The organism is Nocardioides soli (assembly GCF_014191495.1).
GTDB classification, from domain to species: domain Bacteria; phylum Actinomycetota; class Actinomycetes; order Propionibacteriales; family Nocardioidaceae; genus Nocardioides; species Nocardioides soli.
In genome coordinates, this window is record NZ_JACHWR010000001.1 from 1,397,841 (window position 1) to 1,454,530 (window position 56,690).

Genomic DNA, 56,690 nt, shown 5'->3' on the forward strand with positions numbered 1-56,690 from the left:
TCGCTGTTCATGGGTGCGAAGATCACCCACCTCGGCGAGCTCCCGCAGGGCCAGCCCGAGCGCGACAGCCGCGTCGTCGGCATGGTCGCCCAGCACGACGCCGAGGGCTTCGGCGGCTGCACCAACATCGGCGAGTGCACCGCTGCCTGCCCCAAGGAGATCCCACTCGACGTGATCTCCCGCCTCAACTGGGACCTGCACGCCGCCCTCCGCCACGGCCACTAAGCCGAGTCGGCGCCAGATCTCACCCGAGTCGGCGCCAGATTTCAGTCCTGACTGGAATCTGGCGCCGACTCGGCGTTTCAGGGCTTGCGCAGGGTCCGGAGGCCGAGGACGGCGAAGACGACCCCCAGGCAGAGGTTGACGGCGATCAGCCCGCTGTGGGCGATCCAGTAGCCCTGCGGGCGGTCCTCACCGGAGGCGTGCGCGTCGTACAGGTTGCGCGCGAACATGATCCAGGTCAGGAAGTTCCACGCCGCCACGGCGACCAGGAACCACCCGGTCTTGCGTCCCACTGTCATTCGCTCCTTCTCGTCGATCTGGTCGTCAGCCTGCGGACCACCGCTACCAGGCCAAGCATGGTCGCCGCACCCGCGGCGTACGGCGCCGCCCAGGGGTGTTCGACGTCGTCGGTACGCCGCACCGGGGGCGACGGCGGCCCGGCCACCGGAGCCACCATGGGCACCGGTCGGGCGGCGCGCGCGGCGCGGGAGGTGTGTGCCCAGGCGGCGGAGTAGAGGACCACCTGGGAGAAGTAGCTGATCCAGACCAGCACGATCAGCGCGATGCCGAACGCCTGGAACGCCGGAGTGCCCTGGGTCGCCTTGATCAGCAGACCGGAGACCTGCTTGAGCACCTCGAACGCGATCGCACCGAGCACCGCCCCCGACCACAGCGACCGGCGCGGGGTGCGCGGCTCGGCGAGCAGCACGAACATCGCGAAGAACAGCAGCATGTTCGCGAGGAAGCCGAACGCAACGGTGAGCAGCCAGAGCAGCCGCCCGAACTCCATGTCGAGGTCCAGCCAGTCCAGCACCTCACGCGAGAAGCCGCCGACCAGACCGGCCACGACCACCGCCAGCAGCAGGATCCCGCCGATGACGGCCAGGGTGAGCAGGTCGCGGAGCTTGCCGAGCACGAAGTTGGGCTGCTCCTTCGCCGGCACCTCGAACACGATGACGAGCGCGGCGCGCATCGCGGCCAGCCAGCCGAGCCCGGAGTAGAGCAGGATCACCGCGCCGATGATCCCCACGGTGCTCGCGGCCCGCTCGATGTCGCTGATCTGCACCTGGTCGGGGCCGGTGCCGACCAGGCCGGGCATGACGGCGTCCAGGGCCTTGGTGAGGTTCTCCTCGGCGTTGGTCCAGATCTTCGCGAGCCAGCCGACGACGAAGAACGCGAGAGCCAGGATCGGGAAGAACGACAGGAACGCGAAGTAGGTGACCGCGCCGGCCTGCTGGCCGGCCTTCACCGTGCCGTAGTGCTCCTGCGTGCGGACGACGTGGTCGACGAGGGGCCGGCGCCGGCGGACGTCCGCGACGCGCTCCCGGAGCGAGGGCACGTCAGGTCCCCGACGCCGCCAGCGAGAACTGCCGCGTCGGCTGCCAGCCGATCTCCTCGTCGTGCACGTAGAGGTGGAACTCCCCCACCGTGAACTCGCACTCGAAGTCCGCCAGCTCCGCGAACGCCCGGTCCAGCAGGGCGTCCTCGATGTGGTGGGCGATCGTGACGTGCGGGTGGTAGGGGTGCGCGAGCTCGACGTCCAGCGGACCGCGGCGGACGGCGTCGGCGAGCCGCTCGCACTCGGAGATGCCCTGCACGAGGGTGACGAAGACGACCGGCGAGATCGGCCGGAAGGTGCCGGTCCCGCGCAGGTGCACCACGAAGCTGCCGATGCCGGTCGCGGCCTCGGCCAGGTGTCGCTCGATCTCCGGCAGGTCGGCCTCGTCGACGTCGGTCGGCGGCACCAGCGTGATGTGGGTCGGGATCATCGCCGCCGTGGTGTCTCCGACCGCGGTCCGGTAGTCCTGCAGCTCGGTCGCCCAGGGCTCGGGGATCGCGATCGCCACTCCGATGGTTGGCACGACCTCGACCCTACTGGCCGGCCGCCACGAAGCCGACCCGCTGGTAGACGTCGCGCAGCGTCGCCTCGGCCACCGCCCCCGCCTGCTCGGCGCCCCGGCGGAGCACGTCGGTGAGGTACGACTGGTCGTCGAGCAGCTCGAGCGTGCGGGTCCGGAACGGCGTCACGAAGTCGACCACGACCTCGGCGAGCTCCTTCTTCAGGTCGCCGTACCCGCGACCGGCGTACTCCGCCTCGAGGTCCGCGATCGGGCGCGCGGTGAGCGCCGAGTAGATCGTGAGCAGGTTGCTGACGCCGGGCTTGCCGTCGGGGTCGAACCGGATCTCGGACCCGGAGTCGGTGACCGCCGAGCGGATCTTCTTCGCCGAGGTCTTCGGGTCGTCGAGCATCTCGATGATGCCCGAGGGCGAGGAGGCCGACTTCGACATCTTCGAGGTCGGGTCCTGGAGGTCGGTGATCTTGGCGGTGGCCTTGAGGATGTAGGGCTCCGGCAGCCGGAACGTCTTCTTGTAGCGGCTGTTGAAGCGCTGCGCCAGGTCGCGCGTCAGCTCGAGGTGCTGACGCTGATCCTCGCCCACCGGCACGTAGTGGGGCCGGTAGAGGAGGATGTCGGCCGCCTGGAGGATCGGGTAGGTGAACAGGCCGACGCTGGCCGCGCCCTCACCGCCCTTCGCTGACTTGTCCTTGAACTGGGTCATCCGGCGCGCCTCGCCGAAGCCGGTCAGACACTGGAGCACCCAGCCGAGCTGGGCGTGCTCGGGCACCTGCGACTGCACGAAGATCGCCGAGCGGTCGGGGTCGATGCCCATCGCGATCAGCTGGGCGGCGGCCCGCAGGGTGCGCTCGCGGAGCACCTTCGGGTCCTGCTCGACCGTGATCGCGTGCAGGTCGGCGATGAAGAAGAACGGCTGGTACTCCTGCTGGAGGTCCACCCACTGCCGCAGCGCGCCCAGGTAGTTGCCGAAGTGGAACGAGTCGGCCGTCGGCTGGATGCCGGAGAGCACGCGGGGACGGGACGTGGCGGACCCCTGGGTGCTCGGAGCGACCTCGGGTGCGGTCGTGGTGGACATGGCGGTCATTCTTCCGGATGGGGATGGGACGGACGCGGCAGGGTCAGCCGGTCCGCCGGTGCAGCGCGGCCGACCAGAGCAGCACGGCGATGCCGGCGACCGACAGGGCGGCACCGACCAGCGCCGGCGCCCGGTAGCCGTAGCCGGCGGCGATCACGAGGCCGCCCAGCCAGGCGCCGAGCGCGTTGGCGATGTTGAGCGACGCGTGGTTCATCGCCGCGCCCAGCGTCTGGGCCTCGCCGGAGACCGACATCAGTCGCAGCTGCAGGTTCACCACGAGCACCGACCCGGTCGCCGTGACCAGGAAGATCGCGGGCATCAGCCACCAGCCGTACGGCGCGACCGCCCAGACGAGCAGCATCACCAGACCCGAGGCCGCCCCCGACCAGATCAGGGTGCGGAACACCGACCACTCGGCCAGCCGCCCGGCCAGCCAGGTGCCGGCGACCATGCCGACGCCGAACACCGCGGTGAACACCGGCACCGCGGACTCGGAGAGGCCGGCCACGTCGGTGACGGTCGGCGCGATGTAGGAGTAGACCGCGAACAGGCCGCCGAAGCCCACCGCGCCGGCGAGCAGCGTCAGCATGGCCTGGCCGTTGCGGAAGAACAGCATCTCGCGCCGCCCGGTGGCCTCCGGGTCGCCCGGGGTGCGCGGCACGAACACGAGGACCATCAGCACGGTGAGCAGCGCCAGGCCCGCGGTCGAGAGGTACGCCGCGCGCCACCCGACCTGCTGACCGAGCCAGGTGGCGGCGGGCACGCCGACGACGTTCGCGACCGACAGGCCGAGCATCACGCTGGCGACCGCCCGGCCCCGGCGGCCGGGGCTGGCCAGGCCCGCGGCGACCAGCGACGCCACACCGAAGTAGGCGCCGTGCGGCAGGCCGTCGAGGAACCGCGCGGCGAAGAGCACGCCGTAGCTGTCGGCGGCGGCGCTGAGCACGTTGAAGACGGCGTACGCCGCCATCAGGCCGACCAGCAGCGCGCGCCGCGGCAGCCGGGCACCGAAGATCGCGATCACCGGAGCGCCGACCACCACGCCGAGCGCGTAGGCGGAGATGACGTGGCCGGCCTGCGGGATCGAGACGCCGACACCGGCGGCGACCTGCGGGAGCAGGCCCATCGTCACGAACTCGGTGGTCCCGATCGCGAACCCGCCGAGCGCGAGGGCGAGGACCGCCAGCCGATAGTGGCGCGCGGTCGTGGCCTCACCCGTCGCGGCGGGGGTCGGCGCGGTCGTCGTCACGAGGCGGGGATCTTTCCGGTTGGCGGTCGAGTCACGGCTGACGGCGTACGCAGCACTCGACAGTCTGCAACCGCGCCCGGTGCGGCGCCTATTCCTGACCGACCCGGGCCGGGGCCCGGCTGGGCGTCAGCCCAGCCGGGACACCTCGGACTCCACCACCGCGACGTCGCCGTCGGGTGGCAGGCAGGTCTGCCCCGCGAACGCCGCCGCGGTCGCGTAGCTGCCGGACGCCTGCACGCTCTCGCCGTCGCGGGCGACCAGGCGGTCGCCGCCGTCGTACAGGCTCACCCGACCCGCATCGTCGATCCGGGCGTAGTACCCGGCCGGCCAGACCGGCCACAGCTCCGACCCGTCGTCGGCCCGCAGGTAGGTGCAGCGCCGCGAGTCGATCGCCAGCGCTCCGCGGATCGTCTCGGAGCCACCCGGCTGTCCGGGGATCCAGTCCGACGTCGGGACCTTGATCGCCGTCGCCTGGGTCTCCGTGCCTCGCGAGACCAGCGATACCACCCCGAACGCCACGGCGGCGATCACGACCACGACCCCGATCATCACGACCAGGCCGCGGCGCCCGAGCGCCGGCCGCTGGTCCCAGCGGTCGAAGCTCGAGTGGATCTCCTCCGGTGCTTCAGGCAAGGGACGCCAGCGCCTCGTTGAGCGTCGCCGACGGGCGCATCACGGCGTCCGCCTTGACGTCGTCGGGGCGGTAGTAGCCGCCGATGTCGGCCGGGCTGCCCTGCACCGCGATCAGCTCCTCGACGATCTGCTGCTCGTTCGCCGCGAGCGTGTCGGCCAGCGGCTTGAACGCGGCCGCGAGGTCGGCGTCGTCGGTCTGCCGGGCGAGCTCCTGGGCCCAGTAGAGCGCCAGGTAGAAGTGCGAGCCGCGGTTGTCGATGCCGCCCAGGCGCCGGGTCGGGGACTTGTCCTCGTTGAGGAAGGTCCCGGTCGCCCGGTCGAGGGTGTCGGCGAGCACCTTCGCGGCCGGCGTGCCGGCCTGCTCGGCGTACAGCTCCAGCGAGGGCACCAGCGCGAAGAACTCGCCGAGGCTGTCCCAGCGCAGGTAGTTCTCCTTGACCAACTGCTGCACGTGCTTGGGGGCCGAGCCGCCCGCGCCTGTCTCGAAGAGGCCGCCGCCGTTCATCAGCGGGACGACGGAGAGCATCTTCGCCGAGGTTCCGAGCTCGAGGATCGGGAACAGGTCGGTGTTGTAGTCGCGCAGCACATTGCCGGTGACCGAGATGGTGTCCTCGCCCTTGCGGATCCGCTCGAGGGAGTACGCCGTGGCCTCGGCCGGCGCCATGATCTCGATGGTGAGCCCGTCGGTGTCGTGCTCGGGCAGGTACTGCTTGACCTTGGCGATCAGGTTGGCGTCGTGGGCGCGGGCCTCGTCGAGCCAGAACACCGCCGGGGAGCCGGTGGCGCGGGCACGGGTGACGGCCAGCTTGACCCAGTCGCGGATCGGGGCGTCCTTGGTCTGGCAGGCGCGCCAGACGTCGCCCTGCTGGACGTCGTGCTCGATGAGCACGTCGCCGGCGGCGTTGACGACCTGCACCTTGCCCGCGGCGGGGACCTCGAAGGTCTTGTCGTGGGAGCCGTACTCCTCGGCCGCCTGCGCCATCAGGCCGACGTTGGGCACCGAGCCCATCGTGGCCGGGTCGAGCGCGCCGTGGGCGCGGCAGTCGTCGATGACCGCCTGGTAGACGCCGGCGTAGCTGGAGTCCGGGATCACCGCGAGGGTGTCGGCCTCCTCGCCGTCGGGGCCCCACATGTGGCCGCCGATGCGGATCATCGCCGGCATCGAGGCGTCGATGATGACGTCGGAGGGCACGTGCAGGTTGGTGATGCCGCGATCGGAGTCGACCATCGCCATCTTCGGTCCGTCGGCGAGACCGGCCTCGACGGCCGCCTTGATCGCGGCGCCCTCGGGGAGCTTCTCGGCGGCGGAGAGCAGCCCGCCGAGGCCGTCGTTCGGCGAGATGCCGGCGGCGGCGAGCTGCTCGCCGTACTGCTCGAACAGCGCGGGGAAGAACGCCTGGACCACATGGCCGAAGATGATCGGGTCGGAGACCTTCATCATCGTCGCCTTCAGGTGCACCGAGAACAGCACGTCGTCGGCCTTGGCCCGGGCGATCTGCTCGGCGAGGAAGCCGCGCAGCGCCGCGACGTTCATGAACGTGCCGTCGACGACCTCGCCGGCAAGCACCTTCAGGCCGTCCTTGAGGACGGTCTCGGTGCCGTCGGCGGCGACGTGCTTGATGGTGAGGGTGTCGTCGGCCGGGAGCACGACGGACCGCTCGTTGGAGAAGAAGTCGTCGTGACCCATGGTGGCCACGTTGGTCTTGGAGTCGGAGCTCCACGCGCCCATCCGGTGCGGGTGGGTCTTGGCGTAGTTCTTGACCGACAGCGGCGCGCGGCGGTCGGAGTTGCCCTCGCGCAGCACCGGGTTGACCGCGGAGCCCTTGACCTTGTCGTACTTCGCCCGGATCTCCTTCTCCTCCTCGGTCGAGGGGCTCTCCGGGTAGTCGGGGATCGCGAAGCCCTGCTCCTGCAGCTCCTTGACCGCGGCCTTGAGCTGCGGGACGGAGGCGGAGACGTTGGGCAGCTTGATGATGTTGGCCTCGGGCGTCTTGGCCAGGGCGCCGAGCTCGGCGAGCGCGTCGTCGACGATGCCGAACTGAGCGAGGATCCGGCCGGACAGCGAGATGTCGCGGGTCTCGATGGCGACGCCCGCCTTACCGGCGTACGCCTGCACGATCGGGAGGAAGGAGTACGTCGCCAGCAGGGGCGCCTCGTCCGTGTGCGTGTAGATGATCTTGGCCATGAGGGTTCTGCGTCTCCTGGGGCTGGACAAAGTTCCTTGACGTCAAGATACCTGACGGGGCCGACCAACCCACCTTTGCACCCGGTTCGGGTGAGGTCTAGCGGGGGGTGGCCATGGGTAAGGTGCTGTCGCCGCGCTCGCGAGGGGCGCCGCACGAGGGAGCTGATGACATGTCCGACGCCACCATCGAACCCACCATCGAGCCCAACGTCGCACCCACCCTCCAGCAGAAGCTCATCGCCGAGGTGATCGGGACGCTCGTCCTCGTGCTGTTCGGCTGCGGCTCCGTCGTCGTCTACGGCACCGCGCAGGCCGCCAACGACGGCCGGCTGCTGCCGTCGACCGTCACCACGGTCGGCCTCACCTTCGGTCTCGTCATCGTGGTGATGGTCTACGCGTTCGGCCGGGTCTCCGGCGGCCACTTCAACCCGGCCGTCTCCGTGGGCGCCGGCATCGGCGGCCGGATGGCCTGGCGCGAGGTCGGCCTCTACATCGTCGCCCAGCTGGTGGGCGCCGTGCTGGGCGCGCTGGCGCTCTTCGTGATGATGCAGGGCTTCGCGAACTTCGACGCCGAGGGCAACATGGGCCAGAACGCCTTCGGCGACGTCGGCAGCGGCTACGCCTGGTGGGCGGCCTTCCTGCTCGAGCTCGTGCTGACCGCGGTCTTCGTGCTCGTGATCCTGGCCGTGACCGACGAGCGCAACGAGCACCCCGCCCTCGCGCCGCTCGCGATCGGCCTCACGCTGGCGGCGATCCACTTCGTGGCGATCCCCGCGACCGGCACCTCGGTCAACCCCGCCCGCTCCATCGGCCCCGCGCTCTTCGCCGGGCCCGACGCGATCAAGCAGCTCTGGCTGTTCATCCTGGCCCCGCTGATCGGCGCGGCGATCGCGGGCATCGCCTACCCGCTGCTCTTCGGCCGGGTCGGCGACCTGGTCCCGGGCTCGGGCATCAGCTTCGTCCGGCCCCGCACCGCGGCGCAGACGCCCGGGTACGCCGCTCGCGACCAGTACCAGCAACAGTGGAACCCGGAGCCGGCCGCGGCCCAGCCGATCGTCCAGGACGGCTGGCAGTGGGACCCGGTCGGCCAGCAGTGGCACCCCGTCGGCTCCACCCCGGAGCAGTGGCGGGCCCAGCAGGCCGCCGAGCAGGCAGCGGCCGAGCGGGCCGCGGCCGAGCAGGCGGCGGAGCCGCCCGCGACGCCCGGGTGGCCCGAGGGCGACGACGGCGACACCCAGATCAGGCCGCCGCACCCGTGACCGTCAGCCCCTGATCGTCAGCCGCTGACGCCGGTCAGGCGCACCGTCCGGCCGGTGCCGTCCTCCTCGACCAGCCCGACGCCGCGCGCCCAGTAGGTGTCCCGCGCGCCGCTCTCGAGCGCCGAGGTCACGCGGGCGACCACAACGCCGTCGTACGAGCCGGCCGGGACGGTGACGGACTCGTCCACGGCGGTGACGGTCGCGACGTCCTCGACGACTCCCGGCTGGTACGCCGTACGGAAACCGTCGCCCACGCGCGGGCTCCTCGGCATCGCGAGTCCGGCGCGGGCGCCGTCGGTGCCGGCCTGCCACTCCCCCTCGCGCCCGAACCACCACACGTTGCCCTCGTCGTCCTGGGCGAACCAGTCCGTGGTGTCCGCACCGGCCTCGGTGGTCACCCGCGCCGTGGTGGCGACGCCGTCGACCTCCGGCCCGTCGGCCACGCGGACCCGCATCCGGTGGGCCCCGCCGGCGTCGACGACCTCGTAGGTCCAGGTCCGGCCGGCGGGCAACGGCAGCCAGGTGTTGTCGACCCCGGCGACGAAGTCGTCGGGGTCGGGGCTCGGCGTCGGGATGACCAGCTGGTCGACCCCGGTCGGGGGGCTCGGCGCGGACGCCGTACCGCACCCGGCGAGACCGACGGCGACGACGGTGGCGAATGCCATCGCCATCGGCCCGCGCATCGTCATGGACCCCAGCATCGCAGGGGGACGGTGCGCTGCTAGCGTCGGGAGCCGGAAATCCACCTGCCTCGCTCGTGTGTCAAGGAGTCGTCGTGAGCTCTACCCCGTTGAAGGTCGCCGTCACCGGTGCCGCCGGTCAGATCGGCTACAGCCTGCTCTTCCGCCTCGCCAGCGGTGCGCTGCTGGGCGACCGCCCGATCGAGCTGCGGCTGCTGGAGATCACCCCGGCGCTGAAGGCCCTCGAGGGCGTCGTCATGGAGCTCGACGACTGCGCGTTCCCGAACCTGGCCGGCGTCGAGATCGGCGACGACGCCGAGAAGATCTTCGACGGCGTCAACCTGGCGCTCCTCGTCGGCGCCCGTCCCCGTGGCCCGGGCATGGAGCGCGGCGACCTGCTCTCCGCCAACGGTGCGATCTTCACCGCCCAGGGCAAGGCGCTCAACAAGGTGGCCGCCGACGACGTCCGCATCGGCGTGACCGGCAACCCGGCCAACACCAACGCGCTGATCGCGATGACCAACGCACCCGACATCCCGCAGGAGCGGTTCTCGGCGCTCACCCGCCTCGACCACAACCGCGCGATCTCGCAGCTGGCCGCCAAGACCGGCGCCGCCGTCACCGACATCAAGAAGATGACGATCTGGGGCAACCACTCCGCGACCCAGTACCCCGACGTCTTCCACGCCGAGATCGCCGGCAAGAACGCCGCCGAGGTCGTCGACGACCAGGCCTGGATCGCCGACACCTTCATCCCGACGGTCGCCAAGCGCGGCGCCGCGATCATCGAGGCCCGTGGCTCCTCCTCGGCCGCCTCGGCCGCGTCGGCCACCATCGACGCCGCCCGCGACTGGCTGCTCGGCTCCGCCACGGGCGACTGGGTGTCGATGGCGGTCGTCTCCGACGGCTCCTACGGCGTGCCCGAGGGCCTGATCTCGTCGTTCCCGGTCACCACCAAGGGCGGCGACTGGGAGATCGTCCAGGGCCTCGAGATCGACGACTTCTCCCGCGCCAAGATCGACGCCTCCACCGCGGAGCTCGCCGACGAGCGCGCCGCCGTCACGGAGCTCGGCCTGATCTGAGCCGAGTCGGCGCCAAATCTCACCCGAGTCGGCGCCAGTTTTCACCAGGACGTGAAAACTGGCGCCGACTCGGCGTTAGAGGGGCTGGTCGGGGATCGAGCTGGCCAGGAGGATCAGGGCGACGCCGGTGCCGGCGAGCAGGAGACAGTCCCACCAGCGGGCGCGGACAGCGAGCATGCCGGCGTCCTTGGCGGGCAGCACCGCCCGGACCACGGCGGCGAAGATCAGCGCCCCGCCGAACCAGCGGATGCCGCCGCGCCACGCACCGGTCGTGACGACGCCGATCGCGATGGCGACCACCGCCAGCACCAGGAGGTAGAAGCCGCCACCGATCGTCGACGGGTAGCGGCGCGGCGCGCCCTCGCCAGTGTCCTCGGCGGAGGTCGGCTCCTCCTCCTCGGCAGGCTCCGGCGGCCCCGGCGGCTGGTCCGAGTCGCTCACGAGGCCTGGTGCTCGGCAGCGGTCACGATGTTGGAGAGCAGCATGGCGCGGGTCATCGGGCCGACGCCTCCCGGGTTCGGCGAGACCCACGCGGCGACGTCCCAGACGTCGTCGGCGACGTCGCCGGCGATCTTGCCGTCCACCCGGGAGACGCCGACGTCGAGCACCGCCGCCCCCGGCTTGATCATGTCGCCGGTGATGATCCCGGGCACGCCGGCGGCGGCCACGACCACGTCGGCGGTCCGGGTGTGCGCGGCGAGGTCACGGGTGCCGGTGTGGCAGAGCGTGACGGTGGAGTTCTCGCTGCGGCGGGTGAGCAGCAGCCCCAGCGGCCGGCCGACGGTGATGCCGCGGCCCACCACGACCACCTCCGCGCCGTTCAGCTCCACCCCGTGCCGGCGCAGCAGCTCGATGCAGCCGATCGGCGTGCACGGCAGCGGGCCGGCCTCGCCCAGCACGAGCTTGCCGAGGTTGGTGGGGTGCAGGCCGTCGACGTCCTTGTCGGGGTCGACCCGCGAGAGCAGCCGGAACTCGTCGAGGCCGGTCGGCTGCTGCACCAGGAAGCCGGTGCAGGCCGGGTCGGCGTTGAGCCGGTCGATCTCCGCCTCGACCTCGGCCTGGGCCGCGGTGGCCGGCAGGTCGACCCGGATCGACTCGATGCCGATCTCGGCGCAGTCCTTGTGCTTGGCCGAGACGTACCAGTGCGAACCGGGGTCGTCGCCGACGAGCACGGTGCCGAGGCCGGGTACGACGCCGCGCTCGCGCAGCTTGGCCACCCGCTCGGTCAACTCGGCCTTGATCGCCTTGAGGGTCGCGCTGCCGTCCAGCTTCTGTGCGGTCACGGGGTCATCCTGTCGTGCTCGTGGTCGGCTCAGTGAAAGAAGTGCCGGGTGCCGGTGAAGTACATCGTGATGCCCGCGGCCCGGCAGGCCTCGATCGTCAGCTCGTCGCGCACCGACCCGCCGGGCTGGACGATCGCGGTGACGCCGGCGTCGATCAGGATCTGCGGACCGTCCTCGAACGGGAAGAACGCGTCGGAGGCCGCGACCGAGCCGGCGGCCCGCTCCCCCGCCCGCTCGACGGCGAGCCGGCACGAGTCGACGCGGTTGACCTGGCCCATGCCGATGCCGACCGAGGCGCCGTCCTTGGCCAGCAGGATCGCGTTCGACTTCACCGACCGGCAGGCCTTCCAGGCGAAGGCGAGGTCGGCCAGCACCTCGGGCTCGGCGGCCGTGCCCGTCGCCAGCGTCCAGGTCGCGGGGTCGTCGCCGGCCGCGTCGACGTGGTCGACGCGCTGCATCAGCAGGCCGCCGCTGACCGGGCGGATCTCCACCGGCGCCGGGTGCGCGTCGACCGCGCAGACCAGGATCCGGATGTTCTTCTTGGCCTGGAGGATCTCGACGGCGCCCTCGTCGTACGCCGGCGCGACGATCACCTCGGTGAAGACCTCGGCCACCTGACGGGCCATCTCGACCGACACCGGACGGTTGACCGCGATCACGCCGCCGAACGCGGAGACCGGGTCGCACTCGTGCGCCCGCCGGTGCGCCTCGGCGACGTCGGAGCCGACGGCGATGCCGCACGGGTTGGCGTGCTTGATGATCGCGACCGCCGGCTCGGCGAAGTCGTTGGCCGCCCGCCGGGCGGCATCGGTGTCGACGTAGTTGTTGTAGGACATCTCCTTGCCGTGCAGCTGCTCGGCGCCCGCGAGACCGCCGCCGCCGAGAGCCGACTCGCTCCGGTAGAGCGCGGCCGGCTGGTGCGGGTTCTCGCCGTACCGGAGCACCGCGGCCTTCTCCCACGATGCGCCGACCCAGGCGGGGAAGCCCGTGCTCTCGCCGTCCTCGACCGAGGTGTCGGTGAGCACGCTGCCCATCCAGGACGCCACCGCCACGTCGTACGCCGCGGTGTGGGTGAACGCCTCCGCGGCGAGCAGCTGTCGCTCGGCGAGCGTGAAGCCACCGGCGGCGACCGCGGCCAGCACGTCGGCGTAGCGCCCGGGCGAGGTGACGATCGCGACCGAGGGGTGGTTCTTGGCGGCGGCGCGGACCATGGAGGGGCCGCCGATGTCGATCTGCTCGACGCACTCGTCGGGGGTCGCCCCGGAGGCGACGGTCTGCACGAACGGGTAGAGGTTCGAGACCACCAGGTCGAAGGGCTCCACGCCGAGCTCGGCGAGCTGCTCGACGTGCGAGTCGAGGCGGCGGTCGGCCAGGATGCCCGCGTGCACGCGCGGGTGCAGGGTCTTGACCCGGCCGTCGAGGCACTCGGGGAAGCCGGTGAGATCCTCGACCTTGGTCACCGGCAGGTCCAACCCGGCGATCAGGGCGGCGGAGCCCCCGGTCGACACCAGCTCGACGCCGGCGTCGTGGAGGGCCCGCACGAGATCCTCGAGCCCGGTCTTGTCGTAGACGGAGACGAGGGCGCGCTTGATCGGGATGCGGCCCATGGAAATGGCAGAGTCGGACACGGACACTCCAGCGGTTGCGATGGTTCGGGCGGTTTGAGAGCACCCAGGCGGTCGATGCTCCCGGCTCACTCCCTGGTGGTTGCCCACCTGCGCCAGTCGTGTGGATCAGACATTAGTCGACCAGCTTGCCGAAGCGGACCCGGCGTCCCTCGACGACGAAGCCCTCGCGGGCCATCCGGCCGACCGCCTCGACGAGCATCCCGCGCTCCGCGCCCTTGATCCGCTCGTGCAGGGTCTCGACGGTGTCGCCGTCGAGCACCCCGACCGCCCGCTGGTCGATGATCGGGCCCGTGTCGACGCCGGGGTCGACCACGAACAGCGTCGCGCCGGTGACCTTCACGCCGTACGCCAGCGCGTCGGCCGGCCCGGTCATCCCGGGGAAGGACGGCGACAGCGCCGGGTGGGTGTTGACGACCTTGCCGCCGTAGAGCGCGAGGAAGGTGCTGCCGAAGAGCTTCATGAAGCCCGCGGACACGATGATGTCGGGGTCGTACGCCGCGACCGCGCCGGCCAGCGCGGCGTCCCACTCCTCGCGGGTCTCGTAGTCCTTGACGCGCACCACGAACGTCGGGAGTCCCGCGCGCTCGGCCCGGGCGAGCCCCTCGACGCCGTCGCGGTCGGCGCCGACGGCGACCACCTGGGCTCCGTACGCCGGGTCGGTGCACGCGTCGAGGAGCGCCTGCAGGTTGGTGCCGCTGCCGGAGACGAGGACGACCAGGGCAGCGGGCTCGGTGCGCGACACGCGAGGGAGTCTAGGACGCTTCGCCCTCGGCGCGGGCGGCGCGGCGCTGCCACCAGGTCATCGCCACTCCGCCGACGACGCCGCCGATGCCGAACGCGGTCACGGCGTGCACCAGCACATCCATCGAGTCGGGGCCGATCTCGCGCATCCGGCCGGGGCCGGCCGCGCCGCCGGACACCACGGTGAGGACGCCGAGCAGGAGGCCGGCCAGCACGCCGCCGACGCAGCCGCGGACCGCGCCCTCCTCCCACCGCAGGGTGGGGATGCGCCGCTGGGCGGCCGCGGCCGCGACGGCGGCGGTCAACGGCGGGACCGCGATCAGGTACGCCGCCCACGCCGGCGTGGCGCCGTTGTCGGGCAGCGCGGCGAGCAGCGGGAACATCGGCACCGGCCCCAGCGAGACCAGGCTCGGCGACACCAGCGTGCCGGTGCCGACGAGGAAGCCTGGGCCGAGCAGGTAGCTGCCGGCGTACACGACCGCATTGGGCACCAGCGTCGCGGTGAGCGTCGTGTAGATCGCCGCGTCGCCGACACCGGCGTGCAGGCGGGACATCACGTTGACCGCCGTACCGAAGTCGGCGACCAGGGCGGCCAGGAAGAGCACCGTCGAGGCGACGAGGAACGTGGCGAGGATGCGCAGGCCGCCGGCGAGGCCAGCGCGCAGCCAGGCGGGCACGTCCGCGGCCCAGATCGCGAGCCGCCCCGAGCCGGTCGCGATGCCGGTCCAGCCGAAGGCGGCACACAGCAGGAACGACCAGACCACCACCCGGCCGAGCGACGGCGAGGTGGTGTCGGACGACACCAGCAGACAGGTGCCGACCGCCACCGCCAGGTAGCCGGCGGTGAACGCCGCCGCCGCGGTCGGGACCGTCCAGTCCCGCTCGCCGTCGGCGATCCGGTCGGCGTCGGGGCCGTGGCCCGAGATCGCGTCGCCGACGCGGTGTCCCACCCGCCAGGCCGACCACGCGCAGAGCGCGGAGATGCCGAGCGGGACGATCGTGACCGCGACGCCGCCGATCATGACCCCGGAGCCGTGGGCCATCAGCCAGCCGAACGCCCCGACGCGCAGCCCGTCGCGGGGGGTGCCGTGAGCGCCGGCGTCGGTGAGGAACCAGCCGAGCACCCCGACGGCGAGACAGACCACGAGGACCGCACCGGCCGCGGCGGCGCCGCCGAGCAGCGCGACCGGGACCAGCGGCGAGCGGTGCCGGGGATCGGCTCCGCTCCGACCGGCCCGGGACGTGGACCCGGCCGGGAAGGACCCGGGAAGCAGCGACGTCATGGTCCGGACATCATCACCCGCTCCCGACCCCGGAGCCGGGCGCACACGCCGAATCGGTGCGGATGTGCGGCGCAGGCTACCGTGGAGTCAGCCATGACGGAGCCCGACCAGTTCGACCAGTTCTACAAGGACGTCCGCACCCGCCTGCTGCTGCTGACGTACTGCCTCACCGGCGACCTCTCGTCCTCCCGCGCCGCGGTCCGCGACGCCTTCGTGGTCGCCTGGCACCACTGGCGCAAGGTCACCCGCGTGGAGGACCCCGAGGGCTGGGTCCGTGAGCACGCGTGCCGCCATGCGCAACGCCGGCACACCGCGAAGCTCTGGCACCGCGAGAAGAGCCTCGATGCCGAGGTGAAGGCCACGCTCGACGCCCTGGCGAAGCTGTCGATGACCCAGCGCCGGGTGCTGCTGATCACCGAGCTCACCAGCGCCTCGCTCACCGCGATGGCCCGCGAGGTCGGACTCCCCCGCACCGAGGCGGAGCGCGAGCTGCAGACCGCGACGTCGACCTTCGCGCTGCACCGCGAGGTGCCCACCACGAGCGTGCGCAGCGTGCTCGAGGCGGTCCGCGGGCACGTGGAGAACGTCCGCTGGCCCCGCTCCACGATCATCCGCCGCGCCGGCGCGGCCCGACGGCGTACGCACACCGTGATCGGCGTCGCCGCCACCGCCGCCGCGCTCGTGATCACCGGCACGCTCGTCACCGACGCCGACGGCGTGCGCCCGACGCTGGCCGGCGAGCGGATCGAAAGTCAGGCGGCCGGTGCCCAGCAGCGGGAGCCGGTCGCGCTGCCCGAGGACTCCATGCTCGACGGCGACGACGTCGCCCGCACCGTGTCCGGGGCCGCCTCCGACACCTGGAGCATCGCGAGCACCGACGACAACTCCACCCGCAACGGCCTGGTGATGACCTGCCAGGAGAGCCGGTACGCCGCACCGCGCAACCGTCCCGACGCGGCGCTGGTGCGGGTCTTCGACCCCCAGCGGACCCAGAGCCAGTCGACCCAGAGCCAGTCGACCCAGAGCCAGTCGACCCAGAGCCAGCCGACCGCGAAGCCGCAGGCGACGGGCAAGGCCGCGCGGCGGGCGACCGTGGTGATCCAGGCCGCGGAGGCGGCGCGCACCGAGCGGGCCGCGATCCGGGCGTACGACGCGGCGAGCCGGTGGTTCGCCGACTGTCGTGAGGACCGGGCGCAGCTGCTCACGACGTACGGCGCCGCGGGCATCGGCGACGAGGCGGTGGTCTTCGAGCTCCGCACCTGGGCCGACCCCGCGACGAGCGTGATCGCCGGCGTGGCCCGCACCGGCAGCTTCACCACGACGACGGTGGCCAGCACGCCCGGCGACGCCGGACCCCGGCCCCGCACGGTGGCGCGGCTGCTCGCGGCCGGGGTCGACCGGCTGTGCGAGCTCCCCCAGGGGGGCACCTGCGCGACCGACCCGTCGACCCGGAGGTCGGCACCGGTCCCGGTGGGCGCGGCGCCCGGCATGCTCTCCGAGGTCGACCTGCCGCCCGCCACCGGCGTACGCCGGCCCTGGGTCGGCACCGAGCCGCGCCGCGCGCTCGACAACGCCGCGGCGACCCACTGCGACGACACCGACTTCACCACGCGCGGGATGAGCAACAACCTCACCCGCACCTTCCTGATCCCGAAGGCGAAGCTGCCGAGCGAGTTCGGCCTCACCGAGTCGGTCGGCACGCTGCCGAAGAAGAGGGCGAAGGCCTTCGTCGGCGACGTCCGCGACAAGCTCGCGCGGTGCTCGAAGAAGCAGATGGGCACCGAGGTCACCCGGCTGCGCGAGGTACGCCGCGGCGACCGGGAGCTGACCGTGTGGCGGGTGACGACCGCGGTCACCGACGACAAGTCGATCAACTTCCTGATGGGCGTGCTGCGCCACGGCACCGCCGTGGGCCAGGTCGGCTTCGTGCCGGTCAAGGACGTCACGATCCCCCCGGAGCAGTTCCAGGCCCTCGCCGAGCGGGCCCTCGACCGGCTCCGGCAGATGCCCGCGCCGAAGACCGGCCAGTAGCCCACCCCGATCCGCTGCGCCTGCGGGAGAAATCCGCGTCGGCGTGCAACCGTGACCCCCGTCCGGGCGTATCCCTCACGATCAGCAACCCTGCTGACCACACGAGACGGGACACTTGAGTCGATGGACGAACGCGAGTTCGACGACTTCTACACCGCGTCGTTCCAGCGGATCACCGGCCAGGTCTACGCGATGATCGGCAACCGGGACGAGGCGCAGGAGTGCGTGCAGGAGGCGTTCGTGCGCGCCTGGGCGCACCGCAGGAAGCTCGAACGGGCCCAGCACCCCGAGGCGTGGGTGCGCACCACGGCGTACCGACTGGCGGTGAGCCGTTGGCGGCGCACAATGCGCGGCCGGCGGCCGGCGGACCGGGCGGTCGGGCCGGCCACCGAGGCGCCGGCGCCCAGCGAGGCGCACGTCGCGCTCGTGGCGGCGCTCAAGCAGCTCCCCGAGGCGCAGCGGCAGGCGTTGGTGCTCCACCACATCGCCGACCTGCCCGTGCACGACGTCGCCCGCGAGGTGGGCGTCCCCGAAGGAACCATCAAGGCCCGGCTCAGCCGGGGCCGCGCCGCGCTCGCCGCGCTGCTCGGCGACGAGGAAGGAGTGAGCCATGCCTGACCCGACAGACCCCGACTACTTGGCAGAGCTCGAGAACTTCTCCACCCCAGGACTCACCATGGACCCGCTCCCCGCCGCCGAGGTACGCCGCCGCGGCACCCGGATGCGTCGCCGCCACCAGGCGCTCGCCACCGTGGGCGCGGTCGCCGCGGTCGCGGTGATCGCGACCCCGATCGCACTGGCCGCGAGCGGCGGCAACCAGGGGCAGCCGCTCCCGGTCGACCAGCAGCCGCCGGGCGGCTGGACCACCACGATCCCGACGGACTTCCCACTGACGACCGGTTTCCCGACCCCGGCCACCACCCGGCCGGCGGCCGTCGGAGAGATCCCGAACTGCGGGGACTGGCCCTCGCAGAAGCCCGCTGACGATCTGGCGGTCCGGTACCGAGGCGAGTCGGAGGACTACGCACAGCGCTGGCTGGTCGTCTACCCCGACGAGGCCACCGCGGCCGCGGAGCTCGACGCCCTGCGGGACGCGACGGCCGACTGCGCTCCGGTCCCGGGTGGAGAGGGCATCGAGATGTTCTTCAGCTCGGTCCCGGCTCCCGACCAGCTCACGGCCGACGACGCCTACGCCTACACCCAGCAGGCTCGCCACGACGACGGCCTGATCAGCGACCTGACCCTGGTGGAGGTGTTCCGCACCGGCAACGCGCTGCTCTACGACAGCGCCTACGGCTCCGCCGGCGGCGACCAAGCCGTGCAGTACGAGCTGGACCGGCGTACCGGCGCCGTCGAGCCGACCGTCGCTGCGATGTGCGTCTTCTCGATCGAGGGCTGCGACCCGGCCGACCCGGACGCCTCCGAGGCCGTCGACGAGCCGACCGGCCTGTCGGGCACCATCCCCGACGCATTCCCGCTCGACGAGGGACTGCCCACCGACGCCGAGGGCGGCATCGGCGTCGAAGGCCCCGCCCACGAGCTGGACCTCGAGGGGTACAACGTCGAGAGCTCGCTCCGGGCCTGCGGCGCCGCCCCGACCGGGCTACCGGAGCCGGTCGACACCCTGTACGCCGGCCATCGCACGATCTCCACCGGCATCCTGCGCCAGCTGATGACCTTCGCGTCGGCCGACGCGGCGCAGGCCTACGCCGAGGGTGTGATCGCGCCGTTCGCCGCCTGCCCGGAGGACGCCGACGACCGGGGCGTCAGCAAGACCTACGAGGTCGACGAGTCCGACCTCGGCGACTACGCGGCCTCGTCGGTCATGCGCGTCGAGGTGGACGGCGAGCCGGGCCCGGGTGGCCAGATCGTGCAGGTGGTCCGGGTCGGCCAGGCGGTGCTGCAGACGCTGGTCAACCACGACGGCGACGCGTTCGACGCCGACGCGGTCACGGCCCACCTGGACGGTGCCCGGGCCGTCGTCGACGAGATGGACTGACCCGAAATCGCCGAGTCGGCGCCAGATCTCCACCTGATGGTGAGATCTGGCGCCGACTCGGCGTTGGATCAGAGGCTCTGCAGGACCTCACGCATCAGCGCGGCGGTCTCGGACGGCGTCTTGCCGACCTTCACGCCGACCGCCTCGAGGGCCTCCTTCTTGGCCTGGGCGGTGCCGGAGGAGCCGGAGACGATGGCGCCGGCGTGGCCCATGGTCTTGCCCTCCGGGGCGGTGAAGCCCGCGACGTACCCGACGACGGGCTTGGTCACGTGGTCCTTGATGTACGCCGCGGCCCGCTCCTCGGCGTCGCCGCCGATCTCGCCGATCATCACGATCGCCTTGGTCTCCGGGTCGGCCTCGAACGCCGCGAGGGCGTCGATGTGGGTGGTGCCGATGATCGGGTCACCACCGATGCCGATGGCGGTGGAGAAGCCGAAGTCCTTCAGCTCGTACATCATCTGGTAGGTCAGCGTGCCGGACTTCGACACCAGGCCGACCGGGCCCTTGCCCGCGATGGTGTGCGGGGTGATGCCGGCCAGCGACTCCCCCGGCGTGATGATGCCGGGGCAGTTCGGGCCGATCATCCGGGTGCCCCCGGAGTTGGCCGGGCTCTGCAGGTAGGACCACACCTCGGCGGTGTCCTGCACCGGCACGCCCTCGGTGATGACCACGAGCAGGCCGATACCGGCGTCGATGGCCTCGATGCAGGCGTCCTTGGTGAAGGCCGGCGGCACGAAGACGACCGACACGTCGGCGCCGGTCTCGGCCATCGCCTCCTTGACGGTGCCGTAGACCGGGAGGTCCTGGCCGCCGAGCTCGACGGTGGTGCCGGCCTTGCGCGCGTTGACGCCGCCGACGATGTTCGAGCCCGCGTCGAGCATCAGCGTGGTGTGCTTGGAGCCCATCCCGCCCGTGATGCCCTGGACGATGATCTTGGAGTCCTTGTTGAGGTAGATCGACATCTGTTCTCGTCCTTACGCGTTCGCGAGCTCGGCGGCCTTGTCGGCCGCGCCGTCCATCGTGTCGACCTGGGTGACCAGCGGGTGGTTCAGCTCGTCCAGGATCGCGCGGCCCTTCTCGACGTTGTTGCCGTCGAGGCGCACGACGAGCGGCTTGCTCGCCTCGTCGCCGAGGATCTCCAGCGCGCCCTTGATGCCGTTGGCGACCTCGTCGCAGGCGGTGATGCCGCCGAAGACGTTGACGAAGACGCTCTTGACCTGCGGGTCGCCGAGGATCACGTCGAGGCCGTCGGCCATCACCTGAGCGTTGGCGCCGCCGCCGATGTCGAGGAAGTTGGCGGGCTTGACGCCGCCGTGGGCCTCACCGGCGTACGCGACGACGTCGAGCGTCGACATGACCAGGCCCGCGCCGTTGCCGATGATGCCGACCTGGCCGTCGAGCTTGACGTAGTTGAGGCCCTTGTCCTTGGCCTTCGCCTCGAGCTGGTCCTCCTCCTCGCGGATCACGAAGCCCTCGTGGTCGGGGTGGCGGACCTCGGACGCGTTGTCGTCGAGCGACACCTTGCCGTCGAGGGCCTCGAGCTTGTCGCCGGCCAGCCGCGCGAGCGGGTTGACCTCGACGAGCGTGGCGTCCTCCTCGACGAAGACCCGGTAGAGCGCCTGGATCATCGCGACGGCCTGCTCGAAGACCGGCTCGGGGAACTTCGCCTCGGTCGCGATCGCGCGGGCCTTCGCCTCGTCGACGCCGGCGCCCGGGTCGATCGCGATCTGCTTGACCGCGTCGGGGTTGGTCTTGGCGACCTCCTCGATCTCGACGCCGCCCTCGACGGAGGCGATGCAGAGGTACTGGCGGTTGGCGCGGTCGAGCAGGAAGGAGAAGTAGTACTCCTCCTCGGGCGGGGTCGCCGGGGTCACCAGGACCCGGTTGACCGTGAGGCCCTTGATCTCCATGCCGAGGATCTTGGACGCGTGCTCGAACGCCTCATCCGCCGTCTTGGCCAGCTTCACGCCACCGGCCTTGCCGCGGCCGCCGGCCTTGACCTGTGCCTTGATGACGGTCACGCCACCGAGCTTCTCGGCAGCGGCCTTGGCGGCCTCCGCGGTCTCGACGACGACGCCCAGCGTCGTGGTCACACCATGCTTGGCGAAGAGCTCCTTCGCCTGGTACTCCATCAGATCCACTGATCCACCAAGTCCTATTCGGTCGGAGCGAGCGAGCGGGCGCACGACAGCGCCACGCGCTCGGGGTGTCTTTGGCACCTTAGACCCGCTCGCGGGAGTACGACGAGGGCGGACCGACGTGACGTGGGGCACGGCGCAGCCCGGCCGGACGGCGGCTCAGGCGGCGGTCAGGCGGCGGTCAGGCGGCGAAGTGCTCCGCGACCCAGCCGGTGATCTCACCGGTCGACGCACCGGGGGTGAACACCTTGGCCACCCCGAGCTCCTCGAGCACCGGGATGTCCTCTTCGGGGATGATCCCGCCTCCGAAGACGACGATGTCGGAGGCGTCGCGCTCGGCGAGCAGCTCGACCAGCCTCCGGAAGAGCGTCATGTGCGCGCCGGAGAGCACCGACAGCCCGATCAGGTCGGCGTCCTCCTGGATCGCGGTCTCCACGATCTGCTCGGGGGTCTGGTGCAGGCCCGTATAGACCACCTCGTGTCCGGCGTCGCGCAGCGCCCGGGCGACGATCTTGGCCCCCCGGTCGTGCCCGTCGAGACCGGGCTTGCCCACCACGATGCGGATTCGGCGCGCCGCTGAGGTGCTCATGACGGGAGGCTAACCGAGCGTGATGAGCGCCACGTGGCCGGGGCCACGGTAAAAAGTCGACACGAAGGGGTTTCAGCCGGGCCGATCCGGCCGATGTGACCTCTGGACCATCTTGTGCGACGGTTGGCCAGCCAATTTCGTCGGATTCCGTCCACAAGTTGGCGGGGTTGGATTCCCGACCCCGTGATCGGTCCGTTACAGTCGGGCCTCGCCGTCTGAACCCCGAGCAGCGGAGAAGCAAATTCATGGGTAACCACCGAGCGGATCGTCGCGGCCCGCGCCGTCGTCCCTCGGACCTCCCCTCCCCGGTAGCCAGCGGCACCGCCGGCAAGCGTCGGGCCGAGAAGCCCGGCCGCCGCGCCGCCGCCCCGGCCGTCCCCGCTCCCGCGGCCGTCGTCCTCCACGAGGACGAGGAGACCCTGGTCCTGCCGATCACCCGTGACGTCCCCGAGGTGCTCACCGAGCGGCCGGTCGTCTACCAGACCTCGCGCATCGGCGGCGTGCGCGCCGCGCACACGCCGCGCACCGCGCCGTCCAAGCCGGGTGCCCGGCGCAGCTCCTCGCGCGCCCCGCTCTTCCGGGCCCTGCCGTCGGCGCCGGTGCTGCTCGGCCTCGCCGCGCTGGCCGTCTCGGTCGGCGGCGCCGTGACCGCCCAGGGCGGGCTCGACGACGAGGTGCCCCGCTTCAGCCAGGCGAGCGCCCTCAGCGGGGCCAGCCAGGTCGCCAGCGCCAGCCTCCTCGACCGGCGCACCGTCAGCCGCGACTCGCGCCGCGACGCGCTCTCCGACGCGGTCGACGCCGACCTCCAGGACGAGGTCGAGGCGCAGAACCGCGAGCGCAACGCCGCCCTGAAGAAGTTCGCCCAGCAGGCCCAGGAGCAGTCCGACAAGCTCCGGCTCAACCAGTGGACGCTGCCGCTCTCCGGCTACCGCCTCACCGCCCAGTTCGGCGCCTACAGCGGCCTGTGGTCCCACTACCACACCGGTCTCGACTTCGCGGCCCCGAGCGGCACCACCATCCACGCGGTCGCCAACGGCGTGGTGACCTCCGTCGGCTACGACGGCGCCTACGGCAACAAGACCGTCATCACGCTCGACGACGGCACCGAGCTCTGGTACTGCCACCAGACCTCGTACACCGTCAGCGAGGGCGAGCAGGTCAGCGCCGGCGACACGATCGGCTACGTCGGCTCCACCGGCAACGTCACCGGGCCGCACCTCCACCTCGAGGTCCGCCCCGGCGGCGGCGACCCGGTCGACCCGTACGCCGCGCTCGTCGTACACGGGCTTCAGCCGTAGTCACTGCTGCTGTTCGGATCACCGGGTTTCGAGACGGGCCTGGCGGCCCTCCTCAACCACCGTGGAGACGGGCCTGGCGGCCCTCCTCAACCACCGTGGAGACGGGCCTGGCGGCCCTCCTCAACCACCGTGGAGACGGGCCTGGCGGCCCTCCTCAACCACCGTGGAGACGGGCCTGGCGGCCCTCCTCAACCACCGTGCTCACGGCCCTAGTGGCCCTCGCACCTCAACCTGCGGCTACAGCTTCTCGACCGGCGCATAGCGCAGCAGCAGCCGCTTGACGCCCTCGGAACCGAAGTCGATCGAGGCGACGGACTTCTCCCCCGCGCCCTCCAGGGCGACGACCGTGCCCAGGCCGAACGAGTCGTGCAGCACCCGGTCGCCGGGCTCGAGGCTGGGGATCTCCCGCGCCGGCTTGGCGCGGGCGGCGGCGTCGGCGCGCACGGCGGCGGCCGAGAAGTTGCGCCGGCCGGCGGCGGTGGGCTCGCCGAACCGCTGGCCGCCGGAGAGGTCCGGCCGGCTCCACCGGGTCTGGGCGGCCTCGGTGCGCCGCCAGTCGACGAGATCGACCGGCAGCTCGTCGAGGAAGCGCGAGCCGGGGTTGTGCGACGGCGCGCCCCAGGCCGAGCGCACCACCGCACGCGAGATGTAGAGGCGCTCGCGGGCCCGGGTCACCCCGACGTACGCCAGGCGGCGCTCCTCCTCCAGCTCCGGCTGGTCGCCGAGCGCACGGGCGTGCGGGAAGACGCCGTCCTCGAGGCCGGTGAGGAAGACGACGGGGAACTCCAGGCCCTTCGCCGTGTGCAGCGTCATCAGCGTGACGACGCCGGAGTCCTCGGGGTCGTCGTCGGGGATCTGGTCGGTGTCCGCCACCAGCGCGACCCGCTCGAGGAAGTCGGCCAGGCCCGGGGCGACGATGCCGGCCTCGACGTCGGTCGGGTCGGCCGACGGGCCGGCCAGCGGATCCTCGGCGAACTCCCGGGCCACCGCGACCAGCTCGGCGAGGTTCTCCAGCCGGGTCTCGTCCTGCGGGTCGTCGCTCTCCTCCAGCCAGGTGAGGTAGCCGGAGCGGGCGAGCACGGTCTCCAGGACGACGTCGGCGCGCTCCCCCGCGTCGACCATCGACTGCAGCTCCTCGACCATCGCCACGAAGCCCTGGATCTGGGTGAGTGAGCGGGTGGCCAGGCCGGGGGCGTCCTGGGCCCGGCGCAGCGCCTCCCAGAACGTGATCCGGTCGCGCTCGGCCAGCGCGTTGACGCACGCGACGGCGCGGTCGCCGATGCCGCGCTTGGGGGTGTTCAGGATCCGCCGCAGCGACACCTGGTCGGCCGGGTTGACCAGCATCCGCAGGTAGGCGAGCGCGTCGCGCACCTCGCGGCGCTCGTAGAACCGGACCCCACCGACCACCTTGTAGGGCATCCCGGTGCGGATGAAGACCTCCTCGAACACCCGCGACTGCGCGTTGGTGCGGTAGAACACCGCGACGTCGCCGGGGCGGTGGGCGCCCTCGTCGGTGAGCTTGTCGATCTCCTCGGAGACGAACCGGGCCTCGTCGCGCTCGTCGTCGGCGACGTACCCGACGATCCGCTCGCCGTCGCCGGCATCGGACCACAGCCGCTTCTCCTTGCGGCCCTTGTTGTGGCCGATCACCGAGTTGGCGGCGGTCAGGATGGTCTGCGTGGAGCGGTAGTTCTGCTCCAGCAGGATCGAGGTCGCGTTGGGGAAGTCCTGCTCGAAGTCGAGGATGTTGCGGATGTTGGCGCCGCGGAAGGCGTAGATCGACTGGTCGGCGTCGCCGACGACCATCAGCTCGGCCGGCTCGACCCGCTCCGCGTCGGGGTCGGACTGCTCAGGGTCGTCCGCACAGAGCTGGTGGATCAGCGCGTACTGCGCGTGGTTGGTGTCCTGGTACTCGTCGATGAGCACGTGCCGGAACCGGCGCCGGTAGGTCTCGCGCACCTCCGGGAACGCCTGGAACAGATGCACGGTCGACATGATCAGGTCGTCGAAGTCCAGCGCATTGGCCTCGCGGAGCCGGCGTTGGTACGCCGTGTACGCCGCGGCGTAGGTCTCCTCGAGGTGGTTGCGGGCGTCCTTGGTGGCGTCCTCGGGGTCGCGCAGCTCGTTCTTCTGGTTCGAGACCCAGTGCAGCAGCGCGCCCGGCTGGTAGCGACGCGGGTCGAGGTCGAGGTCGTTGCAGACCAGCGTCATCAGCCGCTTCTGGTCGGCGGCGTCGTAGATGGAGAAGTTGGACTTGTAGCCGAGCTTGTCGGCCTCCTTGCGCAGGATGCGCACGCAGGCCGAGTGGAACGTCGACACCCACATGATGCGGGCGCGCTTGCCGACCAGGTCCTCGACCCGCTCCTTCATCTCGGCCGCGGCCTTGTTGGTGAAGGTGATCGCGAGGATCGAGCCGGGGTGGGCCCGGCGCTCGGAGATCAGCCACGCGATCCGCCGGGTGAGCACCCGGGTCTTGCCCGACCCGGCGCCGGCCACCACCAGCAGCGGCGCCCCCTCGTGCACCACGGCGGCGCGCTGGGGCTCGTTGAGGCCTTCGAGCAGCTCCTCGCGGCTCGGGCCGCGACGGGCCGGTGCGGCGGGGGCGACGGCCTCGAGGCCGGGCAGCGGGATCGACATACTCATCTCGCGCTCCACCCTACGTGCGAGCGCCCCCAGCCCGGACCCGCGTGTGCCGGGCAGCTCAGACGGCGACGGCGATCGAGAGTCCGCCCGTGCCGTAGCCGGAGATGTCGAGCTCGAGGTCCTCGCGGCCACCGGCCTGGGCCGCCAGCGCCAGCAGGTGGGCCGGGACCGGGTCCGACGGCGCGAACGTCTCCGCCAGCCGCAGGTGGGTGTCCATGGCCTCGCCCAGCGGGGCGGCCAGCACGTTGCAGATCTCGGCGGCGTTCTCGAAGAGGTTGACCGGCAGCAGCCGGTCCTCCTCCGCGGCCTCCGCGGCGCCCTTGGGGATCAGCGCGATGGCGGCGCCGGAGCGGGCCGCGAGGCCGAAGCTCATCACCGCCACGGCGCGCAGGCCGTGGGCGTCGTCGAGGTACGACGCGACGATCGGCTTCGGGATGCCCAGGTCGACCGGGGTGCCGTCGGTCAGCGCGACCTCGCGCCCGAGCAGCCCCTCGAAGAGGTCCTTGATGTCCTTGCGGTCGGGAAGCATGTCGGCCTCAGCCCAGCATTCCGGAGAGCTCGGACTCGAAGTGGTCGGCGGTGAAGGGCTTCGCGATCAGGAACATCGCACCGGCGGCCCGCGCGGTCTCCCGCATCTCCTCGGAGCCCTCGGAGGTGACGAAGCCGAACGGCACCGGGTTGCCACCGCCGCGCAGCGCACGCAGCAGCTCGATCCCGGTCTTGTTGGGCATGTTCCAGTCGGAGAGGACCAGGTCGGGAGACTCGCTCGCGACCAGCTGCTCGGCCTCGGCGCCGTCCACGGCCTCCACGAACTCGTGATGGCCGAAGCCGGCCTGGCGCATCGTGCGCAGCACGATCTGACGCATGACCTTGCTGTCGTCGGCGATGAGGATCTTCATGGGCTACCTTCTGACCTGCCTTCCGGATGAGCTGCTGGCTGACGGCGCCGCTCAGGCGGCGTCGGGGACGATCTGGACGTAGACGGGCGCGTCGCCCCACGAGACGACGAACGACTCGTCGCGCGCCGGCACCGCGGTGACCTCGCGGACCCCGGGCAGGCCCAGCGCCGACGTACCCGGAAGCGCACCCTTCACGCTCCCGCCGACGACGTTGAGCACCTCGCCCACCGCGTCGTGCACGTCGGGCTGGTCGAGCTGCTCCTCGGGGCCGAGGCCGAGCATCGCCCCGGCGATCTGGCCGGCCACCACGCTGTCGCAGGTGAGCACCAGCCGCCCGTTCCAGTCGCCGCGCAGCTCGATCTGGGCCTGCAGGCCGGTCTCGAACTCCGCGGGCCGGTCGGCCGGCCACGGCGCGGCACTCGCGAAGAGCATGGAGCCCCACACCTGCTCGATGGCGGCGAGCACGAGCGCCTCGTCGGGCGCGCTCGAGATGGTCATGTCAGGATCCTGTCGAGGTCGGGAGGAGCCCGAGCAGGTCGAGCTTCTCGAGCATGGCCTCACCGGTGAACGGCTTGATGAGGTACTCGTGGGCGCCGGCGGCCAGCGCCCGGACGATCCGGTCCTGCTCGCTCTCGGTGGTCACCATCATCAGCGTGATGGCGCGCCACTCCGGCCGCTTGCGGACCTCCGTGATGAACGTGAGGCCGTCCATCACGGGCATGTTCCAGTCGACGCAGGCGAGCTGGAGCGGCTCGTCCATCTCCTCGAGCCGCTCGATGGCCTGCTGGCCGTCGGCGGCCTCGACCACGTCGTAGCCCACGTCCTCGAGGATGCGACCGACGATCCGGCGCATCGCTCGGGAGTCATCGACAATCAAAGCACGCATGAGCTGCCCTCCATCTTGAGGTCCTCTCTGATCCGATAGACCGAGGACCGACCCGCCGGCACCCGTTCCCAGGCGTCGTCGACGCCCATGGTCATCTCCGCCGCCCCCAGGAAGAGGTGGCCGTCCGGTGCCATCACCTGACGCACCCGCTTGAGCACATCCCGCTTGGTCGGGAGGTCGAAGTAGATGAGCACGTTGCGGAGGAACACCACGTCGAACCGGCCCATCGGCGGGAACGGCCGGGTCAGGTTGAGCTGGCGGAACTCCACGCGCTCCCTGATCGACCGGTTGATGCGCCAGTTGAGCCCCGCCCGCTCGAAGTGGCGGACCATCGTCGTGGCCGGCAGGCCGCGGTTGACCTCCAGCTGCGAGTACTCGCCCGTGCGGGCCCGGTCCAGCATCTCCTCGGACAGGTCGGTGGCGAGCAGCTCGACCCGCCAGCCCGCGAGCTCGGGGGTGTCGAGCGCGGTCATCACGATGCTGTAGGGCTCCTGGCCGCTCGAACAGGCGGCCGCCCAGACCCGCAGGGTCCGGTTCGGCCGGGTCTTGGCGAGCGCGGGGAACACCGACTGCCGGAGCGCCGTGAAGGGGTCGGAGTCGCGGAACCACGAGGTCTCGTTGGTCGTCAGCGCCTCGACCACCTGCTTCAGCGCGGCGGGGGTACGCCGGGTCGAGAGGTCGGCGACGTACGCGTCGACGCTCGGGTGCCCGGCGGCGCGGGCCAGCGGCACCAGCCGCGACTCGACGAGGTACTCCTTGCCGGTCTCGAGCACGATCGCGCTCTCGGCGCGGACCAGCTCACGGACGAAGGTGAACGCGTGGGGGCTGATCGTCACCGGGTGCCTCCCGCCGCCGACGCGACACCGGTCACGCCCACCGGTGTGTGACCCAGGCGCCGGTTGATCTCGCCGGGGATGTCGCCCAGGGGCAGCACCCGCTCGGCGAGGCCGGCGGAGGTGACCGCACCGGGCATGCCCCAGACGACCGAGGTCGCCCGGTCCTGGGCGATCACGCTGCCGCCCCGCTCGACGATGGTGCGAGCGCCCTTGCAGCCGTCGGAGCCCATGCCGGTGAGCACGACGCCCAGCACCGCGGGTCCGGCGACCGCGGCGGCGCTGCGGAACAGCACGTCGACGGCGGGCCGGCAGTAGTTCTCGGGCGGCGTCTGGCTGATCCGGGCCACGAAGGCCCGGCCGTCGGCGACGATCTCGAGGTGGAAGTCGCCGGGGGCGATGCAGACCGTGCCGGGCCGCAGCACCTGGCCGTCGACGGCCTCGGTGACCTCGACGGGCAGCTGACGGTCCAGCCGGGCCGCGAACTGCTGGGTGAACAGCGGCGGCATGTGCTGCACGACCGCGATCGGCACCGGCAGCGGCGGCAGGCCGGACAGCACCGAGCCGAGCGCCTCGGGGCCGCCCGTCGAGGAGCCGACGACGACCAGTCGGTACCCGCCGACGGGCTGCGGTGCCGGCGGGCGCAGCGTGGGGGCCGGCGCCGGCGTGGCGACCGGTCCGGCGCCGGCCGGCCGCGCGTCCGGCCGCGGGACCAGCGACTTGATCCGCGGGATCAGCGCGTCGCGCACCTGCTCCATCGAGCGGCTCACGCTCCCGACGTTCGCCGGCTTCGGCACGTAGTCCGAGGCGCCGGCGGCGAGGGCGTCGAGGGTGGCGACGGCGCCCCGCTCGGTCAGCGTGCTGAACATGATCACGGGCACCCGGTTGCCACCGGCCCGGAGCTGCCGGACCGTCTCGATGCCGTCGAGCTCGGGCATCTCGATGTCCATCGTCACGAGGTCGGGCCGCAGCGACACGATCTTCTGCAGACCGGCCCTGCCGTTGACCGCCGTGCCGACGACCTCGATGTCGGGATCCTCGGCGAGCAGGTCGGAGACCAGCTTGCGGATCACGACCGAGTCATCGACCACGAGCACCCGGATCCGCGCCATGGAACACCCTTCACTGTCGCCCTGCCCCGTGACAGGTGAAGGGCTCATCGGCCGCGCGGTCCGCGACCTGAGGGGACCGAGCGGGTCAGTCTGCCGGGGTGTGGACCGCGCGCCACGCACGCAGCAGCACGTCGGCGTCGTGCTCCGGCAGCAGGTCGGTCACCAGGCTCGCCTGGACGGTGCCGGACCACGCGTTCCAGACGCCGTACGCCGCGTCGCGTCCGGTGAACCCGCCGTCGACGAAGGCGATCACGGCGGCCAACTGGGCGTCGCAGGCGGCTCGCAGCCGCTCGGTCACCGAGAGCGCCCAGGTCGCCTGGTGCATCGCGGGCGCCCACTCGGCGGTGTGCCCGCGCACCTCGTCGACGACCCGGCGCCAGGCCCGGCGGGCGTCGTCGTCGGAGGCGGCGAACCCGGCCAGCCGCCGGTCCAGCTCGGGCAGCCCGGTCTCGAGCTCGGGCAGGGCCAGCCCGGCGCGGACGAACGGGGCGGCCATCGCGCGCCGCAGGTCGGGCGCCAGCCGGTCGCGCAGGTAGGCGCTGGTGGCCGCGTCGGCGAGCACGTCGGCGGCGAGCGACGCCACGGGGTCCTGGGCGGCGACCGCACCGCCGTGCAGCCAGGTCCAGTCCAGGACGTCGCGGCGGATCATCCGGTCGAGGGCGTGCGCGTCGCCGAGCAGGCTGCTCTCGAGTCGCCGCAGCAGCGCCGTCTCCCCCGCCGCTGCCTCCTCCAGCGCGGCCCCGGCGAGCCGGAGCGTCGTGGCCGCCGACTCGGTGCCGGTCGTCGGCACGTGGGTCCGGCGCCACTCCTCGCGGGCGCCCGCGCCCGGGTGGCAGGCGGCCAGCCGGTCCAGGTCCTCGGGTCCGACGGCGAGCGCCACCCGCACCACCCCGGCCACCTGCGCGCCGCCCGGCAGGCGGGCGAGGTCGAAGCCGAGGGCCGGCCCGCCGACCACCGAGTACGCCATGGGCTCGCTCCCGTCCACCCGTCGACGGTCGACCACAGTCCGGTGTCGTCGACCCCGCCCAGACCTGAGTCCGGGCGGGGTCGATGGTAGCCCGACGGTGGACGTGCGGATCAGGCGTTGGGCAACCCATGTCCGGGCCTTGTCGCCGTCCTGTCGGGGGCTTGAGGGGGCCTTGCCGAGGCCTTGCTCAGACCTTGAAGAAGCCCACGGCGCTGCGCAGCTCGGCGGACATCCGAGCCACCTCGTCGATCGCCGCGGTCGACTGCACCAGCGCCTGGGTGGTCGACTCGGCGGCGCCGGAGACGCCGTTCACGTTGGCCGCGATCTCGGCGGAGCCGGTGGAGGCCTCGGCGACGTTGCGGCTCATCTCGTTGGTGGTCGCGGTCTGCTCCTCCACCGCCGAGGCGATCGTGAGCTGGTAGTCGTTGATCGAGGTGATGATCTCCGAGATCTGACCCATCGCCTCGACCGCACCCGTGGTGTCACCCTGGATCGCATCCACCCGACGAGCAATGTCCTCGGTCGCCCGCGCCGTCTCCTGCGCCAACTCCTTGACCTCATTGGCCACCACCGCAAAGCCCTTGCCGGCCTCCCCGGCCCGAGCCGCCTCGATCGTCGCGTTCAACGCCAACAGATTCGTCTGCTCCGCGATCGAGGTGATCACCTTCACCACATTGCCGATCTCCTGACTCGACACACCGAGCTTGGCCACCGAGTCGTTCGTCGACTCCACGATCCCCACCGCCTGCGAAGCCACCCGCGCCGCATCATTGGCCGACGTCGCGATCTCCCGGATCGAAGCACCCATCTGCTCAGCACCCGCCGCCACCGTCTGCACGTTCCGCGACACCTCATCCGCCGCACCCGAGACCACCCCCGCCTGCACCGACGTCTCCTCCGCACCAGCCGCGATCTGCTGCGACGCCGCCGACAACTCCTCCGACGCCGCGGCCACCGACTCCGCCGACTCGGTCACGTTCTCCATCAGCCGGCGCAGCTGGTCGGTCGCGGTGTCCAGGCTCGCGGCCATCAGGCCGATCTCGTCGCGGCTGTCCACGTCGGCACGCTGCGTCAGGTCGCCGACGGCCAACCCGTCGGCGACCCGCTTCACCCGAGCCACGCCCGAGGCGATGGCGCCGGCGACGAACCAGCCCAGCGCGAGCGTCAGCAGCACCCCGACCGTCAGCAGCACGATCGCGAAGTTCCTGCTGCTGTTGTAGGACGACGTGACGCCGGCAGCGGCGTCCGCGGCCTCCGCGGACTCGATCGCCTCGAGCCTCGTGATGTCCTCGGTCATCGCACTCGTGATCGGCCGGATCACGGTCGCGTTGGCCTCGGTCCAGGGACCTCGGTTGCCCTGGAACGCCAACGGCGCCATCACGGTGAGCTGCTTGTCCAGGTACTCCGTGACCTTCTGCTCCAGCTCGCCGAGCAGCTTCTCGCGCTCGGCGTCCAGCCCACCGCCCACGTAGCGCTCGGCCGCCTCGGCGAACATCGCCTCGGCCTCGGCCATGCCGTCGAGGGCGGCCTGGGTGTCGTCGTCGCTGGTCGCGATGACGGCGTCACGGGAGCCCTGACGCAGGACGTCGATCGCGGTGCGCATGTCACCGGCCGACTGCACGCCGATCAGGTTGTCGCGGTAGATGGCCTCGGCCCGTTCGGCGGAGTCGCCCAGCGCACGGAGGCTGGACAGGCCGACGACGATGGCGACGACGGCGGTGAGGACGACCGCGACGAGGATCTTGGTGCGGACCCCGCGGTCGCGGAACCAGGACAGGATCGAGCGCGGTCGGGTGGTGCTGGACATCTGGGCTTCTTCCGACTGTGAGGGTGGTGGTGAGTGGGTCTGGGATCCCAGGGTCAGCTGCTGAAACGCGAGATCTCGGTGCGCAGGCTCGCGGCCATCGCGGCCAGCTCGCCGATCGCGGCCAAGGTCTGGTTCACCGCCTGGGTGGTGGTCGTGGACGCGGTCGCGACACCGCCGATGTTGGTGGCGATCTCGGCGGAGCCGGTGGAGGCCTCGGCGACGTTGCGGCTCATCTCGTTGGTGGTCGCGGTCTGCTCCTCCACCGCCGAGGCGATCGTGAGCTGGTAGTCGTTGATCGAGGTGATGATCTCCGAGATCTGACCCATCGCCTCGACCGCACCCGTGGTGTCACCCTGGATCGCATCCACCCGACGAGCAATGTCCTCGGTCGCCCGCGCCGTCTCCTGCGCCAACTCCTTGACCTCATTGGCCACCACCGCAAAGCCCTTGCCGGCCTCCCCGGCCCGAGCCGCCTCGATCGTCGCGTTCAACGCCAACAGATTCGTCTGCTCCGCGATCGAGGTGATCACCTTCACCACATTGCCGATCTCCTGACTCGACACACCGAGCTTGGCCACCGAGTCGTTCGTCGACTCCACGATCCCCACCGCCTGCGAAGCCACCCGCGCCGCATCATTGGCCGACGTCGCGATCTCCCGGATCGAAGCACCCATCTGCTCAGCACCCGCCGCCACCGTCTGCACGTTCCGCGACACCTCATCCGCCGCACCCGAGACCACCCCCGCCTGCACCGACGTCTCCTCCGCACCAGCCGCGATCTGCTGCGACGCCGCCGACAACTCCTCCGACGCCGCGGCGACGGCGTCCGCCGAGCCCTGGACGGCGGTGACGATGCCGGCCACCGACTCGATCGACTGGTTCAGCGCCCGCTCGAGCTCGCCGAGCTCGGCCGCGGACTTCTCCTCCACCCGCTGGGAGAGGTCGCCGCCCGCGAACGCACCGAGGACGGCGATGCCACGGTGCAGCGGCCGGGTCACCGACCGGGCGATGAGCCAGGCGAGGGTCACCAGGACCGCCACCGCCACGATCGCGCTGAGCACGATGAGGCGCAGGGTGCTCGCCCGGTGCGAGACGATCGCGTCGCTGCGCTCGGCGGCGCCCTCCTCGACCTGCTCGATCGCGGTGCCGAGCAGGTCGTCCATCGTGCCGTTGGCCTCCTGCACGGACTCGACCTGGTCGAGCGCGGCGGGCTGGTCGGCGATCGCGAGGTCGACGTACTCCGAGATCGAGTCCACGTAGTCGGTCCACGCGGACTCGAACGCGGGTCCGGTCACACCGGCACCGGTGGCGTCGAGCCGGGCGAGCAGGTCGTCGATCGTCGCGATGTCCTCGGTCAGGTCCTGGCTCAGCTGCCGGTTGTCGGAGTAGACGGCCGCCTGGAGCCCGGTCACCTTCAGCTCGCTCGACCGGGTGTCGAGGGTGTGCAGCAGGGTGCGGGCCTGCTCGAACTCGGCGAGCTCGTCGGACCCCGCCTGAAGCGTGTGGAGTCCGTTCACCGCGATCGCGCCGACCGCCGCGACGGAGATGGCGCCCAGGGCGGCGATGCCGGCCAGGCGACGACCGACGGTCCAGGTGAAGGTGAGAGACATGGCTATTCCTCGGGGTTCGGACTGCGCGTGGAGGCGCGAAGAGGTGGGTGAAGGGATGAATGGAGGGTGGTCAGGCCGCGGCCGCGCGGTCGACGTCGAGCGAGAGGAGCAACTGGTCCTCGAGCTTGTAGGCACCGACGAGGAACTCCCGGCCCGGGCCGGCGAGCGTGTCCGGCGGCGGCTCGAACTGCTCGTCGTCGACGTCCATCACCGCGCCGATCGTGTCCACGAGCAGCGCGATCGTCTCGCCGGCGACCCGGACGACCACGAGCATCGGCTCCTGGTCCTCGCGGCGGTCGGGCAGGCCGAGCCGGACCCGCAGCTCGACCGCGCTCATCACCTGGCCACGCAGGTTGATCAGCCCCGAGACGGCGTCCGGGGCGAGCGGGATCCGCGTCTGCGGCTGTCCGCGCAGCACCTCCTGCACCGCGGTGACGTCGACGCCGTACAGGTGCCCGTCCAGGGTGAAGGTGACAAGTCGGGCGCTCACATCGCCTCCTGGAGCTCGGGCATCTCGTGGTCGGCGTAGAAGCTGGGATCGGCCGACATGATCGCGGCGCGTACGTCGAGGACCTCGACGATCCGGTCGCGGACCAGGGTCGAGCCGAGCACGCCGTGGTCGGTCACGTCGTCGTGGAACTCGGTGACCTCGTCGACGATGTCGACGATCTCGTCGACGACCAGCGCGACGCTGCGGTCACCCACCGTGTAGATGACCACGACGAGCTCCTCGCTGTCGCGGGCGCTCGCCACGCCGTAGTAGTCGTTGAGGCGGACGACGGGCAGGATGCCGCCGCGGTACTGGACGACCTCGCGGTTGCCGACCCGCTCGAGCGCCGTCCGGTCGAAGTTCTCGAGGCGGGTGACCGACGAGAGCGGGATCGCGACCTTGCGACCCTCGCCGAGGCCGGCGACCAGCAGCCGCAGCGTCCGGCCGGCGGTGCCGCGGGCGTCGTCGCCGGTGCGATCCTCCTGGTCGAGGGCGTCCATGTTGAGCACGCGGCGCGCGAGGGCCTGGACGTCGAGGATCAGCGCGACCCGGCCGTCGCCGAGGATCGTCGCACCGGAGTAGGTGCCGATCGCCTTCAGCTGCGTGCCGAGCGGCTTGACCACGATCTCCTCGGTGGAGAGCACCCGGTCGATCACCAGACCGAAGCGCTTGCCCTCGGCCTGGAGGACCGCGATCAGCACGTGCCCGTCGGAGCGGTCGGACTCGACGCCGAGGACGTCGGCGAGCCGGACCAGCGGCAGCAGGCTGCCGCGGAGGCGGTAGACCGAGGCGCCGTTGACGTCCTCCACGGCGTTCGCGGCGCGGTCGGCGTCCAGCGCCACCAGCTCGAGCAGGCTCAGCTGCGGGATGGCGTACCGGTCGCCGGCGCACTCCACGGTGAGGGCCGGGACGATCGCGAGCGTGAGCGGGATCCGCAGTCGGCAGGTGGTGCCGCGGCCGACGACGGACTCGATCTCGATCGTGCCGCCGATGGCCTCGATGTTGGTCTTCACCACGTCCATGCCGACCCCGCGGCCGGAGACGTTGGTGACCGCGGCGGCGGTGGAGAACCCGGGGAGGAAGATCAGCTGGAGGACGTCGGTCGGCGTCATCTGCGCGAGCTGGTTCGCGGTCCGCAGACCGCGCTCGACCGCCTTGGCCCCGACCTTGTCCGCGTCGATGCCGGCGCCGTCGTCGCTCACCTCGACGACCACCTGGCCGCCCTCGTGGAACGCGCGGAGCGTGAGGACGCCCTCGGCCGGCTTGCCCGCGGCCATCCGGTCCTCGGGGGTCTCCAGGCCGTGGTCGACGGCGTTGCGGACCAGATGCGTCAGCGGGTCCTTGACGGCCTCGAGGAGCGAGCGGTCGAGCTCGGTCTCCTTGCCGACCATCGAGAGCGCGACCCGCTTGCCGCAGTGGGCGCCCAGGTCGCGGACCACGCGGGGCAGCTTGGCCCAGAGGTTGTCGATCGGCTGCATGCGGGTCTTCATGACCCCCTCCTGCAGCTCCGAGGCGATCAGGTTGAGGCGCTGGGCCGAGCGGGTCAGCTCGACGTCCTGCTGGTCGCCGGCCTGCCGCACGATCTGGTTGCGGGTCAGCACCAGCTCGCCGACCAGCTGCATCAGCGTGTCGAGCAGGTCGACGTCGACGCGGATCGAGGAGTCGGCGACGCTGCGCCGGCCGTGGTGGTCGTCGGGGTGGTCGTCGGGGTGGTCGGCGACCGCGTCCACGACGGGGGTCTCCGCGGCGGGGGCGTCGGGCGCCTCGACGGCTTCGGCCGCGCTCTCCGCCGCGCTCTTGTCGGCCCGCTCGACAGCGTCCTCGACCAGGGACTCGACCAGGGACTCGGGGACGACCTCGACGGCGGGCTCCCTGCCCTCCAGCAGCGCGCTGATCCGCTCGACCACCGCGCCGACCTCGGCATCGCCCTCCCCGCCGTGCTCCTCGATCGCGGACAGCAGGTCGCGCACCGTGTCCACCATCGCCAGGAGCACGTCGGTGGTCTGCGGCGTCATCGACATCTTGCCGTCGCGGAGCCGGGCGAGCAGGTTCTCACCGACGTGCGTCACCGACTCCAGCTTGCCGAAGGCGAGGAAGCCGCTCGTGCCCTTGATCGTGTGGATCGTGCGGAAGATGCTGCCGAGCAGGTCCCGCGAGCCGGGCTCGCGCTCGAGCGCGACCAGGTCGCGGTCGAGCTGATCCAGGTTCTCGTGGCTCTCCACGAGGAACTCCTGGACGATCTCGTCGATCTCGTCCACCGGGGCTGCCTGCCTTCCGTCGTACCAGCCGGTCGACGAGGCATATCGGCCGTCGGTGGGACGACCTGAGACAGACCCGGGATCAGGTGTGGACGGGGCTCCAGAAGACCGCGACGCACACGTTGGCGACGGTGAGCAGCAGGAGCAGCGCCCACAGGCCGTTGGCGATGCGCTCCTTGCGCAGGTTCGCCATCACCAGCGCCAGGATCACCAGGCCGATGATCGCCTTGACCGCGATCTTCGCGTGGTTGGGCGACCCGTCCGCCTCGAGCACGCCGACCAGCAGCAGGCCCGCGACGAACGCCGTGCCGGCACCGTCGCGCATCAGGCTGTTGACCCGCTTCTCCGGCTGGCGGGCCTGGATCAGGAGGCCTCCGAAGAGCGCGGCGAAGCCGAGCAGATGGACGACGAGCAGCAGGTGCCGGAGGAACTCCATGCCCGAAGCCTAGGCCGTCGACTCCGGCGGCGGGGCCGGGGTCCGGACCGGTCAGAGCAGCCGGCGGTCCGACGCCCACCGGGTGAGCTCGTGGCGCGAGGACAGCTGCAGCTTGCGCAGCACGCTCGACATGTGGGTCTCGACGGTCTTGATGGAGATGAACAGCTCCTTCGCGACCTCCTTGTAGGCGTAGCCGCGGGCGATCAGCCGCATCACCTCGCGCTCCCGCTCGGTGAGCCGGTCGAGGTCCTCGTCGACGGCGGCCACGTCGATCGAGCCGGAGAAGGCGTCGAGCACGAACCCGGCCAGCCGCGGCGAGAAGACCGCGTCGCCCTCGGCCACCCGGCCGATCGCCTGGACCAGCTCGGGCCCGGTGATGGTCTTGGTGACGTAGCCGCGGGCGCCGCCCCGGATCGTGCCGATGACGTCCTCGGCAGCGTCGCTGACCGACAGCGCCAGGTAGCGGGTCTCGGGAACGGCACCGGACGCGGTGACCCGCCGCATCACCTCGACCCCGCCGCCACCGGGCAGGTGCACGTCGAGCAGCACGACGTCCGGGCGGTGCTCGCTGACGGCCGCGACCGCCTCGTCCACGTCGGCCGCCTCGGCGAGGATCGACACCCGGCCCCGGCCGGCGCTCTCCAGCTCGGCGCGCACCCCGCGCCGGAACATCGCGTGGTCATCGACGATGACCACGCTCACGAGGCTCGTCCCCTCAGCCATGGTGGTTCTCCTCCTGTCGGGTGGGGCGGGGCAGGTGCAGGCGGACCTCGGTCCCCTCCCCCGGTGCCGAGCGGATCTCGGAGGATCCGCCGTGGCGCTGCATGCGGTCGACGATGCTGTGGCGTACGCCGTAGCGGTCGGTGCCGATCGTCTCCGGGTCGAAGCCCCGGCCACGGTCGCGGACGAAGACATCGATCGCGGCGTCGGTGATCTCGGCGTACACGTCGATCTTGCCCGTGCCGGCGTGCTTCGCGGCGTTGGTGACGGCCTCGCCGGTCGCGTTGACGATCGGGCGGAGCAGCTCGTCGAAGTCGCAGTCGCCGACCGTGACGACCTCGACCGACACGCCGTACTCGTCCTCGACGCGCGCGGCGGCGCCGCGCAGGGCGCTGGCGACCGTGCGCTCGTCGGTCGACTCGCCGGCGTAGAGCCACGACCGGAGGTCCCGCTCCTGGGCCCGGGCCAGGCGGGCGACCGTCGTCGGGTCGTCGGCGCTCTTCTGGATCAGCGCGAGCGTCTGGAGCACGGAGTCGTGCAGGTGGGCGGCGACGTCGGCGCGCTCCTGGGTGCGCACCCGCTCGGCGCGCTCGTCGGAGAGGTCGGAGGCGAGCCGGTAGACCCACGGGCCGATCACGATCGCGAGGCCGACGACGGTGAGCAGGGCCGCGACCGTGATGTCGCGCGCCATCGAGAGCGAGCCGCCGTGCGCGGAGTAGAGGACGAGCGCGACCACGATCAGGGCGAGGCCGGCGGCCACGCGGGCGTACGACGCCCAGCCGCCGGCACCGAACACGACCCGCACCGGCGCGATCCGGCCGGTGCTGTCGAGCCAGCGCTCCCGCTGGGCCTCGTCGGCCTGTCGCCAGAGCAGCGCGACGCCGACGATGCCGATCAGCAGCGGCCAGAACACCGCACCACGCCCGACCACGGCCTCGACGAGCAGGATCGCGCCGAGCCCGAGCGCGGCCAGCACGATCACCGGGCCGACGTCGCCGAGCCGGCGGATCCGGCCGGGGCGGCGGCCACCGCGGGTGGCGCTCTCGATGCCGGGGGCGGCGGACTCGAAGTGCTGGTCGGACGGCAGCATCCACCACAGCCCGGCGTACAGGAACATGCCGAAGCCGCCGAGCGCCGCGGTCACCACGAACGCCACCCGCACCCAGAGCACCGGAACGCCGAGGTGCTTGGCCAGGCCGGACGCGACGCCGCCGAGGATCGGCTCCTGCGCGTCGCGGGTCGCGCGGCGGGTCTCCCGCGGGGCGGGCGGTGCGCCGCCGTCGACCGCGGTGCCGTGTGTGCTGCTCATCTCGGGGTCAATCGTCACACAGCGACCGGGCCCGGACCATGAGGGCGAACCCCGACCCGACCCTGAGCGACCGGGCCGCCGCCCCACCCAGGATCAGGGGCGTCCCCGATGGTGTCCGGGTCCGGCGTGACGCAGGCTGGTGCCATGACCAGCACACCGCCCGAAGCACCTCCTCCGCCGCACGGCCCCGGCCAGGACACCGGACCGCGCGTCTCCCGTGAGGAGATGCGCGACCTGGGCCGGCTGCGCCGTTCGATCACCGACCGCAAGGTCGCGGGCGTCGCCGGCGGCCTCGGCCGGCACCTCGACATCGACCCCCTCATCCTGCGGGTCGCGTTCGTGGTGCTGGTGTTCTTCGGCGGCGCCGGGCTGATCCTGTACGGCGCCTGCTGGCTGCTGGTCCCCGAGGAGGGGTCCGACCGCGCGCCGTTCAACCTGGACGAGCGGACCCGCTCGGTCGCGCTGATCATCGTCGGCGCGATCGCGGCCCTGGCCCTGATCGGCGACAGCTGGGGCGCCTTCTGGTTCCCGTGGCCGTTGGCGGTCGTGGCGCTGGTCGCGCTGTGGCTGCTGACCCGCAACAACCCGCCGCGCCAGGCGGGCCCGGCACCGCAGCCGCCGTACGCCGCGCCGTACGGTCCGCAGCCCGGGCCCCAGTACGCCGCGCCGTACGCCCCGACCGGGGCGACCACCCAGACCAACCCCTACTCCGCACCGGTCGCACCGGCCGCGGGCCCGGCGTACACACCCGCGGCACCGCCGCCGTACCTGCCGCCGGTCGCACCGGTCGCGCCCCGGCCGCCGAACCCGCGCAAGCGCGGACCCATCCTGTTCTGGTTCACGCTCGCGCTGATCGTGCTTGCCGAGGGCGTCCTCGGCATCGTGGACCTCGCCGGCGGCCAGGTCGCCGACGCGGCGTACCCGGCGCTCGCCGTGGCCATCTGCGGCGTGATGCTGGTGGTCGGCGCGTTCTTCGGCCGCGCGGGCGGGATCATCCTGCTCGGCCTGCTCGCGACCGTCGGCCTGGTCGGGGCCACCGCCGCCGACCGGTGGGACGCGGAGCAGGTCCGCGTGACGCCGACCAGCGCGTCCGCGGTGCAGGACCGCTACTGGCTGGGCGCCGGCGAGCAGGTGCTCGACCTGCGGCAGGTCGTCGACCTGGCCGGTCTCGACGGCCGACGGATCGAGATCGAGGGCGGCGTGGGCCGCATCGAGGTGATCCTGCCCGCCCGCCTCGCCGCCACCGTCCAGGCGGACGTCAACGGGCCCGGCCACATCGACCTGTTCGACCACGAGCAGGGCGGGATCGACGTCCAGTCCACCAGCTTCGAGGGGCCGAGCACCGGTCCCGAGATCATGATCGACGCCCAGCTCGGCGTCGGGGAGATCGAGGTGAGCCACCGATGAGCACCACGAGCATGCCCACCCACACCGAGCGGCCGTCGGGCCGGCACCCGGTGAACGTCGGCCACCTGGTCATGGGGATCGCGTTCCTCGGCCTGGTCGGCATCTGGGCGGTGATCCAGGCCGACGGCGTCGACAACGACGACATCCGCTGGCTGCTCCCCATCCCGTGGGTGCTGGCCGGCCTCGCCGGGCTGCTCGCCCTGAGCGTGTCGTCGCGGCACAAGTGGTCGACCAAGCAGGTCGGCTGGGTCGAGACACCCCCCGCGGCACCGGTCGCCGAGACCTACGAGTCCGACGTACCCGGCGCGTACGACGAGGCCGCCGAGGCCGCCGACACCGCGGTCATCGCCGCGGAGCCCGCCGAGAGCCCCGAGCCCACTGACAGTCCCGAGTCCCCCGAGGAGAACCGATGAACATCGACACCAGCCGCCGCCTGACCCGCCGCCGCGACGACCGCATGATCGCGGGCGTCTGCTCCGGCGTGGCCGACTACCTCGGCCTGGACCCGACCCTGGTCCGGCTGCTCACCGTGGTCGCCGCGATCTTCAGCGTCGGCGCCGTCGCGGTCGCCTACATCGCCGCCTGGGTCCTGATGCCGGAGGCCTGAAGCCGCCTGGCCTCCAGGGTCGTGTCCGGATGGTCCGTGAAGAGCCCGTCCACCCCGGCGTCGAGGAACGCCTGCGTCTCCTCGATGGAGTCCCCGGGGTCGGACGGGCTCTCGCCACGTCGGTAGCCGGTGGGCAGGAAGGCGTTCTCGTCGCGCATCGTCCACACGTGGACGAGCAGTCCGGCCGCATGCGCGTCGGCGACGAGCGGCGACGGCTCCCCGATGGTGCCGAGGCCCGGATGTCGCGGCAGCACCAGGTCCTTGTCGACGCCCACCGCGTCCGCCCAGCCGGCGACCCGCCGCAGGCCGGTTGAGGTCACCAGATCGCTCGGCCGACCATGGCGACCGGTGACCCCGACCAGCTGCACCAGCGGCAGCCCGGTGCGTGACCGGAGCCACTGGAGACCGGCGGGCTCGAAGGACTGGATGAACACCGGCGCGTCCGGTCCGCCGTACCCGTGCAGCGCCAACGCGTCGAGGAGCGGCTCCTCCAGCCCGAGGCCGAGCTCGGCGAAGTACGCCGGGTGCTTGGTCTCGGGGTAGACACCGATCGGGCGGCCGAGCCGCTCCGACTCCGCGGCCACCAGGCCGAGGATCTCGTCGAACGTCGGCACGTCGTAGCGCCCGTCCCACCTCGTGTTGTGCGGTCGCAGCTCGGGCAGCCGCTCCACCGCGCGCAGGGTCTTCAGCTCGGCGAGGGTGAAGTCCTCGACGAACCACCCCGTCATCTCGCGGCCGTCGACCTCCTTGGTCGTCAGCCGGTCCGCGAACTCACCGCGCCGCGCCACGTTGGTCGTCCGCCCGATCTCCGCCTCGTGCCGGGCGACCAGCACGCCGTCCCTGGTCGAGACCAGGTCTGGCTCGACGTAGTCGGCCCCCAGCGCGATCGCGAGGCGGTACGACGCGAGAGTGTGCTCGGGACGGTAGCCGGACGCCCCACGGTGCGCGATGACGATCGGCTCTCGCATGGCTCCAGCAGAGCCGGGGCCGGTGACCACGCGGCGGGTTCGACGTGAACCGCGGGTGAAGGACTGTGGGCTCCTGGCACCATCGCCCGGTGCCCACCGTCGACGACATCGCCTCGGCGATCGCCAATGGCCACCGCCAGGAGAGGGTGCTCGTCGCGATCGACGGCGGCGACGGCATGCGCCGACCGGTCTCGCGAGGTCCGCGTCAATCCGCCCGTCGAACCCGCTGCCCCGAGCACGATCACCATCGTCGAAGGTCTCTTCCTGCTCCGCTAGGAGCTCGTCCGCTGGCGGGACTCTTCGATCTTCCTTGAGGTGTCCACCTCAGTCGCCATGGCTCGGAAGAGCCGGCGCGACGCTGTGGTGCTCCGGCCAGATGCTGAGCTCACGAGGCGGTACGTCGAGGGGCAGCGCATCTACCAGGAACTGCACCGGCCACGAGAGCGCGCGACATGGACCTTGGGCAGCGAGGCGTAGCGGACCGCATCGCACGGTCTGCGATGGAACCGGCGCGCAGCGGTGCGGTCGGCTTGTCGTTGCGGCCGGTGACGCGCTTACCGGGTTTGTGTGGTCGCCGTGGGTGGGGGTTACGGGGGGGTGGTTGCGGCTGCTGGGCGGCTTGCGGTCTGCTCGGGTCGACCGTCGTGGTCACCGCTGGAGAGGACGATGCGGTCTGCCGGGTCGGTCGGGTCGGCCCGGGTCAGGCGGCGGCGTATTCGATGACGAAGTCGGGGTAGTGGAGTTCGCGTTGGATCCGGGGTGCGACGCGGCTGGGGGTGGGTGCGCGGGGTGCTGTTGATCGGATGACGTGGCCGGTGGGCAGGGTGGTCTCGACGGTGTGCTGGGTGTCGGTGTTTGCGGGTGGGCCGGTGATGGGGGTGGCGCGCCAGCCGGGGGCTTGTTTGGTGTGGTTGCACTGTTCGCAGAGGCCTTGTCCGTTGATGGCGGAGGTGGGGCCGCCGTCGGCGTGGTCGGTGATGTGGTCGTGGTGACGGACCGGGGCGTTGCACCAGGGGGTGCGACACGTCTGGTCGCGCAGGTCGAGGAACAGGCCGAGGGCCTTCGGGAACGCCCGGGCCTTCGATTCCATGGCGACGAGGGTGCCGGTCTCGGGGGCCACGTAGAGCCGCCGCAGCGCCATCTGCGCCATCTGTGCCGTCTGTGCCTGGGCGAGGGCGGTGGCGGCGAGGTCGCGGGCGTGGTCGGCGAGGATCGGGCCGTAGCCGGTCAGCCAGGCGGGCTGGTGTCCGCCGGCGAGGAGGGTGTGGTCGGAGACGGTCAGGTTGACCGTGACCGGGACCCCCTCCGCCGTGGCCTGTCCGGTGATCAGGGTGACGAGGGTGTCGGTCATCACCTGACCCCGTGACCGCGGGTCGCCCTGGGCACGAGCGGAGTCGGCGGCCCGGGTCAGGGTGGCGTAGGCCGCGACGCCCTGGGCGGCCGGGAGCAGTACCGAGAGCCGGGCCATCGTGTCCGGCGCGGGCCGCAGGCTCACGTGCCGGTCGGCCTCCGCCTTCGCGCGGCGGTCCACCACCGCGGCCGGATCCAGACCGGCGACCAGCGCCCGGGTCTGCGCGACGAGTCGTCGGTCGCCCCACCCCTCGAACCGATAGGCGCCCTGGTTGTCGGGGGCGCACAGCTCGGCGTCCACCCGGGCCCGGTGCCCGGGGGCCAGGCAGGCGGTCTCGCGGGCGATCAGGATCGCCCGCCACTCCGACACCACCCCGGCCGCCAGCGCGGCCTCCGTCGAGGGGAGCTCGGTCAGGGCGTGCGCGAACCCCAACAACCGCGACCCGCGCGCGGGGGACTCCCGGCGGGCGTAGGCCACCAGACCGGGCACGTCCCGCCCCCGCCGCGCGGCCGGCACCCCCTGGTCGGCATGCCGGGCCCTCACGCGGGCATCCAGCACCCGGGTCAACCGCGCCTGGACGGCACACGCCCTCGCCTTGGTGTCTTCGAGGGCGCGGATCGCGTCCACCAGCTCCGCCTCGCTCATCCCCGACACGTCGGACATCGCGGACACGTCGGGCATCGCGGACGCGCCGTCGACCGTGGGGTCGAGGTGGGTGTCCGAGAGCAGCGCCATACCTCATGGTATCGAACGACTGTTCGATCACACAAGGGGTTGGGCGAACCAGTTTCCGGTTGGGTGGCCGGGCTGGCCGGGCTTGGGGTGGTTTCGAGACAGGCGCTAGCGCACCTTCCTCAACCACCGTGGGCGCCTTCCTCAACCACCGTGCCCCCGACGACGGTGGTTGAGGAGGTTGCGCTAGCAACCGTCTCGAAACCCACTCACCCAACGCGCGTCCCGACCACAGGTCGGCGTCCTCCCGATAGGCGCCGAACGGGTGCGCGGGAGGAGCCGCCAAGGGCGCGAAGCGGCGAAGCGGACCCTTGACGGTGCAGGACGCGCACCCACACTGGCGCCCCCGGGAGGACGCCGACACTCACGTCCCGGACAGGTGGTTTCGAGACAGGCGCCAGCGCGCCTTCCTCAACCACCGTGTCGGTGACCGCTCTCCAGCAGGATGTCCTCATGACGACACCGAAGCTCGGCCGCATCGAGACCGTTCCTGCCCTGGACCGCCCGGATCTGCTCGCCGCACCGGTGGCGGCGGCGTTGCGGGGGTGGGCGCACGCGGGGCGGGTCGGCGTGGTGGAGATCGACCCGGCAGTGGCGGACACGGCCGCGATGGCGGCGGCGTACGAGATCGGCATGGACACCGGTGCCAACTGCGTCGTGGTCGGCGGCAGCCGGGCCGGCGACGAGCGGATCGCCGCGTGCCTGGTCCGCTCCGACACCCGGGCCGACGTCAACAGCCGGGTGCGCAAGGAGCTCGACGTGCGCAAGGCGTCGTTCCTGTCGATGGACCGGGCAGTCGAGGAGTCGGGGATGGAGTACGGCGGGATCACGCCGATCGGTCTCCCGGACGGCTGGCGGCTGCTCGTCGACACACGGGTGCTCGACGTCGAGGTCGCGGTGATCGGCTCCGGCGTACGCCGTTCGAAGCTGCTGATCCCCGGCTCGCTGGCGGCCGAGCTGCCGAGGGCCGAGGTGATCCCGTATCTCGCCGGCTGAGTCTGGGTCACACTGGCACCATGAACGACGAGCGCCGCCGGTCGGGGCGCGACGAGACGGAGGACGAGCGGCTCGACCGCAAGTTCAACGACCTGCTCCAAGAGCTGCGCGTGATGCAGACCGGCGCGCAGCTGACGGCCGGCTTCCTGCTGACCCTGCCCTTCCAGGACACCTTCCAGAAGCTCGACGACTTCCAGACCGCCCTCTACCTGGCGCTGGTGATCCTCGCGGCGCTGTGCACCGCGCTGGTGATGGCGCCGGTCGCGATCCACCGCCGGCTGTCCGGCCGGCACGTCAAGGCGCGCGTGGTGGAGTCCGCGCACCGGCTCGTGTACGGCGTGATCGGCTGCATCTCCCTGCTCGTGGCGGGGATGGTGCTGCTGATCTGGGACGTCGTCGTCGACCGGACCTGGGCGGGGGTCGCAGCCGCTGGGATCGCCGCCGTGCTCGTGCTGCTGCTCCTCGTACTGCCCGCGCGGCTGGACCACCGTGCGGCGTAGCGCCGCCGCGGCCCTGGCCGCGGTGCTCCTGCTGGGCGGCTGCTCCGGCGACGACGCGCAGCCGGACACGGCCACACCGTCGCCGTCCCGCTCGATCCGGACCCTGACGCCGCTGCCGGTGCCGCCCGAGCCGCCACCGAGCGGTCGGCTGCGCGCCGACATGCGGCAGTCGTCGCGCGACGCGGCCGCGGGCCGGATGGAGGTCTGGATCGACAACGACACCGCGGCGCAGATCCGGCCGGCGCGGATCACCTACGCCGACCCGCGCTACCGCACCACCCTGCGCGGCACCCGCCTGCGCCCGATCCCGTCCCAGTCCGAGCGCGGCTTCCCGGTCTACCTCCCCCGACGACCCGCCTGCGACCACCCGACGGGCGCCGGCACCGTGACGGTCACGTACGGCGGGACGACCCGGACGCTCCGGGTCGCGGACTCCACCGACGTCGCCGGCCGGTACGCCGGGTCCCGCTGCCTCGAGCTCGCGATCGCCCGGGTGGCCCGGCTGTCCTGGGCCGAGGACGTGCCGAGCGCCGGCGGGGTCGGCGACCCCGGCACGCTCACGCTCGTCGTGGCGCCGACCGGCCAACCCGGGCCCGCCCTCACCCTCGACACCGTCTCCGGCACGCCGGTGCTGTCGCCCGTCGGCAGCGACGTGTGGCGCCCCGCGGTCACCGTCCACGGCACCGATCCCACGCAGCGCATCGAGCTGCCGGTGAAGCCCACCCGCTGCGACGCCCACGCGTTCGCCGAGTCGGGCGGCGCCACGGCGTTCAAGATCGGCCTCCACCTCGGGGGCGAGCCCGGCCAGATCACACTGCGGATGAGCCTCGCCGGCGCCAAGAACGCGATCGACTACGCCCGGCAATCCTGCGGCACGTTGACCACGATGGAGGACGGCTGACGGGTGACCACCGTCACCGCGAAAACAATTCGCTGACCACGGGGTCCGCTCCGTAGCGTTGGCGAGTGCGCAAGCTTCCCCTCGACCACCCCGGCACCGCCGCCCACGGCTCGCCGGGAGGGTTCCTCTGGTGGGTGGCGCGCAAGCAGTGGCACACGCTCGCGATCGGCATGCTCTTCGGCATCGTCTGGATGAGCGCGCAGGCCGTGATGCCGGCGGTGATCGGCCGCGCCATCGACGAAGGGGTCGCCGCGAAGGACACCTCGCGGCTCGCCGAGTGGGCGGCCGTGCTCTTCTGCATCGGCCTGGTGCAGGCCGGGGCGGGCATCATGCGGCACCGGTTCGCGGTCACCAACTGGCTGACCGCGGCGTACCGCGTCGTCCAGCTGGTCACCCGGCAGTCGGTGCGACTCGGCGGCACCCTGCCCCGCCGCGTCTCGACCGGCGAGGTCGTGGCGATCGGCACCAACGACCTCTCCCACATCGGCCAGGTGATGGACGTCGCGGCACGGTTCGCCGGCGCCGTCGTGTCGTTCGTCGTGGTGGCGGTGATCCTGCTCCAGACGTCGGTGACGCTCGGGCTCGTGGTGCTCATCGGGGTGCCGCTGCTGATGCTCGGCGTCGCCCCGCTGCTCAGCCCCCTCCAGCGCCGCAGCGCCCACCAGCGGCACCTGATGGGCCGGCTCTCCAACACCGCCAGCGACATCGTCGGCGGCCTGCGCGTGCTGCGCGGCATCGGCGGCGAGCAGGTGTTCTCGGCCCGCTACCGCCGCGAGTCGCAGACCACCCGCGCCGCCGGCGTCCGGGTAGCGCAGTTCCAGTCGGTGCTCGACGCGCTCCAGGTGTTCCTGCCCGGGCTCTTCGTCGTGGTCGTGGTCTGGCTCGGCGCCCGGTACGCCGTGCAGGGCACGATCACGCCGGGCGAGCTGGTCGCCTTCTACGGCTACTCGGCGTTCCTGATGATCCCGCTGCGCACCGCCACGGAGTACGCCAACAAGGTGATCCGCGGCCGGGTCGCGGCCGCCCGCATCTGCCGGGTGCTCGCGCTCGAGCCCGAGGTCACCGTCCCGGCCCACCCGGCGCCCTCTCCGGCCGTCGGCTCCGACCTCGTCGACACCCGTACCGGGCTCGTCGTGCACACCGGCCGGCTGACGGCGATCGTCAGCGAACAGCCCGACGACTCCGCGGTGCTCGCCGACCGGCTCGGCATGGCCGCCTCCCCCGTCGACGACGACGTGCGGTTCGGCGGCACCCCGCTCACCGCGCTCGACCCGGCGGAGGTGCGCAAGCGGATCGTGGTCTCCGACACCGGCGCGATGCTCTTCTCCGGCCGGCTCGGCGACGGGCTCGACCTCACCGGCCACGGCGACGTGCGGCGCGCGCTCCGGACCGCGTCGGCCGGCGACATCCTCGAGGCGCTCGCGGAGGGGCTGGACACGATCGTCGCCGAGCGCGGCCGCAGCTTCTCCGGTGGCCAGCGGCAGCGCCTGGTGCTCGCCCGAGCGCTGGCGATCGACCCCGAGATCCTGGTGCTCGTCGAGCCGACCTCGGCCGTCGACGCGCACACCGAGGCCCGCATCGCCGCGCGACTGCGCGACCACCGCACCGGACGCACCACCGTGGTCACCTCGTCGAGCCCGCTGATGCTCGCCGCCGCCGACGTCGTCGCGTTCCTCGTCGGCGGCCGGGTGGTCGCGACCGGCACCCATGCCGACCTGCTCGACACGAGCCCGGCGTACCGCCGCGTCGTGGCCCGCGAGAGCGACCCCGACCTCGAGACCGAGACCGGCGAGCTCCAGAAGTCGGGAGGGTCCCGATGAGGACGCACCTGCCCGTCGCCGACGGCCGCGCGGTGCGCTCGTACGTCGGCTCGCTGGCCCGCCGGCACCCGCGGATGCTGTACGGCGCACTCGCGCTCCACGTCGCGGCCGCGCTCGCCGGCCTGGCCGCGCCGCGGCTGCTCGGCGACCTCGTGCAGGCCGTCGAGAGCGGCACCACCACCGACCACGTCGACCGGATCGTCGCGCTGCTCGCGGTCTTCCTCGTCGTGCAGACCGTGCTCACCCGGTTCGCCCGCTACCTGAGCCAGGTGCTCGGCGAGCAGGTGCTGGCCGAGCTGCGCGAGGACTTCGTCGACAACACGCTCGCGCTGCCGGTCGGCGTCGTCGAGGACGCCGGCTCGGGCGACCTGCTGACGCGCACCAGCCGCGACGTCGACCAGCTCGGCTGGTCGGTGCGGATGGCGCTGCCGGAGTGGACGATCGCGGTCGTCACGGCGGTCGTCACCTTCGTCGCGGCGCTCAGCGTCGGCTGGTGGGTGGCGATCCCCTGCCTGCTGGGCGTGCCGCCGCTGGTGATCGGGCTGCGCTGGTACCTCAAGCGGGCCAAGGACGGCTACCTGCGCGAGAGCGCGACGTACTCGCAGATCAACGCAACGCTCACCGAGACGGTCGAGGGCGCCCGCACGGTCGAGGCGCTCGGCCTGGGCCGGCGCCGCATCGAGGCGGTCGACGACGACATCGCGGCGTCGTACCGGGCGGAGCGCTACACGCTCTTCCTGCGCACGGTGTTCTTCCCGAACATGGAGATCGCCTACCTGATCCCCACCGTGCTGACCCTGCTCTTCGGCGGCTACCTCTACACCCAGGACCAGGTGACGCTGGGCGCGGTGACGACCGCGACGCTGTACGTGCAGATGCTGATCGACCCGGTCGACCGGATCGTGTCGATCCTCGACGAGCTCCAGCTCGGCGCGGCCTCGCTGGCCCGGCTGCTCGGCGTCGCCCAGGTGCCCGACGACCGTGAGGTCAGTGGTCGCGAGCCCGAGGGCGAGCACCTCGCCGCAGACGACGTGCGCTTCTCGTACGTCGAGGGGCGCGACGTGCTGCACGGCGTGGACCTCGACGTCGGCGTCGGCGAGCGGATCGCGATGGTCGGGCCGTCGGGCGCCGGCAAGTCGACGCTCGGCCGGCTGCTCGCGGGCATCCACCCGCCGCGCACCGGCTCGGTCACGGTCGGCCGCGTGGGGCTGGTCGAGCTGCCGCTCGACGACCTGCGCGGCCACGTCGCGCTGGTGACCCAGGAGCACCACGTCTTCGTCGGCACCGTGCGCGAGAACCTCGTGCTGGCCCGCCCCGGATCCTCCGACGCCGACGTGCGCGCGGCCCTCGCGGCCGTCGACGCGCTCGACTGGGTCGAGGCGCTGCCCGAGGGCCTCGACACCGAGGTCGGCTCCGGCGGCCGCGCCGTGACCGCGCCCCAGGCCCAGCAGATCGCGCTGGCCCGGCTGGTGCTGGCCGACCCGCACACGCTGGTGCTCGACGAGGCCACCTCGCTCATCGACCCGCGCGCGGCCCGCCATCTCGAGCGCTCGCTCGCCGCGGTGCTCGAGGGACGCACCGTGATCGCGATCGCGCACCGGCTCTTCTCCGCCCACGACGCCGACCGGGTCGCGGTCGTGGAGGACGGCCGGATCTCCGAGCTCGGGTCGCACGACGAGCTGGTCGCCGCCGGCGGCTCCTACGCCGCGCTGTGGGACAGCTGGCACGGCCGCGGCTGATGCCGTGCCTAGCTAGGGTGCGTCCCCGGGCTGGAAGATCCGCACGTGGCTCTCGGCGAAGGCACGCGGCGCCTGCTCGAGGTCGGAGGCGACCGTGTCGTTCCAGCGGTTGAAGAACCCGAACAGCGCCACCACCGCGACCAGCTCCGCGATCTCGGAGTCGTCGAAGTGCCGGCGCAGCTCCACGAAGTCCTCGTCGGTGGTGGCGTTCGGCGTCTGACCGGCGCCGAGGGCCATCGCCAGCGCGGCCCGCTCCGCCTCGGAGAACCTGGGGTCGGTGGCGAACTCCCACACGGCGGCGATCTTCTCCGGGTCCACATCCGCGGTGTCCGCGGCGTGGAAGCCGGTGTGGGCCGAGCAGTAGCGGCAGCCGGCCGACATGCTCGCGATGTGCGCCACCATCCACTTCAGGCCGGGGCCCACCCGGCCCTCGTTCATGACGGCGATGCTGAGCCGGCCGACGGCGTCGAGCACGTTCGGCATCCGGGCCAGGATGCCGAACGTGGACGGCTCCGCGCCGTAGACGGCGCGCATGGTCGCCAGCAGCTCGGGGTGGGCGGCCTCGAGCACGTCGGTGTCGAGGGGCGGGATGCGGGACACTGCGTCACCTTCCGTCAGAGCCGGCGCAGGTCGTCGACGACGACCTTGCCGGCGGCGTTCCTGGGCAGCCGGTCGAGGAAGCGGATCTCCCGGGGCACCTTGAAGTTCGCGAGCCGGGCCCGGCAGTGGCCGAGCACATCGTCGGCGTCGGGCCGATCGGCGCCTGGCGGACGGACGACGTACGCGCGTCCGACGCTGCCGAGCCGCTCGTCCGGGACGCCGACGACCGCGGACTCGCGGATGCCCTCGAGCCGTGCGAGGGCGTTCTCGACCTCGGCGGGATACACGTTGAAGCCGCCGACCGTGTACATGTTCTTGATCCGGTCGGTGATGGAGACGTACCCGTCGTCGTCGATCGTGCCGACGTCGCCGGTGCGGAACCAGCCGTCGCAGTCCACCACCTCGCCGGTGGCCGCCGGGTCGTCCAGGTAGCCCACCATCAGGTTGGGGCCGCGGAGCTCGATCTCGCCGGGCAGCCCGGTCGCCTGCAGCCCGCCGTCCCCGGCCCGCACCCGGACCTCGAAGCCCGCGACCGGCCGGCCCGCCGTCGTCGCGACGACCTCGGCGGGGTCGTCCGGGCGGCACATGGTGACGACCACGGCCTCGGAGAGGCCGTACGCCGTCAGCACGTTCTCGACCCCGGCCTCGCGCAGCCTCTCGACGAGGCGCACCGGCACGGCCGCCGACCCGGTCACGGCGATGCGCCACCGGCTGCCGCCGAAGCCCGATCCGCTCGACGCGTCGAGCAGGCTCTGCAGGATCGTCGGCGGCCCCGGGACCACCGTGATGCCCTCGGCGTGCAGCAGCCGCAGCACGTGATCGACGTCGAAGGTCGCGACCGGGTACATCGTCGCCCCGGTCGCGACGCAGGCCACCAGCCCGGCCTTGTAGCCGAAGGTGTGGGAGAAGGGGCTCGCGATCAGGTAGCGGTCGTCGTCGCGCAGTCCCGCGCACTCGACCCAGGCCTGGACGCACTCGACGGTCTGTCGCTGCCGGGTCATCACCCCCTTCGAGCGGCCGGTGGTGCCGGAGGTGAAGACGACGTCGGCGAGGTCGTGCTCGTCGACGGGGCCGGCGTCCGGGCTCGCGTCGGAAGCGCCATCGAGGAATCGGTCCCAGTCGAGCGTCGCGACCTCGCGCCCCTCGGCCGCGCCCCGATCGCCGGGGAACAGCACGACGTCGCGCAGGTCGGGCAGCCCCGCGACCACGTCGCCGACGGCGGGATCCGCGTCGTCGTCGTGGGCGAGGCCGGCGACGAGCGAGCCGACGAAGTCGAGCCCGAGGAACCCGTCGACGGTCAGCAGCAGCCGCACCCGGGCCCGCCGGAGGATGTCGCGGGCCTCCGGCCCGGTGTACCTGGTGTTGAGCGGCACGAGTACCGCGCCGATCTCGTGCACCCCGAGCGCGGCCACCACCCAGTGCAGGGAGTTGGGCGCCCAGACCGCCACCCGGTCGCCGCGGGCGACGCCGCGAGCGCGCAGGCCGCTGCCGACCCGGCGGGCCGCCGACGCGAGCTCCCGCCAGGTGAGCTCGGCTCCGCCGTCGACGACGGCGACGCCCGAGCCGAATCGCCGCTCCGCGTCGCGGAGCAGTGCGGGGACGGTACGGCGTGACATGGTGCTCCTCCTCTGTCTACGAGCCGGCTGTCGACGAGCCGGCCGCGGCGAAGCCCGGCTGGTACGGCACCGGGTGGCCGGCGACCTCCCAGGTCAGCGCGCTCACCCGGCCGAGGCCCGCCTCGGTGACGTAGAGCGTGCGCCGGTCCGGGCCGCCGAAGCACACGTTGGTGACGTCGTTGCCGAAGGGGATCCGGCCGAGCTCGGCGCCCTCGGGCGAGAACACCACCACCGAGCCGGTGCCCGCCCCGGCGACGATCACCCGGCCCTCGGCGTCGAAGCAGAGCCCGTCGGGCAGGGTGCCCGCGCCCAGGTGGGCGAACCGCTCCGGCTCGCCCAGCCTGCCGCCTCCGAGGATCGGGAAGCGGTGCAGCCACGACGTGTAGGACTCCGCGACGATGAGCGCGGAGCCGTCGGGAGTGACGCCGAGGCCGTTGGGGTAGCGGAGCCCGTCGTGCACCCAGGCGGCCGCCCCGTCGGCACCGCGGTAGCCGACCCGGCCGGGTGGCACGGCGCCGTCGGGGCCGGGCCAGACCGGGTCGGAGAACCACAGCGAGCCGTCCGGCCCGAAGCAGAGGTCGTTCGGCGAGGTGAGCGGCAGGCCGTCGATCTCCTCGAGCAGCGGGGTCAGCTCGCCCCCGAGGTCCAGCCGCCACAGCAGGCCGGGCTGGTCGCCCGGCCCCTCGTCCAGCCCGACGTGCTCCTCGGCCACCCAGCGCCCGCCGTTGTCGCAGACGAGCAGGGCGCCGCCCCGGTCGAGGACCAGGCCGTTGGGCGCACCCGGGAAGTCGGCCACGACCGTCCGCTCGCCGGCCGGCGAGATCCGCGTGACCCGCCGGCCGGCGAGCTCGCACACGACGAGATCGCCGCCCGGCAGGCAGACCGGACCTTCGGGGAACAGCAGGCCGTCGGTCAGCACCCGAGGCGCCGACACCACCATGCTCGGCTCGGTGCTCATGCGTGGACCCCCTCGGTCGACTCCGCTGCCGGGGCCGGCTCGGGGTCGGCTCGCCGACCGGTCGAGCCCATCGCCTTCCGGACCCGGCGGACCGAGTCGAAGAACGCCGCCTCGGTGCGGATCCCGCCGTCGCGCTCACGAGGCAGGTCGATGTCGATGACGTCGATGATGCGGCCCGGCTGCGCACCCATCACCGCGACGCGGTCGGCCAGGAACACGGCCTCGTCCATGTCGTGGGTGACGAAGACGATCGTGCGGCCGGTCGCCTTCCAGATGCTCAGGAGCTCCTCGTTGAGGTACTCCCGGGTGAAGGCGTCGAGGGCGCCGAACGGCTCGTCCATGAGCAGGATCGACGCCGACGTCACCAACGACCGGGCGATCGAGACGCGCTGCTGCATGCCGCCCGAGAGCTCGCCCGGGTAGCGCCGAGCGAACGCCGAGAGCTGGACCAGGTCGAGCAGCTCCGCGACCCGGTCCCGCACCTCGCGTTTGGCCGGCGTGGCCCGTCTGCGCCCCAGCCGCAGCGGCAGGGCGACGTTCTCCTCGACCGTCTTCCACGGCAGCAGCCGGGGTGACTGGAAGACGGTGCTGAAGTCGGCCTGGGGACCCTCGACCCGGGTATCACCCACCCAGATCTCCCCCTCGGAGGGCGGGATCAGACCCGACATCAGCCGCAGCAGCGTCGACTTGCCGCAGCCGCTCGGGCCAACCAGCGCCAGGAACTCTCCCGGCGACACCTCGAGGTTCGCCTCCTGGAGCGCGAGGAACGAGGGCTCGCGAGGGATCTCGAACCGCTTCGTGACCCCGCGGACACTGATGCTGGCCCGGGCGGGCGCGGTGGGGCGCACGGCACTCACGTCACGAGGCCTCTGCCTCTGCGCGGACCTCGTCGGCGTCGAAGTCGTTGTAGTCCTCGGCGAGACCCAGGTCCACCAGGACGTCGAGGTCGGGCATCTCGGGCAGCATCTCGGCGCCCACCTGGAACTCGAAGGTGGTGGTCAGCTGCTCGTCGCTCGCCGTCCCGTAGAGGCCGTCCTCGCCGGTGCCGAGGTAGGTGAGCTCCAGTCGCTCCTGGACGACGTCCTGCCAGAACTCCGCGACGCCGTCCTTGTCGGCGTCCGTCGGCTTGCTGCTCGGGTAGGCCTTCCAGTGGATGTCCACGGCCCGGGCCGGGTTGGCGTCGGTGAAGATCATGCCGCGCAGGGTGGCGCGGATGAACCCCGCGACGACCTCGGGCTGCTCCTCGACCATCTCGCGCCGGAACAGCCAGGCGCCGAAGGCCGGCAGGGTGTCGGAGGGCACCTCGATGACGCGCATGGACGAGCCGATCAGGCTGCCGATGACGGCGTTGAACACGTCGGCCCCGGCGTACGCGTCGATCTTGCCGTCCTGGAAGGCGGCCGCCGCCTGGGTGCCGTAGCCGACCGGCAGCCACTTGACGTCCGCGTCCGGGTCGAGGTCGCCCTGCTCGACGACCGCGCGGCCGTACTGGTAGAGCGAGCCGGCGAGGGCGACGGACCCGATCGTCTTGCCCTTCAGGTCCGCCGCGGTCCGGATGTCGGAGTCCTCGGGGACGACGACGCGGAAGGAGTGCGACTTGTTGAGGTAGACCGCGACCAGGCCGTCGGGCTTGTCGGCCGCGAACTGGACCATCGCGGGCCCGCCGGCCTGGACGACGTCGGCCTGTCCGGACTGCACCATCGCCGCGGCGGTCTCGGCACCGTCGATGCCCTGGACCTCCACCTCGAGGCCCTCGTCGGCGAAGTAGCCCATCTCCTCGGGGACCGAGGTGTGGAACGCCACCGTCGCCGCCAGCGACGGGTCGGCGTTGACCTGCACGAGCCGGGTCACCTCGTCGCCGGACGCCGAGGACGTCGACGAGTCGTCCGAGCAGCCGGTGGTGACCGCGAGGGCGGCCGCGAGCACCGTGCCCACGGCGCAGAGCTTCTTGATCATGAGACTCCTCTTTCTTGTCGGAACGACGCGCGACCTCATCGCGGCGTCACGTTCTTGGGCCCGAGGGTGGAGAGCACGACGGCCAGCCCCTTGAGGGCGAGGCCGACGATGGCCATGCAGAAGAGCACGGCGAAGACGTTCGGTGCGTCACCGAACTTCGAGTACTGCAGCACCAGGAACCCGAGTCCCTCGGTCGAGGCGACGAACTCGCCCGCGATCACTCCGAGAAGGGCGCCGACGATCGCGACGTCGAGCGACGGCAGGATGTAGGAGACGGCCCGCGGCACCCGGAGGAACCGGAGCTCCTGCCACATGGTCGCGCGGTAGGCCCGGAACAGCTCGGTCTCGTCCTTGTTGATCTCGCGCAGCCCGGTCGCGGCGTTGGCCAGCACCGGGAAGAACGCGATCGAGGCGCCCACGGCGACCTTGGACGACAGCCCGTAGCCGAACCACAGCACGAACAGCGGCGCCACGGCGATCTTGGGGAACGCCATGCCGACCAGGACGAAGGGGTAGAGCGCCCGGCGAGCGATCGGGACGAAGGCGAACAGGGCGCCACCCGCGATGCCGATGGCGACGCCGATGCCGACCGCGAGCAGCGTGGCCCAGGTCGTCACCCAGATGTGGGACCAGTACGTGCCCGAGCCGAACACGCCCTCCTTGAACGCATCCCACGTCGCGCTCGGCGACGGGAGCACGAGGTTGGAGACGTACTCCGCGTCGTAGGCCCACTGCCAGCCGAGCAGCAGGCAGAGCCAGACGGCGAAGAGGGAGACGCAGGTGATCGCGACGTCGACGATCGTGCCTCGCTTCGGCCGGCTCGGCCGCCAGCGGGCCGGGAGCACGACCTCGGTCCACGAGCTAGCCACGTCGGCACCCCTCCGGCGCGGCACCGGACCCCGTCATCACCGGACACTCGCCTTCAGCGCGCGCCCGAGCGCCGCCACACCCTCGGCGATGGTCTCGGTGGAGACGTTGCTGAAGGCCATCCGGAGGAAGCGGCCGCCGCCGGCGTCGCCCGAGAACCGCTCGCCGGGGCGGCAGTAGACGCCGGCCTCCGCGACCCGGGCCGCCGCGGCGTCCCAGTCGATCTGCTCGGAGATCCGCAGCCACAGGAAGAACGAGCCGTCGGGCACGGTGAAGTCCACCCACTCCGCGCAGTGCTCGCGCAGCCCCGCGACGGCGGTGTCCCGCTTCGCCCGGTAGACCTTGCGGATCTCGCCGATGTGCCGGTCGAGCATGCCGGACTCCGTGAAGCGGGCCATCACCCTCGCGAGGTGCTGGTTGACCCCGAGGTCCTGGCGCACCGCGCCCACGGCGGCGATGGCCTGATGGGAG

General features: G+C 72.2%; 55 protein-coding genes and 1 riboswitch (2 of these 56 cut by a window edge). Of the genes, 15 read left to right on the forward strand and 40 right to left on the reverse strand.

Annotated elements, in window-relative coordinates; genetic code table 11:
* Positions 1-225, forward strand: partial view of a succinate dehydrogenase/fumarate reductase iron-sulfur subunit gene (locus tag FHU40_RS07060; RefSeq protein ID WP_183591516.1) — the final stretch only. Its footprint begins 519 nt before the window's first position; 225 of the gene's 744 nt are visible here — the last part of the coding sequence; its start codon lies off the left edge, out of view; the stop codon is at positions 223-225.
* A gap of 77 nt (positions 226-302) precedes the next feature.
* Here the strand turns inward: FHU40_RS07060 and FHU40_RS07065 are convergent, their stop codons facing one another.
* The 7 genes from FHU40_RS07065 to FHU40_RS07095 form a co-directional block, all read right to left on the reverse strand.
* Complete coding sequence (locus FHU40_RS07065) at positions 303-521, reverse strand: SCO4848 family membrane protein (RefSeq protein WP_183591517.1); 219 nt, start codon at positions 519-521, stop codon at positions 303-305.
* On the reverse strand, positions 518-1,561 hold the full coding sequence (locus FHU40_RS07070) for a YhjD/YihY/BrkB family envelope integrity protein (protein WP_183591518.1): 1,044 nt from the start codon (positions 1,559-1,561) through the stop codon (positions 518-520). The genes FHU40_RS07065 and FHU40_RS07070 overlap by 4 nt, the downstream gene beginning before the upstream one ends.
* Position 1,562: 1 nt before the next feature.
* Entirely contained in the window at positions 1,563-2,084 is a 522-nt protein-coding gene (locus tag FHU40_RS07075) for a 2'-5' RNA ligase family protein (protein ID WP_183591519.1), read from the reverse strand.
* Between the two features lie 10 nt (positions 2,085-2,094).
* Positions 2,095-3,153, reverse strand: coding sequence for a tryptophan--tRNA ligase (trpS, locus tag FHU40_RS07080; protein ID WP_183591520.1), 1,059 nt, complete (start codon positions 3,151-3,153; stop codon positions 2,095-2,097).
* A 43-nt stretch (positions 3,154-3,196) separates the two neighbouring features.
* The gene (locus tag FHU40_RS07085) at positions 3,197-4,402 is read right to left on the reverse strand and encodes an MFS transporter (protein WP_183591521.1); all 1,206 of its coding nucleotides are present in this window, start codon (positions 4,400-4,402) and stop codon (positions 3,197-3,199) included.
* A gap of 126 nt (positions 4,403-4,528) precedes the next feature.
* Positions 4,529-5,035, reverse strand: a complete 507-nt coding sequence (locus FHU40_RS07090) for a hypothetical protein (RefSeq protein ID WP_183591522.1) — start codon at positions 5,033-5,035, stop codon at positions 4,529-4,531.
* Entirely contained in the window at positions 5,028-7,220 is a 2,193-nt protein-coding gene (locus FHU40_RS07095) for an NADP-dependent isocitrate dehydrogenase (RefSeq protein ID WP_183591523.1), read from the reverse strand. Before FHU40_RS07095 ends, FHU40_RS07090 begins: the two co-directional genes overlap by 8 nt.
* Positions 7,221-7,390: 170 nt before the next feature.
* On the opposite strand from FHU40_RS07095, the gene FHU40_RS07100 reads away from it, so the two are divergent.
* Positions 7,391-8,479, forward strand: a complete 1,089-nt coding sequence (locus tag FHU40_RS07100) for an MIP/aquaporin family protein (RefSeq protein WP_183591524.1) — start codon at positions 7,391-7,393, stop codon at positions 8,477-8,479.
* A gap of 17 nt (positions 8,480-8,496) precedes the next feature.
* On the opposite strand, the gene FHU40_RS07105 is transcribed toward FHU40_RS07100, so the two are convergent.
* The gene (locus FHU40_RS07105; protein ID WP_183591525.1) at positions 8,497-9,168 is read right to left on the reverse strand and encodes a hypothetical protein; all 672 of its coding nucleotides are present in this window, start codon (positions 9,166-9,168) and stop codon (positions 8,497-8,499) included.
* Positions 9,169-9,254: 86 nt separating this feature from the next.
* On the opposite strand from FHU40_RS07105, the gene FHU40_RS07110 reads away from it, so the two are divergent.
* Positions 9,255-10,241 (forward strand): malate dehydrogenase, encoded by a 987-nt coding sequence (locus tag FHU40_RS07110; protein ID WP_183591526.1) that lies wholly within the window; start codon positions 9,255-9,257, stop codon positions 10,239-10,241.
* Positions 10,242-10,316: 75 nt separating this feature from the next.
* Here FHU40_RS07110 and FHU40_RS29365 read toward each other — a convergent pair whose 3' ends face one another.
* From FHU40_RS29365 to FHU40_RS07135, 5 genes are all read right to left on the reverse strand, one after another.
* On the reverse strand, positions 10,317-10,682 hold the full coding sequence (locus tag FHU40_RS29365) for a DUF3017 domain-containing protein (protein WP_183591527.1): 366 nt from the start codon (positions 10,680-10,682) through the stop codon (positions 10,317-10,319).
* Positions 10,679-11,524 carry a bifunctional methylenetetrahydrofolate dehydrogenase/methenyltetrahydrofolate cyclohydrolase gene (locus FHU40_RS07120; protein ID WP_183591528.1) on the reverse strand — a complete coding sequence of 282 codons (846 nt, stop codon included), beginning with the start codon at positions 11,522-11,524 and terminating at the stop codon, positions 10,679-10,681. The genes FHU40_RS29365 and FHU40_RS07120 overlap by 4 nt, the downstream gene beginning before the upstream one ends.
* 29 nt (positions 11,525-11,553) lie before the next feature.
* Positions 11,554-13,131, reverse strand: coding sequence for a bifunctional phosphoribosylaminoimidazolecarboxamide formyltransferase/IMP cyclohydrolase (gene purH / locus FHU40_RS07125; RefSeq protein WP_183591529.1), 1,578 nt, complete (start codon positions 13,129-13,131; stop codon positions 11,554-11,556).
* 55 nt (positions 13,132-13,186) lie between these two features.
* Positions 13,187-13,262, reverse strand: a riboswitch (ZMP/ZTP riboswitch).
* Positions 13,263-13,264: 2 nt separating this feature from the next.
* Positions 13,265-13,894 (reverse strand): phosphoribosylglycinamide formyltransferase, encoded by a 630-nt coding sequence (gene purN, locus FHU40_RS07130; RefSeq protein WP_183591530.1) that lies wholly within the window; start codon positions 13,892-13,894, stop codon positions 13,265-13,267.
* A gap of 10 nt (positions 13,895-13,904) precedes the next feature.
* Entirely contained in the window at positions 13,905-15,176 is a 1,272-nt protein-coding gene (locus FHU40_RS07135) for a cell division protein PerM (protein ID WP_183591531.1), read from the reverse strand.
* A gap of 93 nt (positions 15,177-15,269) precedes the next feature.
* On the opposite strand from FHU40_RS07135, the gene FHU40_RS07140 reads away from it, so the two are divergent.
* From FHU40_RS07140 to FHU40_RS07150, 3 genes are all read left to right on the forward strand, one after another.
* Positions 15,270-17,207: a SigE family RNA polymerase sigma factor gene (locus FHU40_RS07140; RefSeq protein WP_183591532.1), complete on the forward strand. Its 1,938-nt coding sequence runs from the start codon at positions 15,270-15,272 to the stop codon at positions 17,205-17,207.
* Between the two features lie 123 nt (positions 17,208-17,330).
* Positions 17,331-17,825, forward strand: coding sequence for an RNA polymerase sigma factor (locus FHU40_RS07145; protein ID WP_183591533.1), 495 nt, complete (start codon positions 17,331-17,333; stop codon positions 17,823-17,825).
* On the forward strand, positions 17,818-19,206 hold the full coding sequence (locus FHU40_RS07150; RefSeq protein ID WP_183591534.1) for a hypothetical protein: 1,389 nt from the start codon (positions 17,818-17,820) through the stop codon (positions 19,204-19,206). Before FHU40_RS07145 ends, FHU40_RS07150 begins: the two co-directional genes overlap by 8 nt.
* A 68-nt stretch (positions 19,207-19,274) precedes the next feature.
* On the opposite strand, the gene sucD is transcribed toward FHU40_RS07150, so the two are convergent.
* From sucD to icmB, 3 genes are all read right to left on the reverse strand, one after another.
* Positions 19,275-20,168, reverse strand: a complete 894-nt coding sequence (gene sucD / locus FHU40_RS07155; RefSeq protein WP_183591535.1) for a succinate--CoA ligase subunit alpha — start codon at positions 20,166-20,168, stop codon at positions 19,275-19,277.
* Between the two features lie 12 nt (positions 20,169-20,180).
* The gene (gene sucC / locus FHU40_RS07160) at positions 20,181-21,347 is read right to left on the reverse strand and encodes an ADP-forming succinate--CoA ligase subunit beta (protein WP_183591536.1); all 1,167 of its coding nucleotides are present in this window, start codon (positions 21,345-21,347) and stop codon (positions 20,181-20,183) included.
* Between the two features lie 178 nt (positions 21,348-21,525).
* Positions 21,526-21,933 (reverse strand): coenzyme B12-dependent isobutyryl CoA mutase small subunit, encoded by a 408-nt coding sequence (gene icmB / locus FHU40_RS07165; RefSeq protein ID WP_183591537.1) that lies wholly within the window; start codon positions 21,931-21,933, stop codon positions 21,526-21,528.
* Between the two features lie 245 nt (positions 21,934-22,178).
* Between icmB and FHU40_RS07170 the strand changes: the two genes are divergently transcribed.
* Positions 22,179-23,231, forward strand: a complete 1,053-nt coding sequence (locus FHU40_RS07170; protein WP_183591538.1) for a M23 family metallopeptidase — start codon at positions 22,179-22,181, stop codon at positions 23,229-23,231.
* Between the two features lie 237 nt (positions 23,232-23,468).
* Here FHU40_RS07170 and pcrA read toward each other — a convergent pair whose 3' ends face one another.
* From pcrA to FHU40_RS07245, 15 genes are all read right to left on the reverse strand, one after another.
* Positions 23,469-25,868: a DNA helicase PcrA gene (gene pcrA / locus FHU40_RS07175; protein ID WP_183592230.1), complete on the reverse strand. Its 2,400-nt coding sequence runs from the start codon at positions 25,866-25,868 to the stop codon at positions 23,469-23,471.
* Between the two features lie 64 nt (positions 25,869-25,932).
* Positions 25,933-26,403 carry a hypothetical protein gene (locus FHU40_RS07180; protein ID WP_183591539.1) on the reverse strand — a complete coding sequence of 157 codons (471 nt, stop codon included), beginning with the start codon at positions 26,401-26,403 and terminating at the stop codon, positions 25,933-25,935.
* 7 nt (positions 26,404-26,410) lie between these two features.
* Entirely contained in the window at positions 26,411-26,773 is a 363-nt protein-coding gene (locus FHU40_RS07185; protein ID WP_183591540.1) for a response regulator, read from the reverse strand.
* A 51-nt stretch (positions 26,774-26,824) separates the two neighbouring features.
* The gene (locus tag FHU40_RS07190; RefSeq protein ID WP_183591541.1) at positions 26,825-27,271 is read right to left on the reverse strand and encodes a chemotaxis protein CheX; all 447 of its coding nucleotides are present in this window, start codon (positions 27,269-27,271) and stop codon (positions 26,825-26,827) included.
* Between the two features lies 1 nt (position 27,272).
* On the reverse strand, positions 27,273-27,659 hold the full coding sequence (locus tag FHU40_RS07195; protein ID WP_183591542.1) for a response regulator: 387 nt from the start codon (positions 27,657-27,659) through the stop codon (positions 27,273-27,275).
* Positions 27,647-28,495, reverse strand: a complete 849-nt coding sequence (locus FHU40_RS07200; RefSeq protein WP_183591543.1) for a CheR family methyltransferase — start codon at positions 28,493-28,495, stop codon at positions 27,647-27,649. Before FHU40_RS07200 ends, FHU40_RS07195 begins: the two co-directional genes overlap by 13 nt.
* Positions 28,492-29,604, reverse strand: a complete 1,113-nt coding sequence (locus tag FHU40_RS07205) for a protein-glutamate methylesterase/protein-glutamine glutaminase (protein ID WP_183591544.1) — start codon at positions 29,602-29,604, stop codon at positions 28,492-28,494. The genes FHU40_RS07200 and FHU40_RS07205 overlap by 4 nt, the downstream gene beginning before the upstream one ends.
* Before the next feature lie 85 nt (positions 29,605-29,689).
* Entirely contained in the window at positions 29,690-30,589 is a 900-nt protein-coding gene (locus FHU40_RS07210) for a hypothetical protein (RefSeq protein WP_183591545.1), read from the reverse strand.
* A gap of 169 nt (positions 30,590-30,758) precedes the next feature.
* On the reverse strand, positions 30,759-32,378 hold the full coding sequence (locus FHU40_RS07215) for a methyl-accepting chemotaxis protein (protein ID WP_183591546.1): 1,620 nt from the start codon (positions 32,376-32,378) through the stop codon (positions 30,759-30,761).
* A 53-nt stretch (positions 32,379-32,431) separates the two neighbouring features.
* Complete coding sequence (locus tag FHU40_RS07220; protein WP_183591547.1) at positions 32,432-33,988, reverse strand: methyl-accepting chemotaxis protein; 1,557 nt, start codon at positions 33,986-33,988, stop codon at positions 32,432-32,434.
* A gap of 70 nt (positions 33,989-34,058) precedes the next feature.
* Positions 34,059-34,478 (reverse strand): chemotaxis protein CheW, encoded by a 420-nt coding sequence (locus FHU40_RS07225; RefSeq protein ID WP_183591548.1) that lies wholly within the window; start codon positions 34,476-34,478, stop codon positions 34,059-34,061.
* Positions 34,475-36,736 (reverse strand): chemotaxis protein CheW, encoded by a 2,262-nt coding sequence (locus FHU40_RS07230; protein WP_183591549.1) that lies wholly within the window; start codon positions 36,734-36,736, stop codon positions 34,475-34,477. The genes FHU40_RS07225 and FHU40_RS07230 overlap by 4 nt, the downstream gene beginning before the upstream one ends.
* 82 nt (positions 36,737-36,818) lie before the next feature.
* Entirely contained in the window at positions 36,819-37,172 is a 354-nt protein-coding gene (locus FHU40_RS07235) for a hypothetical protein (protein WP_183591550.1), read from the reverse strand.
* 51 nt (positions 37,173-37,223) lie between these two features.
* Positions 37,224-37,895, reverse strand: coding sequence for a response regulator (locus tag FHU40_RS07240; protein WP_183591551.1), 672 nt, complete (start codon positions 37,893-37,895; stop codon positions 37,224-37,226).
* On the reverse strand, positions 37,888-39,201 hold the full coding sequence (locus FHU40_RS07245; protein WP_183591552.1) for an ATP-binding protein: 1,314 nt from the start codon (positions 39,199-39,201) through the stop codon (positions 37,888-37,890). Before FHU40_RS07245 ends, FHU40_RS07240 begins: the two co-directional genes overlap by 8 nt.
* 144 nt (positions 39,202-39,345) lie before the next feature.
* Here FHU40_RS07245 and FHU40_RS07250 point away from each other — a divergent pair, with 144 nt between their 5' ends.
* Genes FHU40_RS07250 through FHU40_RS07260 form a run of 3 tightly spaced genes read left to right on the forward strand, consistent with a single transcriptional unit; the run spans position 39,346 to position 41,215 of the window.
* Positions 39,346-40,608, forward strand: coding sequence for a PspC domain-containing protein (locus FHU40_RS07250; protein WP_183591553.1), 1,263 nt, complete (start codon positions 39,346-39,348; stop codon positions 40,606-40,608).
* Positions 40,605-41,021 carry a hypothetical protein gene (locus FHU40_RS07255; RefSeq protein WP_183591554.1) on the forward strand — a complete coding sequence of 139 codons (417 nt, stop codon included), beginning with the start codon at positions 40,605-40,607 and terminating at the stop codon, positions 41,019-41,021. The genes FHU40_RS07250 and FHU40_RS07255 overlap by 4 nt, the downstream gene beginning before the upstream one ends.
* Positions 41,018-41,215: a PspC domain-containing protein gene (locus FHU40_RS07260; RefSeq protein ID WP_183591555.1), complete on the forward strand. Its 198-nt coding sequence runs from the start codon at positions 41,018-41,020 to the stop codon at positions 41,213-41,215. The genes FHU40_RS07255 and FHU40_RS07260 overlap by 4 nt, the downstream gene beginning before the upstream one ends.
* On the opposite strand, the gene FHU40_RS07265 is transcribed toward FHU40_RS07260, so the two are convergent.
* Positions 41,179-42,183 (reverse strand): glycerophosphodiester phosphodiesterase, encoded by a 1,005-nt coding sequence (locus FHU40_RS07265; protein WP_183591556.1) that lies wholly within the window; start codon positions 42,181-42,183, stop codon positions 41,179-41,181. The genes FHU40_RS07260 and FHU40_RS07265 overlap by 37 nt on opposite strands.
* A gap of 700 nt (positions 42,184-42,883) precedes the next feature.
* Positions 42,884-44,269, reverse strand: a complete 1,386-nt coding sequence (locus tag FHU40_RS07270; protein ID WP_221199523.1) for an HNH endonuclease signature motif containing protein — start codon at positions 44,267-44,269, stop codon at positions 42,884-42,886.
* 450 nt (positions 44,270-44,719) lie between these two features.
* On the opposite strand from FHU40_RS07270, the gene FHU40_RS07275 reads away from it, so the two are divergent.
* From FHU40_RS07275 to FHU40_RS07295, 5 genes are all read left to right on the forward strand, one after another.
* Positions 44,720-45,262: a YbaK/EbsC family protein gene (locus tag FHU40_RS07275; protein WP_183591557.1), complete on the forward strand. Its 543-nt coding sequence runs from the start codon at positions 44,720-44,722 to the stop codon at positions 45,260-45,262.
* 20 nt (positions 45,263-45,282) lie between these two features.
* On the forward strand, positions 45,283-45,762 hold the full coding sequence (locus FHU40_RS07280; RefSeq protein WP_183591558.1) for a DUF6328 family protein: 480 nt from the start codon (positions 45,283-45,285) through the stop codon (positions 45,760-45,762).
* A complete protein-coding gene (locus FHU40_RS07285) occupies positions 45,752-46,663 on the forward strand; it encodes a hypothetical protein (RefSeq protein ID WP_183591559.1) in 912 nt (303 codons plus the stop codon). Before FHU40_RS07280 ends, FHU40_RS07285 begins: the two co-directional genes overlap by 11 nt.
* Before the next feature lie 65 nt (positions 46,664-46,728).
* Positions 46,729-48,483, forward strand: a complete 1,755-nt coding sequence (locus FHU40_RS07290; RefSeq protein WP_183591560.1) for an ABC transporter transmembrane domain-containing protein — start codon at positions 46,729-46,731, stop codon at positions 48,481-48,483.
* Positions 48,480-50,222 (forward strand): ABC transporter ATP-binding protein, encoded by a 1,743-nt coding sequence (locus tag FHU40_RS07295; protein WP_183591561.1) that lies wholly within the window; start codon positions 48,480-48,482, stop codon positions 50,220-50,222. Before FHU40_RS07290 ends, FHU40_RS07295 begins: the two co-directional genes overlap by 4 nt.
* A 12-nt stretch (positions 50,223-50,234) precedes the next feature.
* Here the strand turns inward: FHU40_RS07295 and FHU40_RS07300 are convergent, their stop codons facing one another.
* The 7 genes in view from FHU40_RS07300 to FHU40_RS07330 are tightly spaced (at most 36 nt apart) and all read right to left on the reverse strand, a layout consistent with a single transcriptional unit that may run on beyond the window.
* Entirely contained in the window at positions 50,235-50,822 is a 588-nt protein-coding gene (locus tag FHU40_RS07300; protein ID WP_183591562.1) for a carboxymuconolactone decarboxylase family protein, read from the reverse strand.
* A gap of 14 nt (positions 50,823-50,836) precedes the next feature.
* On the reverse strand, positions 50,837-52,438 hold the full coding sequence (locus tag FHU40_RS07305) for an AMP-binding protein (RefSeq protein ID WP_183591563.1): 1,602 nt from the start codon (positions 52,436-52,438) through the stop codon (positions 50,837-50,839).
* Positions 52,439-52,454: 16 nt separating this feature from the next.
* Complete coding sequence (locus FHU40_RS07310; protein WP_183591564.1) at positions 52,455-53,396, reverse strand: SMP-30/gluconolactonase/LRE family protein; 942 nt, start codon at positions 53,394-53,396, stop codon at positions 52,455-52,457.
* Positions 53,393-54,253 carry an ATP-binding cassette domain-containing protein gene (locus tag FHU40_RS07315; protein ID WP_183591565.1) on the reverse strand — a complete coding sequence of 287 codons (861 nt, stop codon included), beginning with the start codon at positions 54,251-54,253 and terminating at the stop codon, positions 53,393-53,395. Before FHU40_RS07315 ends, FHU40_RS07310 begins: the two co-directional genes overlap by 4 nt.
* Before the next feature lies 1 nt (position 54,254).
* Entirely contained in the window at positions 54,255-55,352 is a 1,098-nt protein-coding gene (locus FHU40_RS07320; protein ID WP_183591566.1) for an ABC transporter substrate-binding protein, read from the reverse strand.
* A gap of 35 nt (positions 55,353-55,387) precedes the next feature.
* On the reverse strand, positions 55,388-56,221 hold the full coding sequence (locus FHU40_RS28055; RefSeq protein WP_183591567.1) for an ABC transporter permease: 834 nt from the start codon (positions 56,219-56,221) through the stop codon (positions 55,388-55,390).
* A 36-nt stretch (positions 56,222-56,257) separates the two neighbouring features.
* Positions 56,258-56,690: the end of an aminotransferase-like domain-containing protein gene (locus FHU40_RS07330; protein WP_183591568.1), read on the reverse strand. Its footprint extends 785 nt past the window's final position; only the last 433 of its 1,218 coding nucleotides appear in the window; its start codon lies beyond the right edge, outside the window; the stop codon is at positions 56,258-56,260.

Coding starts and splice junctions, on each gene's coding strand:
- FHU40_RS07215 (WP_183591546.1), bottom strand. CDS start 32,378: ATGTCCAGCACCACCCGACCGCGCTCGATCCTGTCCTGGTTCCGCGAC.
- FHU40_RS07235 (WP_183591550.1), bottom strand. CDS start 37,172: ATGGAGTTCCTCCGGCACCTGCTGCTCGTCGTCCATCTGCTCGGCTTC.
- FHU40_RS07245 (WP_183591552.1), bottom strand. CDS start 39,201: ATGAGCAGCACACACGGCACCGCGGTCGACGGCGGCGCACCGCCCGCC.
- sucD (WP_183591535.1), bottom strand. CDS start 20,168: ATGTCGATCTACCTCAACAAGGACTCCAAGATCATCGTCCAGGGCATC.
- FHU40_RS07105 (WP_183591525.1), bottom strand. CDS start 9,168: ATGACGATGCGCGGGCCGATGGCGATGGCATTCGCCACCGTCGTCGCC.
- FHU40_RS07320 (WP_183591566.1), bottom strand. CDS start 55,352: ATGATCAAGAAGCTCTGCGCCGTGGGCACGGTGCTCGCGGCCGCCCTC.
- FHU40_RS07185 (WP_183591540.1), bottom strand. CDS start 26,773: ATGAAGATCCTCATCGCCGACGACAGCAAGGTCATGCGTCAGATCGTG.
- FHU40_RS07270 (WP_221199523.1), bottom strand. CDS start 44,269: ATGGCGCTGCTCTCGGACACCCACCTCGACCCCACGGTCGACGGCGCG.
- FHU40_RS07195 (WP_183591542.1), bottom strand. CDS start 27,659: ATGCGTGCTTTGATTGTCGATGACTCCCGAGCGATGCGCCGGATCGTC.
- FHU40_RS07190 (WP_183591541.1), bottom strand. CDS start 27,271: ATGACCATCTCGAGCGCGCCCGACGAGGCGCTCGTGCTCGCCGCCATC.
- FHU40_RS07220 (WP_183591547.1), bottom strand. CDS start 33,988: ATGTCTCTCACCTTCACCTGGACCGTCGGTCGTCGCCTGGCCGGCATC.
- FHU40_RS07170 (WP_183591538.1), top strand. CDS start 22,179: ATGGGTAACCACCGAGCGGATCGTCGCGGCCCGCGCCGTCGTCCCTCG.
- pcrA (WP_183592230.1), bottom strand. CDS start 25,868: ATGTCGATCCCGCTGCCCGGCCTCGAGGCCGTCGCCCCCGCCGCACCG.
- FHU40_RS07180 (WP_183591539.1), bottom strand. CDS start 26,403: ATGCTTCCCGACCGCAAGGACATCAAGGACCTCTTCGAGGGGCTGCTC.
- FHU40_RS07065 (WP_183591517.1), bottom strand. CDS start 521: ATGACAGTGGGACGCAAGACCGGGTGGTTCCTGGTCGCCGTGGCGGCG.
- FHU40_RS07100 (WP_183591524.1), top strand. CDS start 7,391: ATGTCCGACGCCACCATCGAACCCACCATCGAGCCCAACGTCGCACCC.
- FHU40_RS07135 (WP_183591531.1), bottom strand. CDS start 15,176: ATGACGTCGCTGCTTCCCGGGTCCTTCCCGGCCGGGTCCACGTCCCGG.
- FHU40_RS07280 (WP_183591558.1), top strand. CDS start 45,283: ATGAACGACGAGCGCCGCCGGTCGGGGCGCGACGAGACGGAGGACGAG.
- FHU40_RS07265 (WP_183591556.1), bottom strand. CDS start 42,183: ATGCGAGAGCCGATCGTCATCGCGCACCGTGGGGCGTCCGGCTACCGT.
- FHU40_RS07150 (WP_183591534.1), top strand. CDS start 17,818: ATGCCTGACCCGACAGACCCCGACTACTTGGCAGAGCTCGAGAACTTC.
- FHU40_RS07095 (WP_183591523.1), bottom strand. CDS start 7,220: ATGGCCAAGATCATCTACACGCACACGGACGAGGCGCCCCTGCTGGCG.
- FHU40_RS07250 (WP_183591553.1), top strand. CDS start 39,346: ATGACCAGCACACCGCCCGAAGCACCTCCTCCGCCGCACGGCCCCGGC.
- FHU40_RS07260 (WP_183591555.1), top strand. CDS start 41,018: ATGAACATCGACACCAGCCGCCGCCTGACCCGCCGCCGCGACGACCGC.
- FHU40_RS07140 (WP_183591532.1), top strand. CDS start 15,270: ATGACGGAGCCCGACCAGTTCGACCAGTTCTACAAGGACGTCCGCACC.
- purH (WP_183591529.1), bottom strand. CDS start 13,131: ATGGGCCGCATCCCGATCAAGCGCGCCCTCGTCTCCGTCTACGACAAG.
- FHU40_RS07205 (WP_183591544.1), bottom strand. CDS start 29,604: ATGGCGCGGATCCGGGTGCTCGTGGTCGATGACTCGGTCGTGATCCGC.
- FHU40_RS07295 (WP_183591561.1), top strand. CDS start 48,480: ATGAGGACGCACCTGCCCGTCGCCGACGGCCGCGCGGTGCGCTCGTAC.
- icmB (WP_183591537.1), bottom strand. CDS start 21,933: ATGAGCACCTCAGCGGCGCGCCGAATCCGCATCGTGGTGGGCAAGCCC.
- FHU40_RS07255 (WP_183591554.1), top strand. CDS start 40,605: ATGAGCACCACGAGCATGCCCACCCACACCGAGCGGCCGTCGGGCCGG.
- FHU40_RS07275 (WP_183591557.1), top strand. CDS start 44,720: ATGACGACACCGAAGCTCGGCCGCATCGAGACCGTTCCTGCCCTGGAC.
- trpS (WP_183591520.1), bottom strand. CDS start 3,153: ATGTCCACCACGACCGCACCCGAGGTCGCTCCGAGCACCCAGGGGTCC.
- FHU40_RS07310 (WP_183591564.1), bottom strand. CDS start 53,396: ATGAGCACCGAGCCGAGCATGGTGGTGTCGGCGCCTCGGGTGCTGACC.
- FHU40_RS07145 (WP_183591533.1), top strand. CDS start 17,331: ATGGACGAACGCGAGTTCGACGACTTCTACACCGCGTCGTTCCAGCGG.
- FHU40_RS07305 (WP_183591563.1), bottom strand. CDS start 52,438: ATGTCACGCCGTACCGTCCCCGCACTGCTCCGCGACGCGGAGCGGCGA.
- FHU40_RS07240 (WP_183591551.1), bottom strand. CDS start 37,895: ATGGCTGAGGGGACGAGCCTCGTGAGCGTGGTCATCGTCGATGACCAC.